This window comes from Aliiroseovarius lamellibrachiae (assembly GCF_018599245.1).
Lineage (GTDB): Bacteria > Pseudomonadota > Alphaproteobacteria > Rhodobacterales > Rhodobacteraceae > Aliiroseovarius > Aliiroseovarius lamellibrachiae.
On sequence record NZ_JAHEVJ010000002.1, the window covers coordinates 335,445 to 391,623 of the forward strand.

At 57.4% G+C, this 56,179-nt stretch carries 56 protein-coding genes (1 of these 56 running past the window's edge); 36 read left to right on the forward strand and 20 right to left on the reverse strand.

Annotated features, from left to right (window positions below; all coding sequences use genetic code 11):
• Positions 1 to 79 precede the first annotated feature (79 nt).
• The gene (locus tag KKW20_RS05050) at positions 80 to 1,183 is read right to left on the reverse strand and encodes a zinc ABC transporter substrate-binding protein (RefSeq protein WP_214566642.1); all 1,104 of its coding nucleotides are present in this window, start codon (positions 1,181 to 1,183) and stop codon (positions 80 to 82) included.
• A gap of 100 nt (positions 1,184 to 1,283) precedes the next feature.
• On the opposite strand from KKW20_RS05050, the gene KKW20_RS05055 reads away from it, so the two are divergent.
• The 7 genes from KKW20_RS05055 (at position 1,284) to rpsD (ending at position 7,335) form a co-directional block, all read left to right on the forward strand.
• The gene (locus tag KKW20_RS05055) at positions 1,284 to 1,811 is read left to right on the forward strand and encodes a Fur family transcriptional regulator (protein ID WP_214566644.1); all 528 of its coding nucleotides are present in this window, start codon (positions 1,284 to 1,286) and stop codon (positions 1,809 to 1,811) included.
• Complete coding sequence (locus tag KKW20_RS05060) at positions 1,808 to 2,599, forward strand: metal ABC transporter ATP-binding protein (protein WP_214566645.1); 792 nt, start codon at positions 1,808 to 1,810, stop codon at positions 2,597 to 2,599. Before KKW20_RS05055 ends, KKW20_RS05060 begins: the two co-directional genes overlap by 4 nt.
• Complete coding sequence (locus tag KKW20_RS05065; RefSeq protein WP_214566646.1) at positions 2,596 to 3,402, forward strand: metal ABC transporter permease; 807 nt, start codon at positions 2,596 to 2,598, stop codon at positions 3,400 to 3,402. The genes KKW20_RS05060 and KKW20_RS05065 overlap by 4 nt, the downstream gene beginning before the upstream one ends.
• Before the next feature lie 153 nt (positions 3,403 to 3,555).
• Positions 3,556 to 4,554, forward strand: a complete 999-nt coding sequence (locus KKW20_RS05070; protein ID WP_214566647.1) for a lipid A-modifier LpxR family protein — start codon at positions 3,556 to 3,558, stop codon at positions 4,552 to 4,554.
• A 153-nt stretch (positions 4,555 to 4,707) separates the two neighbouring features.
• Entirely contained in the window at positions 4,708 to 5,769 is a 1,062-nt protein-coding gene (locus KKW20_RS05075) for a Hint domain-containing protein (protein ID WP_214566648.1), read from the forward strand.
• Between the two features lie 158 nt (positions 5,770 to 5,927).
• Entirely contained in the window at positions 5,928 to 6,350 is a 423-nt protein-coding gene (locus KKW20_RS05080) for a universal stress protein (RefSeq protein WP_214566649.1), read from the forward strand.
• Between the two features lie 364 nt (positions 6,351 to 6,714).
• Positions 6,715 to 7,335 carry a 30S ribosomal protein S4 gene (gene rpsD / locus KKW20_RS05085; RefSeq protein WP_214566660.1) on the forward strand — a complete coding sequence of 207 codons (621 nt, stop codon included), beginning with the start codon at positions 6,715 to 6,717 and terminating at the stop codon, positions 7,333 to 7,335.
• A 241-nt stretch (positions 7,336 to 7,576) separates the two neighbouring features.
• On the opposite strand, the gene KKW20_RS05090 is transcribed toward rpsD, so the two are convergent.
• Positions 7,577 to 8,515: an SRPBCC family protein gene (locus tag KKW20_RS05090; RefSeq protein WP_214566662.1), complete on the reverse strand. Its 939-nt coding sequence runs from the start codon at positions 8,513 to 8,515 to the stop codon at positions 7,577 to 7,579.
• Between the two features lie 230 nt (positions 8,516 to 8,745).
• Between KKW20_RS05090 and hisC the strand changes: the two genes are divergently transcribed.
• Genes hisC through KKW20_RS05105 form a run of 3 tightly spaced genes read left to right on the forward strand, consistent with a single transcriptional unit; the run spans position 8,746 to position 11,686 of the window.
• On the forward strand, positions 8,746 to 9,894 hold the full coding sequence (hisC, locus tag KKW20_RS05095; protein WP_214566664.1) for a histidinol-phosphate transaminase: 1,149 nt from the start codon (positions 8,746 to 8,748) through the stop codon (positions 9,892 to 9,894).
• Positions 9,891 to 10,811 (forward strand): prephenate/arogenate dehydrogenase family protein, encoded by a 921-nt coding sequence (locus KKW20_RS05100; RefSeq protein ID WP_214566665.1) that lies wholly within the window; start codon positions 9,891 to 9,893, stop codon positions 10,809 to 10,811. The genes hisC and KKW20_RS05100 overlap by 4 nt, the downstream gene beginning before the upstream one ends.
• Positions 10,808 to 11,686, forward strand: coding sequence for an extensin-like domain-containing protein (locus tag KKW20_RS05105; RefSeq protein WP_214566667.1), 879 nt, complete (start codon positions 10,808 to 10,810; stop codon positions 11,684 to 11,686). Before KKW20_RS05100 ends, KKW20_RS05105 begins: the two co-directional genes overlap by 4 nt.
• A gap of 195 nt (positions 11,687 to 11,881) precedes the next feature.
• Here KKW20_RS05105 and KKW20_RS05110 read toward each other — a convergent pair whose 3' ends face one another.
• A complete protein-coding gene (locus tag KKW20_RS05110; protein WP_214566669.1) occupies positions 11,882 to 12,883 on the reverse strand; it encodes a DUF2125 domain-containing protein in 1,002 nt (333 codons plus the stop codon).
• Positions 12,884 to 12,948: 65 nt separating this feature from the next.
• On the opposite strand from KKW20_RS05110, the gene KKW20_RS05115 reads away from it, so the two are divergent.
• From KKW20_RS05115 to KKW20_RS05125, 3 genes are all read left to right on the forward strand, one after another.
• The gene (locus KKW20_RS05115) at positions 12,949 to 13,491 is read left to right on the forward strand and encodes a gamma-glutamylcyclotransferase (RefSeq protein WP_214566671.1); all 543 of its coding nucleotides are present in this window, start codon (positions 12,949 to 12,951) and stop codon (positions 13,489 to 13,491) included.
• Positions 13,492 to 13,558: 67 nt separating this feature from the next.
• A complete protein-coding gene (locus tag KKW20_RS05120) occupies positions 13,559 to 14,815 on the forward strand; it encodes a biopolymer transporter ExbB (RefSeq protein ID WP_214566673.1) in 1,257 nt (418 codons plus the stop codon).
• A 3-nt stretch (positions 14,816 to 14,818) separates the two neighbouring features.
• A complete protein-coding gene (locus KKW20_RS05125) occupies positions 14,819 to 16,534 on the forward strand; it encodes a peptidoglycan -binding protein (protein ID WP_214566675.1) in 1,716 nt (571 codons plus the stop codon).
• Here the strand turns inward: KKW20_RS05125 and KKW20_RS05130 are convergent.
• From KKW20_RS05130 to gloB, 3 genes are all read right to left on the reverse strand, one after another.
• Positions 16,531 to 17,499 carry a peptidoglycan DD-metalloendopeptidase family protein gene (locus KKW20_RS05130; RefSeq protein WP_214566677.1) on the reverse strand — a complete coding sequence of 323 codons (969 nt, stop codon included), beginning with the start codon at positions 17,497 to 17,499 and terminating at the stop codon, positions 16,531 to 16,533. The genes KKW20_RS05125 and KKW20_RS05130 overlap by 4 nt on opposite strands.
• On the reverse strand, positions 17,499 to 19,826 hold the full coding sequence (gene clpA / locus KKW20_RS05135) for an ATP-dependent Clp protease ATP-binding subunit ClpA (protein ID WP_214566686.1): 2,328 nt from the start codon (positions 19,824 to 19,826) through the stop codon (positions 17,499 to 17,501). The genes KKW20_RS05130 and clpA overlap by 1 nt, the downstream gene beginning before the upstream one ends.
• A gap of 147 nt (positions 19,827 to 19,973) precedes the next feature.
• A complete protein-coding gene (gloB, locus tag KKW20_RS05140; protein ID WP_214566688.1) occupies positions 19,974 to 20,786 on the reverse strand; it encodes a hydroxyacylglutathione hydrolase in 813 nt (270 codons plus the stop codon).
• A gap of 162 nt (positions 20,787 to 20,948) precedes the next feature.
• On the opposite strand from gloB, the gene KKW20_RS05145 reads away from it, so the two are divergent.
• The 7 genes from KKW20_RS05145 to KKW20_RS05175 all read left to right on the forward strand — a co-directional run bounded on the left by KKW20_RS05145 (position 20,949) and on the right by KKW20_RS05175 (position 28,022).
• Positions 20,949 to 21,581, forward strand: a complete 633-nt coding sequence (locus KKW20_RS05145) for a DUF938 domain-containing protein (protein WP_214566695.1) — start codon at positions 20,949 to 20,951, stop codon at positions 21,579 to 21,581.
• Positions 21,582 to 21,766: 185 nt separating this feature from the next.
• Positions 21,767 to 22,534: a methyltransferase domain-containing protein gene (locus KKW20_RS05150; RefSeq protein WP_214566697.1), complete on the forward strand. Its 768-nt coding sequence runs from the start codon at positions 21,767 to 21,769 to the stop codon at positions 22,532 to 22,534.
• 582 nt (positions 22,535 to 23,116) lie between these two features.
• Positions 23,117 to 23,677 (forward strand): F0F1 ATP synthase subunit delta, encoded by a 561-nt coding sequence (locus KKW20_RS05155; RefSeq protein ID WP_214566698.1) that lies wholly within the window; start codon positions 23,117 to 23,119, stop codon positions 23,675 to 23,677.
• Positions 23,677 to 25,215: a F0F1 ATP synthase subunit alpha gene (atpA, locus tag KKW20_RS05160; RefSeq protein ID WP_214566704.1), complete on the forward strand. Its 1,539-nt coding sequence runs from the start codon at positions 23,677 to 23,679 to the stop codon at positions 25,213 to 25,215. The genes KKW20_RS05155 and atpA overlap by 1 nt, the downstream gene beginning before the upstream one ends.
• A 14-nt stretch (positions 25,216 to 25,229) precedes the next feature.
• The gene (locus tag KKW20_RS05165) at positions 25,230 to 26,108 is read left to right on the forward strand and encodes a F0F1 ATP synthase subunit gamma (RefSeq protein ID WP_214566709.1); all 879 of its coding nucleotides are present in this window, start codon (positions 25,230 to 25,232) and stop codon (positions 26,106 to 26,108) included.
• Between the two features lie 20 nt (positions 26,109 to 26,128).
• Positions 26,129 to 27,553, forward strand: a complete 1,425-nt coding sequence (atpD, locus tag KKW20_RS05170) for a F0F1 ATP synthase subunit beta (protein ID WP_214566710.1) — start codon at positions 26,129 to 26,131, stop codon at positions 27,551 to 27,553.
• A gap of 58 nt (positions 27,554 to 27,611) precedes the next feature.
• The gene (locus tag KKW20_RS05175; RefSeq protein WP_214566711.1) at positions 27,612 to 28,022 is read left to right on the forward strand and encodes a F0F1 ATP synthase subunit epsilon; all 411 of its coding nucleotides are present in this window, start codon (positions 27,612 to 27,614) and stop codon (positions 28,020 to 28,022) included.
• Positions 28,023 to 28,133: 111 nt separating this feature from the next.
• Here the strand turns inward: KKW20_RS05175 and KKW20_RS05180 are convergent, their stop codons facing one another.
• The 4 genes from KKW20_RS05180 to KKW20_RS05195 are packed head-to-tail and all read right to left on the reverse strand — an operon-like array spanning position 28,134 to position 32,360.
• On the reverse strand, positions 28,134 to 28,916 hold the full coding sequence (locus KKW20_RS05180; RefSeq protein ID WP_214566713.1) for a dimethylarginine dimethylaminohydrolase family protein: 783 nt from the start codon (positions 28,914 to 28,916) through the stop codon (positions 28,134 to 28,136).
• Positions 28,913 to 30,529 carry a 5-guanidino-2-oxopentanoate decarboxylase gene (locus KKW20_RS05185; RefSeq protein WP_214566715.1) on the reverse strand — a complete coding sequence of 539 codons (1,617 nt, stop codon included), beginning with the start codon at positions 30,527 to 30,529 and terminating at the stop codon, positions 28,913 to 28,915. The genes KKW20_RS05180 and KKW20_RS05185 overlap by 4 nt, the downstream gene beginning before the upstream one ends.
• Positions 30,526 to 31,713 carry a pyridoxal phosphate-dependent aminotransferase gene (locus KKW20_RS05190; RefSeq protein ID WP_214566717.1) on the reverse strand — a complete coding sequence of 396 codons (1,188 nt, stop codon included), beginning with the start codon at positions 31,711 to 31,713 and terminating at the stop codon, positions 30,526 to 30,528. Before KKW20_RS05190 ends, KKW20_RS05185 begins: the two co-directional genes overlap by 4 nt.
• Positions 31,710 to 32,360, reverse strand: coding sequence for a TetR/AcrR family transcriptional regulator (locus tag KKW20_RS05195; RefSeq protein WP_214566720.1), 651 nt, complete (start codon positions 32,358 to 32,360; stop codon positions 31,710 to 31,712). Before KKW20_RS05195 ends, KKW20_RS05190 begins: the two co-directional genes overlap by 4 nt.
• Before the next feature lie 162 nt (positions 32,361 to 32,522).
• Here KKW20_RS05195 and KKW20_RS05200 point away from each other — a divergent pair, with 162 nt between their 5' ends.
• From KKW20_RS05200 to KKW20_RS05225, 6 genes are all read left to right on the forward strand, one after another.
• Positions 32,523 to 33,317 carry an ABC transporter ATP-binding protein gene (locus KKW20_RS05200; RefSeq protein ID WP_246534477.1) on the forward strand — a complete coding sequence of 265 codons (795 nt, stop codon included), beginning with the start codon at positions 32,523 to 32,525 and terminating at the stop codon, positions 33,315 to 33,317.
• Between the two features lie 32 nt (positions 33,318 to 33,349).
• Entirely contained in the window at positions 33,350 to 34,120 is a 771-nt protein-coding gene (locus KKW20_RS05205) for a transporter substrate-binding domain-containing protein (RefSeq protein WP_214566722.1), read from the forward strand.
• Positions 34,121 to 34,129: 9 nt separating this feature from the next.
• A complete protein-coding gene (locus KKW20_RS05210; protein ID WP_214566724.1) occupies positions 34,130 to 34,882 on the forward strand; it encodes an ABC transporter permease in 753 nt (250 codons plus the stop codon).
• Positions 34,879 to 35,652: an ABC transporter permease gene (locus KKW20_RS05215; RefSeq protein ID WP_214566726.1), complete on the forward strand. Its 774-nt coding sequence runs from the start codon at positions 34,879 to 34,881 to the stop codon at positions 35,650 to 35,652. Before KKW20_RS05210 ends, KKW20_RS05215 begins: the two co-directional genes overlap by 4 nt.
• Positions 35,653 to 36,095: 443 nt before the next feature.
• The gene (locus KKW20_RS05220; protein WP_214566728.1) at positions 36,096 to 37,304 is read left to right on the forward strand and encodes an MFS transporter; all 1,209 of its coding nucleotides are present in this window, start codon (positions 36,096 to 36,098) and stop codon (positions 37,302 to 37,304) included.
• A gap of 52 nt (positions 37,305 to 37,356) precedes the next feature.
• Positions 37,357 to 37,707, forward strand: a complete 351-nt coding sequence (locus KKW20_RS05225; protein WP_214566730.1) for an H-type lectin domain-containing protein — start codon at positions 37,357 to 37,359, stop codon at positions 37,705 to 37,707.
• Between the two features lie 76 nt (positions 37,708 to 37,783).
• Here the strand turns inward: KKW20_RS05225 and KKW20_RS05230 are convergent, their stop codons facing one another.
• On the reverse strand, positions 37,784 to 38,797 hold the full coding sequence (locus tag KKW20_RS05230; RefSeq protein WP_214566732.1) for a ribose-phosphate pyrophosphokinase: 1,014 nt from the start codon (positions 38,795 to 38,797) through the stop codon (positions 37,784 to 37,786).
• Between the two features lie 106 nt (positions 38,798 to 38,903).
• Between KKW20_RS05230 and KKW20_RS05235 the strand changes: the two genes are divergently transcribed.
• Positions 38,904 to 39,500, forward strand: a complete 597-nt coding sequence (locus KKW20_RS05235) for a 2-hydroxychromene-2-carboxylate isomerase (protein ID WP_214566734.1) — start codon at positions 38,904 to 38,906, stop codon at positions 39,498 to 39,500.
• A 10-nt stretch (positions 39,501 to 39,510) separates the two neighbouring features.
• Positions 39,511 to 40,377 (forward strand): alpha/beta fold hydrolase, encoded by an 867-nt coding sequence (locus KKW20_RS05240; RefSeq protein ID WP_246534455.1) that lies wholly within the window; start codon positions 39,511 to 39,513, stop codon positions 40,375 to 40,377.
• A 49-nt stretch (positions 40,378 to 40,426) separates the two neighbouring features.
• Here KKW20_RS05240 and KKW20_RS05245 read toward each other — a convergent pair whose 3' ends face one another.
• The 7 genes from KKW20_RS05245 to KKW20_RS05275 form a co-directional block, all read right to left on the reverse strand.
• A complete protein-coding gene (locus KKW20_RS05245) occupies positions 40,427 to 41,476 on the reverse strand; it encodes a threonine aldolase family protein (protein WP_214566736.1) in 1,050 nt (349 codons plus the stop codon).
• Positions 41,476 to 41,928, reverse strand: coding sequence for a YcgN family cysteine cluster protein (locus KKW20_RS05250; RefSeq protein ID WP_214566738.1), 453 nt, complete (start codon positions 41,926 to 41,928; stop codon positions 41,476 to 41,478). Before KKW20_RS05250 ends, KKW20_RS05245 begins: the two co-directional genes overlap by 1 nt.
• 9 nt (positions 41,929 to 41,937) lie before the next feature.
• Positions 41,938 to 42,237 (reverse strand): Dabb family protein, encoded by a 300-nt coding sequence (locus tag KKW20_RS05255; RefSeq protein ID WP_214566740.1) that lies wholly within the window; start codon positions 42,235 to 42,237, stop codon positions 41,938 to 41,940.
• A 14-nt stretch (positions 42,238 to 42,251) separates the two neighbouring features.
• A complete protein-coding gene (locus tag KKW20_RS05260) occupies positions 42,252 to 43,190 on the reverse strand; it encodes a bifunctional riboflavin kinase/FAD synthetase (protein WP_214566745.1) in 939 nt (312 codons plus the stop codon).
• Positions 43,191 to 43,257: 67 nt separating this feature from the next.
• Positions 43,258 to 43,698 carry a MaoC family dehydratase gene (locus KKW20_RS05265; protein ID WP_214566747.1) on the reverse strand — a complete coding sequence of 147 codons (441 nt, stop codon included), beginning with the start codon at positions 43,696 to 43,698 and terminating at the stop codon, positions 43,258 to 43,260.
• Between the two features lie 115 nt (positions 43,699 to 43,813).
• Positions 43,814 to 44,689, reverse strand: coding sequence for a TIGR01459 family HAD-type hydrolase (locus KKW20_RS05270; protein ID WP_214566749.1), 876 nt, complete (start codon positions 44,687 to 44,689; stop codon positions 43,814 to 43,816).
• Between the two features lie 131 nt (positions 44,690 to 44,820).
• Positions 44,821 to 45,738: a GlxA family transcriptional regulator gene (locus tag KKW20_RS05275; protein ID WP_214566750.1), complete on the reverse strand. Its 918-nt coding sequence runs from the start codon at positions 45,736 to 45,738 to the stop codon at positions 44,821 to 44,823.
• 97 nt (positions 45,739 to 45,835) lie between these two features.
• Here KKW20_RS05275 and KKW20_RS05280 point away from each other — a divergent pair, with 97 nt between their 5' ends.
• A complete protein-coding gene (locus KKW20_RS05280; protein WP_214566754.1) occupies positions 45,836 to 46,402 on the forward strand; it encodes a cysteine hydrolase family protein in 567 nt (188 codons plus the stop codon).
• Positions 46,403 to 46,466: 64 nt separating this feature from the next.
• On the opposite strand, the gene KKW20_RS05285 is transcribed toward KKW20_RS05280, so the two are convergent.
• Positions 46,467 to 47,387: a manganese-dependent inorganic pyrophosphatase gene (locus KKW20_RS05285; RefSeq protein WP_214566756.1), complete on the reverse strand. Its 921-nt coding sequence runs from the start codon at positions 47,385 to 47,387 to the stop codon at positions 46,467 to 46,469.
• A gap of 290 nt (positions 47,388 to 47,677) precedes the next feature.
• Between KKW20_RS05285 and KKW20_RS05290 the strand changes: the two genes are divergently transcribed.
• From KKW20_RS05290 to KKW20_RS05315, 6 genes are all read left to right on the forward strand, one after another.
• Positions 47,678 to 48,340: a DUF2161 domain-containing phosphodiesterase gene (locus KKW20_RS05290; RefSeq protein WP_343207552.1), complete on the forward strand. Its 663-nt coding sequence runs from the start codon at positions 47,678 to 47,680 to the stop codon at positions 48,338 to 48,340.
• A 78-nt stretch (positions 48,341 to 48,418) separates the two neighbouring features.
• Complete coding sequence (locus KKW20_RS05295) at positions 48,419 to 49,540, forward strand: cytochrome-c peroxidase (RefSeq protein WP_214566757.1); 1,122 nt, start codon at positions 48,419 to 48,421, stop codon at positions 49,538 to 49,540.
• 188 nt (positions 49,541 to 49,728) lie between these two features.
• Entirely contained in the window at positions 49,729 to 50,016 is a 288-nt protein-coding gene (locus tag KKW20_RS05300; RefSeq protein WP_214566759.1) for a co-chaperone GroES, read from the forward strand.
• A gap of 40 nt (positions 50,017 to 50,056) precedes the next feature.
• Positions 50,057 to 51,706, forward strand: coding sequence for a chaperonin GroEL (gene groL / locus KKW20_RS05305; protein ID WP_214566765.1), 1,650 nt, complete (start codon positions 50,057 to 50,059; stop codon positions 51,704 to 51,706).
• A 285-nt stretch (positions 51,707 to 51,991) separates the two neighbouring features.
• The gene (locus tag KKW20_RS05310) at positions 51,992 to 53,128 is read left to right on the forward strand and encodes a hypothetical protein (protein WP_214566767.1); all 1,137 of its coding nucleotides are present in this window, start codon (positions 51,992 to 51,994) and stop codon (positions 53,126 to 53,128) included.
• Between the two features lie 159 nt (positions 53,129 to 53,287).
• Positions 53,288 to 54,067 carry an alpha/beta fold hydrolase gene (locus tag KKW20_RS05315; RefSeq protein ID WP_214566935.1) on the forward strand — a complete coding sequence of 260 codons (780 nt, stop codon included), beginning with the start codon at positions 53,288 to 53,290 and terminating at the stop codon, positions 54,065 to 54,067.
• Between the two features lie 60 nt (positions 54,068 to 54,127).
• On the opposite strand, the gene hemN is transcribed toward KKW20_RS05315, so the two are convergent.
• Positions 54,128 to 55,483 carry an oxygen-independent coproporphyrinogen III oxidase gene (gene hemN / locus KKW20_RS05320; RefSeq protein ID WP_214566769.1) on the reverse strand — a complete coding sequence of 452 codons (1,356 nt, stop codon included), beginning with the start codon at positions 55,481 to 55,483 and terminating at the stop codon, positions 54,128 to 54,130.
• 78 nt (positions 55,484 to 55,561) lie between these two features.
• Here hemN and fnrL point away from each other — a divergent pair, with 78 nt between their 5' ends.
• Positions 55,562 to 56,179, forward strand: the 5' portion of a protein-coding gene (gene fnrL, locus KKW20_RS05325; protein WP_214566771.1) for a transcriptional regulator FnrL. The gene runs 135 nt beyond the window's last position; only the first 618 of its 753 coding nucleotides appear in the window; the start codon lies at positions 55,562 to 55,564; the stop codon falls past the right edge of the window.

Here is a 56,179-nt window from a genome sequence, read left to right on the forward strand (position 1 = left end):
ACATGTGTTTCACCCAAGGTATCGCCAAAATGGTTCAGTCGTTAAGCGCCAAAATGGACAAAAACGACCAGACCAATTTTTACTTTACGCAGCCCACAAAGCTGTCTGCCATGCCGCGAAGCAGTTGGGTGTAAAGCGCGGGTCCAGGGGTCAGGGCCGCACCAAGGGGGTCGATCACTTGTGTGCTGACATCGGTGCCTTCAAACACAGTGTTGATCAGGCCCGCGTTGAACTGCGGCTCCGCCAAAGCACAGGTGATCTGGCCGTCTTTCACCGCGTCACGCAGGGCGGCAATGCGGGCAGGGCTGGGGCGGCTGGCATCGCCCAGCGAAATGGCACCCGCGGCTTTCAACCCAAAACGTGCTTCGAAATACTGATAGGCGTCGTGAAAGACCACAAACCGCGTGTCCGCGAGGGGGGTAAGCGTTTGGCGGGTGTCTGCGATCAAAGCGTCCAGCCCTGCGCGGGCAGATTTCGCATTGGCAAGGTACACATCGGCATGTTCCGGGTCGCGTTCGGCCAGTTGATCCGCGATCACACCAAGCCACATTTGCGCATTTACCGGGTCGAGCCAGACATGGGGGTCCATGGCGCCTGCGGCGTGGTCGTGATCATGGTCGTGCCCATCGGAATGCTCTGCATCGTGATCCGCGTGGTCGGCATCGTGGTCGGCATCATGGTCGTCTGCATGATCGTTGTCGTGGTCTTCGTGTTGCGCGTCATCGTGGTCGTCATGGGTTTCATGCGTGTCGTGGTCATCATGATCGTCGTCATGCGCACCGTGGTGATCCTCGTCGCCAAAGACGGCGGCTTCCCGGAATGGCAACTGCGCGGTCACGCCGTTTTCTGTCAGGGTCAAACGCGCCGCACCCGCGGCAATCGTGTCCAAAGATTTCTCCAGCCACGGCGTCAAAGTTGGGCCAACCCAAACCACCAAATCCGCATCGGCCAAGGCCGCGGCCTCTGACGGGCGCATGGAATAGCCGTGTGGCGAGGCCCCCGGCGGCAGGATCAAATCAGGCGTGCCAACGCCTTGCATCACCTGCGCCACAAGCGCGTGGATGGGGGCGATGTCGGTGGCCACATGCGGGATATGGTCGTGCGCTTGCGCGGCGGGGGTGAAGCCAACAACCAGTGGAAGCAGGGCGGGAAGAAGGCGAGGGGTGAAAAAGCTGCGCGGCATGTGGTGTCCTAGAGTTGGTGTTACTATATAACATATCGGCACCCTTGCTATCTGTTATACTATATCATATCAAGCCCTAAATGACCGGATCGGGATCCCCATGAGCACACCGCCTGCCACACCCATAGACGCCCCCAAAGACACGGTTGGGTTTGCAAAACATGACCACCACGGCTGCATCGCATCCACCGTTGAGGCGGCGGTAAGCCATTGCACCGACAAAGGCTTACAGCTGACACCCGTGCGCCGCCGCGTGCTTGAAATCCTGCTCAAACGCCATCAGGCCATGGGCGCCTATGACATTCTGGATGTGTTGCGCAACGAAGGGCTGGGTGCGCAACCCCCCGTCGCCTACCGCGCGCTGGATTTTCTTGTGACCAATGGGTTTGCCCATAAGATCGAACGCTTAAACGCCTTTGTCGCCTGCGCGCACCCCTGTCAGGATCACGCGCCGATCTTTATGATCTGCAAGGAATGTAACGCCGTGGCCGAGACACACAGTGACCTTTCATTGGGGCGTTTGGGGCAGGCCGCCGCCGACGTCGGGTTTGAAATTGAACGTATGGTGGTTGAGGTCGAAGGCCGTTGCCCCAACTGTAAATCCTCCGTCAAGGGTTCAGCCGCATGAGCTTGCTGTCGGTCACAGGCCTGTCCGCGCGACAAGGCGGCAAACGGGTGCTGAGCGGGGTGGATTTTTCCATCGACCGGGGCGAGATTGTCACCATTGTCGGGCCAAATGGCTCGGGCAAATCCACCTTGTTGCGGGTGCTGATTGGCGCGCTGAAACCAGAGGCCGGACAGATCACCCGCGCCCAGGGGCTGCGGTTGGGATATGTGCCGCAAAAGCTGCATATCGACCCAACCCTGCCGCTGACCGTGGCGCGGTTTTTGCAACTTCCCCACCGGGTGCCGGCACAAAAGGCGCGCGATGCGCTGGCCCGGACCGGGGCGCTGGGCCTGTGGGATCAGCAAATGGCCGGCCTGTCGGGCGGGCAATTCCAACGTGTGCTTTTGGCGCGCGCTTTGCTGTGTGACCCGGATATTCTGGTGCTGGACGAGGCGACACAGGGTCTGGATCAACCGGGGTCTGCCGCATTTTACGAGCTGATTGCCCACCTGCGCGGCGACCTGAACTGCGCCGTGTTGATGGTCAGTCACGAGCTGCATGTGGTGATGGCGGCCTCTGATCGGGTGCTGTGTCTGAACGGGCATGTCTGTTGTCAGGGCGCGCCGGAACATGTGGCCTCGGCCCCGGAATACCGCGCGTTGTTTGGCTCTGGCACCCACGGGGCGCTGGCGTTGTACCGCCACGAACATTCCCACAGTCACGATCATCACAGCCATGATCATGCGGATTGCGATCACGACCATTCCAATGATGGGCATTCAACGCCCCAGTCAGGCGGTGCAGTATGACCCTTTTTGACGGTTTTATGATCCGTGCCGCCTTGGCCGGGATCGGTGTGTCGCTGGCCGCGGCCCCGCTGGGCTGTTTTGTGGTCTGGCGGCGTATGGCGTTTTTTGGCGATGCCACGGCGCATGCGGCGATCCTTGGGGTTGCGCTGTCTTTGGCCTTTGATGCGCCGATCTTTGCGGGGGTGTTGATCGCAGCCCTGACCATGGGATATGCGGTGGCGGTTTTGGGCGCGCGCGGACATGCGATGGACACGATGCTGGGCGTGCTGTCCCATTCCGCCATCGCCTTTGGCCTTGTGGCGGTGTCCTTTTTGTCTGGTGTGCGCATTGACCTGATGGCCTATCTTTTTGGCGATATTCTTGCGGTTGGCCATGCGGATCTTTTGGTGATCTGGGGCGGTGCGCTTCTGGTTTTGGCGCTGTTGTGGTGGCGCTGGTCGGCGCTTTTGACCGCAACCCTGAACCCCGATCTGGCCTACGGCGCCGGGCTTGACCCGAAGCGCGAGCAACTGGTGCTGACCCTGGCGTTGGCTGTGGTTGTCGCCGTGGCGATCAAAGTGGTCGGTGCGCTTTTGATCGGGGCTTTGCTGGTCATTCCCGCCGCCGCCGCGCGCCCCTTGGCACAAACGCCAGAGCGTATGGCGGTGATTGCGGCGGGCATTGGCGCAGCCTCTGCGCTGGGCGGATTGCAACTGGCGTTTTGGATCGACACGCCAACCGGGCCAACCATTGTGTGCGTTGCTGCGGGTCTGTTTGCGGTGGCGACGCTGTTGGATGTGCTGCGCAAAAGCGCACGCGCCTGACTTGCGGATCTGATTGCGGTGCTGAACGGGTGAACCAATTTGCAACAGGTGGCCTGCGTGATTTTAGACAGATTGTTCGAATCAACGATGCGCTGTTACATAGAAAGCGCGACAGGGTGGGGGCCCTGATTGGGACCTGACATGCGAGCTTTCATGCGCACCATTATTACCGCCCTCACCTTGGGATCATTCCAACGGTTTTCATTCCTCGCAACGCTGAGCTTTTGCGCGGCGTTAGGCGCGGCCACAGTTGGGTCTGCCCCCGCATATGCCGAGGGGACAAGCCGCTGGGGCGCAAACCTTGGGACAGGTCGCTTTTTCTCCAATGATTTTCTGGGCGACAATAAAGACCGCTGGCGCAGTGGGGCCTATACAGTGTCCAAACTGCGCGGCCCTTTGGGGCTGACGGGATTGCCCACGCAATTCGGCACGCTGAACGAGCTGCGCTTTGCCACGCAAATCATCGCCCCCGCCAACCTTGGCACAGCCGACCCGACCGATCGCCCCTATGTGGGTATGGCGTCTCTTGGGGTGCATTCTCATGCGGTGAAGCGAGGGGTGGAAATGCGTGTGGGCTTAGATCTGGTCGCCACAGGCCCCTCTACCGGGATCGGCGATTTCCACAGCTGGGTGCATGACGCATTGGGGGCCACGCCGCCGTCTGATGCCGTGTTGGGCCGGCAAATTGCCGACCACATTTATCCTACGGCCTCGCTGGAAGTGGCACGCCCTTACGCGCTGGACACCAAGATCCTGGGCCATGTGACCTTGCGCCCGTTTGTGAATGCGCAAGCCGGTGTTGAAAGCTTTGTGCGTATCGGGGGGGACATCCTGATTGGTGCGGCGTTTTCCCAAGGGGTGCTTTTGCGCGACGAAGTCACGGGGCAATTGTACCAAGGCCTGAACACAGACCCCGCCAAGGGCCTGTCCTTCCTGTTGGGTGCAGATGTGGCCCATATGTTTGACAGCCAGCTGTTGCGTGCATCCGACGGTGTTACGCTGACCAAGACCCGCACCCGCGCGCGCGCAGGCCTGAAATGGCAAGGCGAACGGGTGGGGGTGTTTTACGGCGTGACCTATCTGGGCCGTGAATTTGAAGCCCAGCCCGAGGGGCAGATTGTCGGATCGCTCAGCCTCAAACTGGATTTTTAAGACGTCCATTTTTCTCGTTTTAAAGGGGGAAGCGTGGCCTGTCGGACTCACCTATCCGAAAGGTATGAAAAGGTTAACGAAATCGCTTAACAGAGCGAATCGACCGTGCTATCCTCGGGCCAAATAAAAAAACAAAATGGCAGGTATATGGGTATGAAGACGGGCTTAATCGGCACGTTTGTCATCTCGTGGGCACAAACAGAAATCGACGGTTTGGCAGGGGCTGCCAAATCTGCACTTGGGGTTGGGGCAAGCTGGCGTTGGTCAGGTGAACCGCTTCGGGTCGATGGCCCACAGGACATTCTTAGGCTACACAACGCCAGCGCAGAGGCGGATCTTCGTCGTCGCGCGGCGAAAATGGTTCATAAACTGGTCGGGGCCGCAATGGATCCTGACACCAGTGTTGATGCGGTTCAGGTTGACGATCCGCTTTTAAACATGGGGTTTGAGGTCACGGACGGGCACAAAAGCTATACCGTCACGCTGATTGATGTTGGCCCCCACGCGCATCCTCTTTTGATGTTTCTTGATGATGTGCCCCCGGCGGATATGGATCTGTGGGTGGTGCATGCGATGCTGGAACCCAGCCACATCAACCGGCTGACCGATCAGCCCACCGGCGTGATCTGCTTTACCCCCGGCACGCGCATTCGCACGCCCGAGGGCGAGGCGATGGTCGAGCATCTGCGCGAAGGCGACATGGTGCAAACCCGCGACAATGGTGCGCAAAAAGTGCTGTGGATTGGCCAGCGTCGCATTTCTGGTGCGCGTCTGTTTGCGATGCCAGAGCTGCGGCCCATTCGCCTTCGGGCCGGGGCCATCACATCGGGGCAACCGGACGAGGATCTTGTGGTCTCGCCGCAGCATCAGGTGCTGATCCGTGGTGATCGCGCGCGCGAGCTGTTTAATGTGGACGAGGTGCTGGTGCGCGCCCAGGATCTGGTCGATGAACGCCGGGTGTTGATCGACACAATGGCGCGCGAAGTGACCTATTATCATGTGCTGATGGAAAACCACGAAGTGGTCTGGGCCAACGGCGTGCCGACGGAAAGCTTCCACCCGGCGAACACCTCGCTTGACACCGTTGAAGAACACCAACGCGCGCGTTTGTTTGAGATGTTCCCGGCGCTGGACTATGACCCGATGGCTTACGGCGATTATGCCCGCCGGTCGCTGAACCAAGCGGAAGCGGCGATTTTGCGGGGCGTGGCGTAAAGGAACACATGCTTGCAAGTGATATTGGCCTCAGAACCGGTGACTGGTTTTGGGGCCAATTTCTTTGCCGCCACAGCTTGCGCAATGCGCCTTGACTGAGAACAAGGCAGGTGGCGTGCAAACCGCGTAGTCTCGGATCCACAAATGGGAGGAGACACATGTATCAGCACATCATGGTTCCGGTGGATCTGGCCGAAAAAGAGGGGCTGCACAAAGCGGTGCAGGTGGCGGCCGATCTGGCCTTGCACTATGGCGCGCGTATGACGTTGGTCAGCGTAAGTGGCGGTTTGCAAGGCAAGGTGTCACATTCGCACGCTGAATACGGGCGACGTCTGGCGCTTTATGCCGATGAGATTGCAGCCGAACATGGCATTCACGTCGACAGCCTGAATTACGGCGTGCCTGATCCAAGTGTCGAAGTGGACCAAAAGCTGATCCAAGCGATTGATGATCTGGCGGCCGATCTGGTGGTGATGGCCAGCCATCAACCGGGCTGGGTCGAATATTTCATCAACTCACACGGTGGGCGATTGGCCAGCCACGCCAAAATCTCGGTCTTTGTGGTGCGTGAGGGGGCGTGAGGGGGATTGCGATCTTTCCGGGTGGGCGGGGCGCCAAACCCCACTTCGCCGTTGACTCCCCCCGCCACCCCGCTATAAGCGCCCAGTCGGTCCCCTTGGGGGCCGCATTCATTTGGTGTTGGTGGCCCTCGCAAGAGGATGCCTGTCAAGCCCCAGAGCCCCGACCATTTTAGGGTGTGCCATAAGGCCCCTTAACTTGCCGGATCCGGCCCGAAGGCAAGAGGACAACGCCCTTTTAATCGGCACAAGGCCCATTCGGGGTTGGTTTGCACATAACGGGAATGATCGCAGCCGCGATTGAGACCCGAAAAGTGGGAACCGGTTTTCGGAAAAGTCGAAATGCCATCTATAAAGGATATCAGCTGTGACGAAACGTACCGCTGCCAAGTATAAAATTGACCGCCGCATGGGCGAAAACATCTGGGGCCGTCCGAAATCCCCGGTGAACCGTCGTGAATATGGCCCCGGCCAGCACGGCCAGCGCCGCAAGGGCAAACTGTCGGACTTCGGTCTGCAGCTGCGCGCCAAGCAGAAGCTGAAAGGCTACTACGGCGACCTGACCGAGAAACAGTTCCGCCGCATCTATACCGAAGCTGAGCGTGTAAAAGGCGACACCGGTGAAAACCTGATCGGCCTCTTGGAACGCCGCCTGGACGCTGTTGTGTACCGCGCCAAGCTGGTTCCAACCGTTTTTGCCGCCCGTCAGTTCGTGAACCACGGCCATGTGACCGTGAACGGCCAAAAAGTGAACATCCCTTCCTACCGTGTGAAAGAAGGCGACGTGATCGAAGTGCGCGAGAAATCCAAGCAAATGGCTTTGGTTCTTGAAGCCGTTGCTTTGGCCGAGCGTGACGTTCCGGATTACCTGGACGTTGACCACTCGAAACTGACCGCCACCTTCACCCGCACCCCCGGCCTGTCCGACGTGCCATACCCGGTGATGATGGAACCCAACCTGGTGGTTGAATTCTACGCGAAGAACTAAGGCGTTTTGCGGGTCTGAAAGGACAAAGTATCGGTTTTTGCGTTCGAGCCGCTGGCAAAGTCAGAGGCGAGAGGCAGCGAAAACCGATCCGCTTAAACCGCAAACACCTCTCTTCGCCGACACAGAGAAGTATCAAAGGGCTGCGCAAAAGCGCGGCCCTTTTTCGTTGGCGCTACGAAAGCTATGAGTGCCATGACAGGCTCAACTCAAAGCCTCACCGCGTCGCCCTTAGTCGCTGATGTCAGGCCTCTGCCCGCGTTTTGATCACGCTTAAAATCGCTTGGTGGAAATCTTCAAAGAAGAAATTATGCCAAAACTTTGCGTACCACCCAAGCTTTGAACCATCATAGGTTTGGGTGGTCAGGGTCAAACGGGTTTTGTCCCCGACGCTGTTGATTTGATAAGAGCCTGAAAGAACATCAAAATACCGCCCTCCCACCTCGATGTGGGGATCTTCAATGCCCTGTGCGGCCCAACCCTTTGGAAATTCAAATACCCATGAAATACGGCGGTTTTCGACGACTTCTGTGATCCGTTCAAGAAAATGCACGTCCTCCCCCCAAAAGGAATGGCGCACCGATCCGGCAGGGGATTGGGTCCAAACGGCGGATGTTGGTTTTGGAACCCCGAGCCAATGTGACAGATGAGTTGGAACTTCTGACGGTTGAATGTCCGGAATGGATTTGACCATCTCAAAAACTTTCTCGGCAGGTGCGTCAATGAGAACATCATGGGATATAACATATGTTTTGGGCTCGCTGGGCAAAAGGCTGGCGCAAAAAATTGCGACCAAGGGCAGGGCAAACACCGTTTTGGCGCCTTTGGTTTCGGTCTTCCATCGCAGATAGATGAGATACGTTAGCCCGCCAATCATGCTGGCACCGAGCAGCGGGGCGATCGCCATGGCAATGCAGATCAACCCTTCAAGTTTGAAGACAAAAGATCCTGTGAAACTGCCGAGCATCGTCGCCGCCAAAAACAAGACACTCGCCCCAAAAGAACGAAAGGTTCCTTTCGGACGAAAATGCACTATCACGGCACCGGCGATAAAGGGAAACCCAAGCAAAAACACAATACTGACCGTGTCGACACTCAAGGCCAACGCGCCAACGTAAAGCGCAATGAGGGCCATAGACAGGAAGATAATCGGTGCGAGTATACGCGATAATTTCGCTAGCATAATTGGATGTCCACGCAGCTGATGTGCGAATCACTTACTTCAATCTTGGATATCTACAAACCATTCCACTTTGTTTGACTGTGTGCAACCGTGCCTCGCTGTGCTGATTAAAACGGGCGCGGGCCCCGCACCCCAAAGCCACACCTTCCCCCCGATCCCACATGTTAGCGCTTTCCCCCTTCCACCACCCAGCCACGCCCTGTAAAGCCTTGAACAAAGGAGAAACGGTGATGGCGAAGATCGAACCCCTTGCTGGGATCAAAAAGATCAAACCCTATGTGGGCGGCGCGGCCAAGGTTGCGGGCGTCACAAATGTGACCAAGCTCAGCTCAAATGAAAACCCGTTTGGGCCAAGCCCGGCGGCGGTTGAGGCGTTCCAGCGCGCGGGCCATGACTTGCACCGTTATCCCAATACCGATCACGCCGCCTTGCGCACCGCCATTGGCGATCTGCACGGGCTCGACCCTGACCGTATTATTTGCGGCGTCGGATCCGATGAGATCATCACCTTCCTCTGTCAGGCCTTCGCCGGGCCAGGGGATGAGGTGATCTATACCGAACACGGTTTTTCGATGTATAAAATCTCGGCCCGTGCGGCTGGGGCGACCCCCGTTGAAGTGGCTGAGCGGGATCGCTTGGTCGACGTTGATGCGATCCTTGCGGGTGTCACCGCCAAAACCCGGCTGGTGTTCATCGCCAATCCCGGCAACCCCACCGGCACCATGATCGGCGTCGGGGAACTTGCGCGCCTCGCGGAAAACCTGCCGGAAAACGTGCTGTTGGTGCTGGATGGCGCCTATGTGGAATATGTCGAAGGCTTTGATGGCGGGGCCTCCCTTGTGACCATGCGCGACAATGTTTTCATGACGCGGACGTTTTCGAAAATGTACGGCCTTGGCGGGCTGCGCATTGGGTGGGGGTACGGCACACCCGAGGTGATTGACTACCTCAATCGCGTCCGGGGGCCGTTTAACCTGTCGATGCCACAACTCGCCGCCGCAGAAGCCGCGTTGCACGACCGTGCCCATGTGGCCCGCTGCCTGAGTGAAAACACCCGCCTGCGTGCGTGGTTGGCCGAGGCATTGGCCGAACATGGCGTGCCGTCCGACACCTCTTGCGCCAACTTTATCCTTGCGCGGTTTGCCAGTGAAGACGAGGCAAATGCCGTGGATGATTTTATGCAATCCGAAGGCGTGATTGTGCGCCGGGTTGCGGGCTATGGCTTGCCAAACTGCCTGCGGATCACGGTGGGGGACGAAGCGTCCTGCCGCCGTGTGGCCCACCTGATTGGCCGCTTTAAAGGCGTGATCCCTGCGCCAGACCCTAAGATTTCGGGCAAGAAGGACGACAAAAAGGGCGACCAAAAGGAAGACGCATGACACAGATCTATGACCGCGTTGCCCTGATCGGCCTTGGCCTGATTGCATCGTCAATGGCGCACGGAATGCGCCGCGCAGGCCTTGCGGGCGAAATCGTCGGCACCGCCCGTTCCGCTGAAACCCGAGACACCGCGCGCGCCCTTGGCTTTTGTGACCGGATCGAAGACACCGCCGCCGAGGCCGTCAAAGGCGCGGATCTGGTGGTGCTGGCTGTGCCCGTTGGCGTCATGGGCAATATTGCCAAAGAGATCGCACCCCATTTGGCCAAAGGGGCCACCGTGACCGACGTGGGATCGGTCAAGCAATCGGTGATCGACATGGTTGGTCCGCATCTGCCCGACCTCGTTGATTTCATCCCGGGACACCCGCTTGCTGGCACGGAACACTCTGGGCCAAACTCTGGTTTTGCCGAACTTTTTGACAATCGTTGGTGCATCTTGGTGCCCAATGGCGCGGATGCGGCGGCCACCGCGCGTCTGCGCAAATTCTGGGAAGGTTTGGGATCTAACGTCGAGGAAATGGGACCAGAGCACCACGATCTCGTGCTGGCCGTGACCAGCCACACCCCGCACCTTATCGCTTATACGATGGTCGGGGTGGCGGATGATTTGGGCCGCGTGACCGACAGCGAAGTGATCAAATATTCGGCCGCCGGGTTTCGCGATTTTACCCGGATTGCCGCCTCTGATCCCACCATGTGGCGCGATGTCTTTCTGACCAACAAAGAGGCGACGCTGGAAATTCTGGGTCGTTTCACCGAAGAGCTGTTTGCGCTGCAACGTGCCATTCGCACCGGTGATGGCGAGGCGCTTTTTGATTATTTCACCCACACCCGCGCCATTCGACGCAGCATTATCGAAGCGGGTCAGGACACCGATGCGCCGGACTTTGGTCGTGGCGCTGGGGCACAAGAATGACCCTGCGGGCGGCTCTTTTTGCTGGACTGGCTGTGACGCTGATGGCGGGCACGGCGCTGGCTTATGCCCCTGAGACGTCGTTGCGCCCAGAACCGCGCCCCGGTTCTGGAACCGTTGCCCCAAAAGTGGCCGTCAGGTTTGACGCGAAAATTCGCCCCAAGCCCCGCCCTACAGCCCACACCCAAACCACGGCACCGATGGTCAGCCTGTCCAACACCACAACCGCCGCTGTGTTTGGTGATCAGGCACTGACCCGGTCCTTGCGCCCCCTGCCACGCCCCAAACAGCGTGTGATGCAAGCCACCGCCCCCTTGGCCACGGCACTGCCGACCCCAAAACCTGCCGGGCGCAAAGGGTCAATTTGCGGTGTGAAAGCGATCAAAGGTCAGGCGTTGTCGTCGATCCCCGGCAAGCTTTCGGGATGCGGCGTGTCCAAACCGATGCGCGTGACCGAGGTGTCGGGCGTGCGGTTAAGCCAGGGCGCGATCATGGATTGCGACACGGCCAAAGCCCTGAATTCCTGGGTGCGCAAAGGGGTCTTTCCTGCGGTCGGTCGGTTGGGCGGCGGCCCTTCTGAGCTGAAGGTGATTGCGCATTATTCATGCCGCACACGGAACAACAAGCCGGGCGCAAAAATCTCGGAACATGGGCGTGGGCGCGCGGTGGACATCGCCGGTGTGACCTTGAAGAACGGGGCGTATTTGAGCGTGCTGAAAGGCTGGCGTGATCCGGTGCAGGGCAAGGTTCTTAAGGCGATGCATGCCGCGGCGTGTGGGCCATTTGGCACTGTGTTGGGGCCAAACTCCGACAAGTATCACAAGGATCACCTGCATTTGGACACCGCCAAATATCGCAGCGGATCATATTGTCGTTGAGCGAATGAGGCTTGACGCCAATCCCAATAAGGGTCGACTTCACTAGAAAACTAGAAAACTAGAAAACTAGAAAACTAGAAAACTAGAAAACTAGAAAACTAGAAAACTAGAAAACTAGAAAACTAGAAAACTAGAAAACTAGAAAACTAGAAAACTAGAAAACTAGTTTTCCGGTTTTTGATCGCGCGCGTGGACTTAGCGAATTTTCAGCACGGGGGCGCGACCAATGGGAATGGGCCCCAAGGTCACATAACCGCCCGAAAAGCCCAACGTTACATCCAGGCTCTCGCGGCCCCCGGACAGGCCCGCCACAAATTGCAGCGCTCCGGTCAGCGTGCTGACGAATTCTGGCGCAATGGCGCCTGACGTTTCGGCCACCGCAATCATCTGACGCCAGTTGTTGGCTTTGATCGCGATTTCGCCGGTGGGAATTCCGGCTTCGTCGATCTCAAGCGTTCCCCCCATTTTCACATCCATCTCCCCCCATTTTGCTGTCAACAAGGTCAGATCCAAATGGCGCGGCTGTGGGCGGGCGTGTTCAATGGCGAAGCGGTCCCAGGGCGCGGAAAATCCCATGTTCGCCTTTACCGTGACGCCATCAAAGACCGGCGGCAGCACGCTGTCGGGGCCAAGGCTTTGTACAAATTCTGAGGCGGGGATCAGGTTTTTGGCTTCAAAATAGACCTCATGAAGGTTGCTGTCCGCATCCAACAGACGCGTGGCCAATTGCCCGCTGTCCAGATGTGCTTGCCATCCAATCGATGAGACAAGCGACATGTTTTCAATCACAAATGTTGCGCGATCAAGGGGCAGGTCCGGGTGGGGGGCCACCACCAGAGACCCTTTGAAATCGTCGGCGGTGATGTCAATTTTCTGGGTCGGGGCTGACAGGCGCTGCACCCCCGGCCAGACCGCGATCACATGGTTGGGTTTATAGCTGAGCGCGAGGATCTGGAACTCCTCTGCGTTCCAAGCAAGGCCCGTTTCGGGATCGGCCAAGGACAATCCCGTGATCACTGTGTCAAACCGATTGGGAAAGCCACGCACCTTCAGGTCGTCATATTCGGCCACCCAACCGTCCGGACCACGCTCGTCAAACCACTGCACAAATGCACGTTCGGCACTTGATGCGCCAACCCACCAATACCCGGCCCACAGCCCGGCCAACACAAGGGTAATGACGATCAGTTTGCGCATGGTGCTTTCCTCTTTTGTCCGCTCAATTTATACGACCCTTATAGGGCGCGAAGAGGACAGGTGAAATGGACAAGAACGAGCTTTGGGTGTTTGGGTATGGATCTTTGCTCTGGCACCCCGGATTTGACCACGACGAAGCAGTGATTGCCACGCTTTCGGGGTATCACCGGTCGTTTTGCATGCGCTCAATCCACCATCGCGGCACCGATGAACATCCCGGTTTGGTGCTGGCGCTGGACGAAGGGGACGCCACCTGTCAGGGCATCGCCTTTCGCGTCACCCCCGGCACGGAAGCCCCCACAATGGCCGCGCTGCGTGAACGCGAACTCGTGTCTTCGGCCTATCTGGAAAAAACCCTGACGTTGTCCCTGAAAGATGGCCGCAATGTCACCGCTGTCACCTATGTGATTGACCCCGAGCATGTGCAATATTGCCATCTGCAGCTTGAGGAACAGGCGCAGATCATCGCCACGGCGGTCGGCGGGCGCGGCCCCAACACCGATTATCTTTTTAACACCGCCGATCACCTGACGGATCTGGGGATCACTGATCCCGAACTCAGCTGGCTTGCCAACCGCGTACGCGAGATTGCCCCAAACGCGACTTGATCCTTGGCAGGGCGCACAATCGCGCCTATCGTAGCCCCAAAGCAATATCGCGATGGGAACCAACCCGATGGATGAGCCGAACCGCCGGTCGCAATTTACGCGCCGCAAAGAGGTCGAGCCGCAGTTTTCTCAACCGTTCCGCCAGATCTTTGTGATGCTGGTGGTGCTGGCCCTTGTGGGCGCGGGGCTTTTTGTCGCCCTGCCTCAGGTCCTGCCGGTGTTTCTGGCCAACCTTTACCTCAACGCCTTTATCCTTTTGGTCTTTGTGATCGGGCTGCTCGCGTGTTTCTGGCAGGTCTGGCAGGTGACGTCGTCTGTGATCTGGATCGAGGGGTTTGTGGGCGATCGTGACGGGCATAACCCCGACCGCGCGCCACGTATTCTGGCGGCCTTGGCCAAACTGCTCAGCGCACGGCGGGCCCGATTGCAAATTGGCGCGGCGTCTTCGCGGTCCATCCTCGACAGTGTGGCGACCCGGATTGACGAGGCCCGTGACATCACGCGCTACATCGTGAACCTGCTGATTTTCCTGGGCCTTTTGGGCACGTTTTACGGGCTGGCCACCACGGTGCCTGCGGTGGTGGAAACCATCCGCTCGCTTGCCCCAACCGAAGGCGAAGGCAGCACCGAGGTCTTTAACCGGTTGATGAGCGGGCTTGAAAAACAGCTGGGCGGCATGGGCACGGCATTTTCATCGTCGCTTTTAGGGCTTGCGGGGTCATTGGTTGTTGGGCTGATGGAGCTGTTTGCGGGCCACGGTCAAAACCGCTTTTACCGCGAACTCGAAGAATGGCTGTCGACCATCACCAAGCTGGGCGTGGCCGCGCCAGATGGCGACGGTGACGGGGACAGCGGCGGTGGGAACAACCTTGCCGCGACCTATATGGGCGTGATGGCCGAACAGGTCGACGCGATCCAGAACATGTTCATGCAAACCGACGTGAACCGCGCAGCTTTGGACGCGCGGCTGGGGCAATTGGCGGACAATGTGGAACGCCTGACTGCAGAGCTAAGCGAAGAACAAACCGCGCCAGAGCCAGCCCCGCCGCCCGCCGCCCCCGACATTGCCCCGGTGCTGATGCCCGTTCTGACCCGATTGGCCGACGGACAAGACCGGATCATCACAGCGCTTGAAGGACAGGGTGAGCTGGGACCGCAGGTCGATGCTGAAAGCCGAATGCGCCTGCGCTCGCTTGATGTGCAGCTGTTGCGTATCCTTGAGGAAATGCAGGCTGGTCGCCAAGAAAGCCTCGCGGATATTCGCGGTGATCTGGCCAACCTGACCCATGTGATCCGCGTGGCCTCCGGTCAGGATCGGGGCTGAGTGATGGCGATGACCCGGCGATCTGTGAACCGAATGAGCGGCACTATCTGGCCGGGGTTCGTGGACGCCATGACCGCACTTTTGCTGGTGCTGTTTTTCGTGTTGACCATCTTTATGGTGGTGCAATTTGTGCTGCGCGAAACCATTTCCGGGCAGGCACACGAGCTGGACGAACTGTCATCACAGGTGGCGGGCTTGGCCGATGCGCTGGGGTTGGAACGCAACCGATCCGCCGCTTTGGAAGGGCAGGTGGGGTCGCTGTCCGCCACCCTGTCTGAGGCCCGCGCGATTTCCGAGGCGCAATCCGCGCTGATCACCCAGCTGACCGCGCAAACCGAAGAACAAGCCGCACAGATCACCAGCTTTGAAGCGCAGGTCGCAACCCTTTTATCCCAACGTGACACCGCCCTTGCCGCGGGCGAACAGATGACGGCAAAGATCGAAGATCTGGAAGCCGCCAAAGCCACGCTGATCTCTGATCAAGAGGCGCTGCAACTGGCGCTGACCCAAGCGCGTGGTGAAATTGACGCCGGTGTCGAGGCCGCGCGTTTGGCGGCGGCAAAACGCGAAGCACTTGAGGCCTTGGTGGCCGACTTAAAGGTTAAAGTGACTGAGGGTGAACAGGCCCTGAGCACAGAAGAGGCCGGACGTTTGGCCGAGGCCGCCGCCGCCCAAGCCTTGCGCGAAAAGTTGCTGAACGCCGACGATGAATTGACCGCAATGACACTGGCCCTTGAGGCGCAGCGCAAAGAGGCCGAGGACACATTGACCTTGCTGGCCGCTGCCAAAGCGGCGGGCGCTGATCTGGACGGTCGCTTGGCCGCCGCAGTTTTGGAGCTTGAGGCGCTGAAGGCGGATGAAGGTCGGGCCGAGACGCTGAGTGCCGAATTACGGGCGGCCTTGGCGGCGCGTCTGAACGCCGAGGCGCAGGTGGATCAAGCGGTTTCAGAGGCCGAGGAACGCAAACGCCTGTTGGCCGCCGCCAATCTGGCCCTGTCCAACGAAGAGGCCGCATCGGCAGAAAGCGCGCGCAAAGTCACTTTGTTGAATGAACAGGTGGCGGCGCTGCGTGCGCAGCTCAATGGGCTTCAGTCCATTCTCGATGACAGTGCGTCAAAAGATGAGGCAGCACAGGTGCAGATCCAGCAATTGGGCACACAGTTGAACGCCGCGCTCGCGCGGGTGGCATCCGAGGAAAGCAAGCGCGCCGCCTTGGAAGAGGCTGAACGCAAGCGGCTTGAGGAAGAGGCCAAAGAGCTGGCCGCTTACCGGTCGGAATTCTTCGGCAAACTCAAGCAAATTCTGGGCAATCGTGAAGGCATCAAAATCGTTGGCGACCGCTTTGTGTTCTCCTCCGAAGTGCTGTTCACCAGCGGCGACGCCGTGTTGCAACCCGAAGGCAAAGCGCAGGTCGCCAAAGTGGCCGCGCTGTTGTCCGAGGTCGCGGGCGACATCCCCGATGAGGTGGATTGGATCATTCGCGTCGATGGCCACACCGACAACATCCCGCTGTTGGGCACCGGGGATTTTCGCAACAATTGGGAGCTGAGCCAAGCCCGCGCCCTGTCTGTGGTGGAATATATGATCAATGATCTGGGCTTTCCGCCCGGTCGACTGGCCGCCACCGGTTTCGGCGAATATCGTCCTGTGAACCCGGCTGATACCCGTGAAGCGCGCGCGCAAAACCGACGGATTGAACTGAAACTGACCGAGCGTTAATGCACGTCGATGTCAGACCGGTGGGCATCCACCACGATGCCATCCCGGATCAACCAACTTGACACCGCATAGGTCCCCGTTGGCCAAGGGGTTTTGGTTTTCTTGCCAATGGCGCGAAAGGCAAGCACTTGGGTCTTTTTCATAAGAACGTCTTCGTCAAGGATCATCCCGGTTGGCCCGTCGATCTGAAGGCGCAGGATGTCACCCGCGCGCGGGCCGTAAACAAAGCTCCACCCGACAAGGGCGGGGGCATTGGGGGCCAGACTGATGTGCTGCGCGGCCCCGGATTTTACGTCTTCAAAACGGGGGATGTTTGGTGCAAACCCGGATGAGGCGATGCCGCCCATAGGGTAAGCGATTGGGGTCTGCCACAGTTGGTCATTGGCAGATGTGTCGCCGCATTCGGCATGGGCATCGGGGGCAAAGGGGTCGACCACCTCGCCGTCTTTGCGAAAGGAAATATGCAGATGTGGATATTGCGTTTTGCCTGACAGGCCGACCTGACCCAACACTTGTCCCATGCGCACGGATTGGCCCTTTTCAACGGCGACACTGCCTTTTCGAAGATGGCAATATTGGCTGACCCAGCCGCCGCCGTGGTCCACAACCACGCCATTTCCACATTCGATCCCATCCACATTCGGGGCGTTTTCAGCGCCGTACACTGCCTCGTCCACACCGTCGCGCACCCCGCGCACACGGCCGGGGGCGGCGGCCAAGACATCAACGCCTTTGTCCATCGCCGCATGTGAGGGAAGGGCGAAGTCGGTGCCTTTGTGGGTGTCATAAGACCGCGCACCACAGGTGTAATCCGCCACCCCATCGCTGGGATCTGCATCGACAAGATTTAGGATGAAACAGGTGTCGCCCAGCGTGCAATCAATGGGCTGGGCAAAAGAAGGATCGCGCGCCACGGCCGGGGCCGCAGCGCACACCATTAGGATCATCGCCCAAAAGAGGCGCATTAGTCCGCCGTCAAAAGCGGTGGCTTTTTCTTGGACCCAAGCTGGGCGTTTTTCGGTTTCTCCATACGAAGATCCAGCTCGCCAGCTTTCACGCCAACCTGCACCATGCCGCCCTTGGCAAGCTTGCCAAACAACAGCTCTTCGGCCAGCGGCTTTTTGATGTGCTCTTGGATCACACGGCCCAAGGGGCGCGCGCCCATGCGGTCATCATAGCCTTTTTCGGCAATCCATTCGGCGGCCGCACGGGTCAGTTCAATTGTCACGCCACGGTCCAAAAGCTGGGCCTCAAGCTGCATCACGAACTTCTCAACCACTTGCAAGATCACCTCTTTGCCCAATGGGGCAAAGCTGATCACCGCGTCCAGACGGTTGCGGAATTCTGGCGTAAAGGTCCGTTCAATCGCGGCGGTGTCTTCGCCGGTTCGACGTTCCCGACCAAAGCCCACAGCAGATTTCGCCTGTTCAGACGCGCCCGCATTTGAGGTCATGATCAGCACCACATTGCGGAAGCTCACCGTGCGCCCGTTGTGGTCCGTCAGCTCGCCATTATCCATGACTTGCAACAGGATATTATAGACATCCGGGTGCGCCTTTTCCATTTCATCCAGAAGCAGCACACAATGGGGATGTTGATCCACACCGTCGGTCAAAAGCCCGCCCTGATCAAAGCCGACATAGCCGGGGGGCGCGCCAATCAGGCGCGAAACGGCGTGTTTCTCCATATATTCTGACATATCAAAGCGCAGAAGTTCCACACCCAGATTGTCGGCCAGCTGTTTGGCGACCTCGGTTTTCCCGACACCTGTTGGCCCGGCAAACAGATAGTTGCCGATCGGTTTTTCAGGTTCGCGCAGACCGGCACGGGCCAGTTTGATCGCCGAGGACAGCGCATCAATGGCTTTGTCCTGACCAAACACCACGCGCTTCAGCGATCTCTCCAGATCGCGCAGGGTTTCGGCATCATCTTTCGACACGCTTTTCGGCGGAATGCGGGCGATTTTGGCCACAACAGCTTCGATTTCCTTCACGCCGATATTTTTGCGGCGTTTGCTTTCTGCGACCAGATGTTGGGCGGCCCCGGCCTCATCAATCACATCAATCGCTTTATCCGGCAGCTTGCGGTCGTTCACATAACGATCCGACAGCTCCACTGCGGTTTTGATCGCATCGGCGGTGTATTTCACCCCGTGATGCTCTTCAAAATACGGCTTCAACCCTTTCAGGATCTTGATCGCATCATCCACAGAGGGTTCATTCACGTCGATTTTCTGGAACCGGCGGCTGAGCGCGCGGTCCTTTTCAAAATGCTGACGGAACTCTTTATAGGTGGTGGATCCCATGCAGCGCAGTTTCCCGCCCTGAAGCGCAGGCTTCAGCAGGTTAGAGGCATCCATCGCCCCACCTGACGTGGCACCCGCACCGATCACCGTGTGAATTTCGTCAATGAACAGCACCGCATCCGGGTGATCTTCAAGCTCTTTCATCACCGCTTTCAGACGCTCTTCGAAATCGCCGCGATAACGGGTGCCTGCCAAAAGCGCGCCCATATCCAGCGAATAAATGGTGGTTTCCGACAGGATTTCCGGGATTTCACCGGCAATGATCTTGGTGGCAAGCCCTTCGGCGATGGCGGTTTTGCCCACACCCGGATCGCCCACCAAAAGCGGGTTGTTTTTACGGCGGCGGCACAGCACCTGAATGGCGCGCTCCACCTCGTGATCGCGACCGATCAGCGGGTCAATATCGCCTTCACGCGCCTTGGCGTTCAGATCGACGCAATATTTACCCAGGGCCGTTTCTTTTTCCTCAGCCGGCTCTGCATCGGTCGCCATTTCGTCTTCGAAATCAGGCGTGCCAGAGATCGGGCGCGAATCGCCAAAGCTGGGGTCTTTTGCCACGCCGTGCGCGATGTAATTCACCGCGTCATAGCGGGTCATATCCTGTTCTTGCAGGAAAAATGCCGCATTAGATTCGCGTTCCGCAAAGATCGCGACCAGCACATTGGCGCCGGTTACTTCGGTGCGGCCAGAGCTTTGCACATGGATCGCGGCGCGTTGGATCACGCGCTGGAAGGCGGCCGTTGGCACGGCTTCATTGCCCTCGAGATCGGTGATCAAGGTTGAAAGTTCTTCGTCAATGAACTCAAGCAACACTTTTCGCAATTCCCCGAGATCCACGGAACAGGCCTGCAACACGCGGGCGGCATCCGGTTCATCAAGCAGCGACAGAAGCAGATGCTCCAGCGTTGCCAGTTCATGCTTGCGCTCATTTGCCAGGCCTAGGGCGTGGTGAATGGCGTCTTCGAGCGGTTTAGAAAAGGACGGCACGTGGCATTCTCCTCGTAATCTGCGCAGTTTTTTACTGCGTGGGGTCTTGGCCCCCCAGATTGGCCTCATATGTTTAAGTTTCGGTTTTCCCAGCGGTTCTTCAAGCCTTTTATTCTCAATTTCTTGCGAATATGGCGTGAAGACCCTTTAAAAGCTGTCTTTTCGGCGGCGGATTTCCGCGAAAACCTCGGTGTTTGGGGCGCTTTCCATACCGATGGCGGCTTTCACCTCGGGTAAATGAGCGCGTAAATAGGGGTTTGTGGCCAGTTCAAGTGATAAAAGAGACGGCACAGTGGGCTGTTTCTCGGCACGTTTGGCGGTGATCTGATGCTGGCGGGTGGCCAGTGCGGCGTTGTCAGGGTCTATGGTCACCGCAAAAGCGGCGTTGGCGGCCGTGTATTCATGACCAGAACAGATTTGGGTATGGGGCGGCAGTTTTGCAAGAGCCGACAGGCTTTCATACATCTGATCAGGTGTGCCTTCGAACAAACGCCCACATCCCAGCGCCATCAAACTGTCGCCGGTAAAGGCCACGGCGCTGTCAGGCAGATGATACGCGATATGGCCCACGGTGTGCCCCGGCACGTCGATGATATCAACGCGGTGTCCGACAAATTCAAAACTGTCCCCGGCCACAACAGGGCGCGCCAAAGGGGGCAGGCGGTGGGCGTCCACCTCGGCCCCAACCACCAGCGCGCCGGTGGATTTCACCAGATCCGCGACCCCGTCGATGTGATCCCAATGGTGATGGGTCAGCCAAATTTCCGACAATTGCCAACCGCGCTTGGCCAACTCCGCCTCAATCGGTGCGGCCTCGCCCACGTCGATGACGGCGGTGGCACCACTGGCGGGATCATGTAGCAAATAGGTATAGTTATCGCCCAGATAGGGCAGTGTGACCAAGGTAAGATCAGCGGGCAAATGATGGGTCTGAACAGGGGTCTCAGTGGCGAATGACATGCACGCTCCTTTAGGGCTGGGGAACCAGTCTTGCGCAATTCGCCCGAAGGCTCAATACTGCTTTGGGTGAGATATGCGTTTTGCCGGGTAAATGATTGGTTCATTTGTGTGGGGCGGTATGGCGATTTGGGGGGCTGCATGGCTGGGGAAAGGCCACATTCTGTGGCATGTATTGCAAATGAAGAGGTCCAGGATGGGCGTCTCAGCGCGCCGTCGGCGGCCCGCAATATCGCGCCGATCCTAACCGCCTTACGTCCTTATTTGCCTGAAAATGGCTATGCGTTGGAGCTTGCCTCGGGCACGGGGGAGCACGCAATTTCCTATGCGCGGACCTTTCCCGGAATTGTCTGGCAGCCCACTGACATTGCCACCGAACGTCTTGACAGCATTGATGCCTGGCGCGCCCAGGCGGGGTTGCGCAATATGCGGCTGGCACAGTTTCTGGACGCGACCCAACCCGATTGGTGCGCCGACGGGTTTGACGTGATGATCACCGTGAACCTTCTGCATCTGATTTCCGGGCCTGCGATGCGCGCCGTTGTGGCCGGTGTGGCCCGCAGCCTAGCGGTCGGCGGGCGATGGTGTCTTTACGGGCCTTTCAGGTCCGGTGGCGGGTTTAGGTCTGAGGGCGACCGCGCGTTCCACCAATCGCTCTCCTCGCATGATCCCGATATCGGCTATAAAGACGTGGAAACGGTTGAGGCGACAGCGGATCAACACGGGTTTGCCTGTCTGGCGCGACTTGAAATGCCCGCCAACAATCTGATGCTGATCTTTGAGAAACGCCCGCACTGAGGCGCGATGGATTGCGCCACAAGCGATGCCGCCAAAAGACACACCTGAATAGGGCTTGGCATTTCACTCCTTTTCGCAAAAACTGCCCGCAAGAGATCTTCCTTTTGAGGGGATCAAAGCCAGCGTTTATCGCGGTGCGCCTGCGCCGCTCAAATTGGGGCAGTCTTTGAGGCTGAGGTCGGTTCATGCATCTTGATGTGCAAGATCTTCGCAATTTCTATTACCGCAGCACCCTTGGGCGCTCGGCGCAGAAATCTGTGCGTGATAAAGTGATGGCGCTGTGGCCGCCGGACCGCAGCAAGGGGCAGACGGTGGTGGGCTTTGGCTTTGCCGTGCCTTTGCTGCGCCCGTATCTGCCGACCGCGCGCCGGGTGATTGGCTTGATGCCTGCGCCCCAAGGGGTGATGCCTTGGCCCGCGGGCATGGCCAATGTGTCGGCCTTGGTGGAAGAAACGATCTGGCCGCTGGAAACCGGTGTGGTGGATAAGCTGGTGGTGATGCACGGGCTGGAAACTTCGGAAAACCCGATCTTTGTGCTGGATGAGATTTACCGCGTGCTTGGCCCCGGTGGCCGCGCGCTTTTTGTTGTGCCCAATCGCGCCGGGCTTTGGGCGCGCTCTGACAAAACACCGTTTGGTTTTGGGCGCCCCTATTCGGCGGGGCAACTTGAGGGGCAATTGAAGGCCTATGGGTTTAAGGTCGAACGCCACCTATCTGCGCTTTACCAACCGCCATCCTCGCGCCGCTTCTGGTTAAAAACCGGCGCGTTCTGGGAGCGTGTCGGCCAGCAATTGCCCATCGTGATGGGCGGCGGTGTGCTGATGGTCGAAGTCTCCAAACAAATCCCCGCCCCCAAACGCCCCAAACTGGCGCAAGCCGTCCGCCGTCCACTGAAAGTGCTTGAGGGGATGGGCGTGCCCGAACCCTCGGCGTCAAAACTGCCGGGGGCGTAAGGGTGGGGATCTGCGTCGTCGGTCAGGTGAAATTGCGCAGACTGGCAGTTCCCCGGCCTGACGCAAATGGTTCATCAAGGAGACGATGTTTTCTGCGCCTCTGAAAATGCAATCACCTGCGCGCCCGATCCGCTTGTCTTCACCCTCACGGCCAATCCGTTTCACACTACCGCTGTCACCTGTTTCAGCCACCGAACAAAATAGAATCACACGTCGTTTTTGTGTCGTTGAAGGGCGAAAAGGCGGGTGTTTTCGATGGAAACGGACCATTTACGCGAGTTATTAACCTGAGAAATGGTTTCGGTATGCAATTGTATCCAATAAACATCGCCACGTTCATACGCCACAGGTTTGCCGAATTATCCTATGCCCAAAGGCATCTGGCCCACTCTCACCCGGGAACGGCAAAAAAATCACTGCTTATGTTGGCGTTAAACCCGTTCATCCCTGTTGCGACGAAGGGTTTTCCCTGTTACACCCCGACGCGATTTAGATGACACGCGAAGAACGCGGCATCACTTAGGCCGCCCCGATTTGCCACCCGGCAGATTTCGAAGGGGCTCAGACATCGGAAGGGTGGACGTGTCCGAACCAGTCTCGATTTCAACTGGCATTGCCCAGCGTTATGCCACAGCCGTCTTTGAATTGGCCAAAGAGGGTAAGAAACTGAAAGCCGTGGAAGGGGATCTTGATGCCCTTGAAGCTGTTCTCGCCGATAGTGCGGATTTCCGTAACCTGATCACGTCACCGGTCTATACCCGTGATGAACAGGGTGCGGGCGTTGGTGCCATCGCCAAACAAATGAAACTTTCGCCAATGGTGGCAAACGTGCTGGGTCTTATGGCCCAGAAACGACGTTTGTTTGCTTTGCCTCAACTGGTTGCTGCCCTTCGTGCCGCAATTGCTGAGGACAAAGGTGAGGTGACCGCAGAGGTCACCGCAGCCAAAGCCATGACCAAGGCGCAACAAGACAAACTTGCCAAATCGCTGAAAGCGTCCATTGGCAAGGATGTGAAGGTTAATGTGGCCGTGGATGAGGATCTCATCGGCGGTCTCGTTGTGAAAGTGGGTTCGCGGATGATCGATACGTCGATCAAAGCGAAGCTTGATGCATTGCAGAATTCCATGAAAGAGGTCGGATAATGGGTATCCAAGCAGCAGAAATTTCTGCGATCCTTAAGGACCAGATCAAAAACTTTGGCCAAGACGCCGAAGTGGCCGAAGTTGGCCGCGTGTTGTCCGTCGGTGACGGTATCGCGCGTGTGTATGGTCTGGACAACATCCAAGCAGGTGAGATGGTCGAATTCCCCGGTGGTATCCGCGGAATGGCCTTGAACCTCGAAGCAGACAACGTTGGTGTTGTTATCTTCGGCTCGGACCGCGACATTAAAGAAGGCGACACCGTTAAACGGACCAACGCCATCGTTGACGTTCCAACCGGTGATGAACTTTTGGGTCGCGTCGTAGACGGCCTTGGCAACCCGATCGACGGCAAAGGCCCGATCAAAACGTCCAAGCGTTCCGTTGCCGACGTGAAAGCACCGGGCATCATCCCGCGTAAATCGGTTCACGAACCGATGGCAACTGGCCTTAAGTCGGTTGACGCGATGATCCCAATTGGCCGTGGCCAGCGCGAACTTATCATTGGCGACCGCCAAACGGGTAAAACCGCTGTGGCCCTCGACGCCATCCTGAACCAAAAATCCTACAACGAAGCCGCTGGCGACGATGAAGGCAAGAAACTTTACTGTGTGTATGTTGCGATCGGCCAAAAGCGTTCGACCGTGGCACAGCTGGTGAAGAAACTGGAAGAAAGCGGCGCGATTGAATATTCGATCGTTGTGGCTGCCACCGCTTCTGACCCGGCCCCAATGCAGTTCCTGGCACCCTATGCTGCGACCGCAATGGCTGAACACTTCCGTGACAACGGCCGCCACGCGCTGATCATCTATGATGATCTGTCAAAGCAAGCTGTGTCTTACCGCCAGATGTCGCTTTTGCTGCGTCGTCCACCCGGTCGTGAAGCCTACCCTGGTGACGTTTTCTATCTTCACTCGCGCCTTCTGGAACGTTCGGCAAAACTGAACGAAGATTACGGTTCCGGTTCCTTGACCGCGCTGCCCGTGATTGAAACCCAAGGTGGCGACGTTTCCGCGTTTATTCCAACCAACGTGATTTCGATCACCGACGGTCAGATCTTCTTGGAAACTGAACTGTTTTACCAAGGGATCCGTCCTGCTGTGAACACCGGTCTGTCGGTGTCGCGCGTTGGCTCCTCGGCGCAAACCAAAGCGATGTCTTCGGTTGCTGGCCCGGTTAAACTGTCGCTTGCTCAGTACCGCGAAATGGCTGCCTTTGCGCAGTTTGGTTCCGACCTCGACGCCTCGACCCAGCAATTGCTGAACCGTGGTGCGCGTCTGACCGAACTGATGAAACAGGCGCAGTATTCGCCGCTGACCAACGCCGAGATTGTTTGCGTGATCTACGCAGGCACCAACGGTTACCTGGACAAAGTAGAGCTGACCTCGGTTGGTCGTTTTGAAACTGGCCTCTTGAACCACCTGCGTTCCAAGCACGCTGACCTTCTGGACGATATCACCAACAATGACCGTAAGGTTAAAGGTGAGCTTGAGGACAAAGTCAAAGCTGCGCTGGACGCGTTCGCCGCTGACTTCGCTTAAGGGGGCATAGAACCATGCCCAACCTTAAGGACCTCAAAAACCGGATCGAGAGTGTGAAAAACACTCGTAAGATCACGAAGGCCATGCAGATGGTGGCCGCCGCAAAATTGCGGCGGGCGCAAGAAGCGGCCGAGGCGGGTCGTCCCTATGCAGAACGGTTTAACGCCGTTCTGGGTGGGTTGGCGGCCGCGTCGGGCGGGGGTGGCAACGCCCCTAAACTGCTCGCAGGTTCAGGTTCCGATCAGGTCCACATGATTGTGGTCATGACCGCCGAACGCGGCCTTTGCGGTGGCTTCAACTCGTCGATCGTTAAAATGGCGCGTGCGCGCATTGAAGAGCTTTTGGCAAACGGCAAAACGGTCAAGCTTTTGACCGTTGGTAAAAAAGGCCGCGAGCAGATGAAGCGCGAATTCGAAGACCAGATGGTTGACCATGTGGATCTGTCGGGCGTGCGCAACGTTGGCTATTCAAACGCGCTGAGCATTGCCAATGACCTTATCCATCGTTTCAACGAGGGTGAGTTCGACGTGGCAACGATCTTCTACAACAAGTTCGAAAGCGTGATCAGCCAGATCCCGACCGCTACGCAAGTTATTCCGGCCAGCTTTGATGCCGCGGATGACGGTGCAAGCGCCTCGACGATCTATGATTATGAACCATCCGAAGAGGGTATCCTCGCAACGCTTCTGCCATCCGGCGTCGCCACGCAGGTCTTTTCGGCCCTTTTGGAAAACGCTGCCTCAGAGCAGGGTTCGCGTATGGCCGCCATGGACAACGCAACCCGTAACGCTGGTGACATGATCGACAAGCTGACCATTCAGTTTAACCGTTCGCGTCAGGCCGTGATCACCAACGAACTTATCGAAATCATTTCGGGCGCTGAGGCGCTCTAAGAGAAACCGGAGAAACGACAATGGCTAACGCTAAAGGTAAGATCACCCAGGTGATTGGCGCCGTTGTGGACGTTCAGTTCGAGGATGCACTCCCCGAAATTCTGAACGCCCTGAGCACCGAAAACAATGGTAACCCACTGGTTCTGGAAGTGGCACAGCACCTCGGTGAAAACACCGTGCGCTGTATCGCTATGGACGCATCCGAAGGTCTGGTTCGCGGTCAAGCCGTCACCGACACTGGCGCGCCGATCTCGGTCCCAGTTGGCAACGCAACTTTGGGTCGCATCCTGAACGTCATCGGCGAGCCCGTTGATGAAAAAGGTCCTGTCGAAACCAAAGACAGCCGCCCCATTCACGGCGACGCACCTGCGTTTGACGAACAGTCAACTGAAACTGAAATCCTGACCACCGGCATTAAGGTTATCGACCTGCTGGCCCCTTACACCAAAGGTGGTAAAATTGGTCTGTTCGGCGGTGCCGGCGTGGGTAAAACAGTTTTGATCATGGAACTGATCAACAACATCGCAAAAGTACACTCTGGTGTGTCTGTGTTTGCGGGCGTTGGTGAACGGACCCGTGAAGGCAACGACCTTTACCACGAAATGATCGAATCCGGTGTTATCGTTCCTGATGACCTGGAAAAATCGAAAATTGCGCTGGTTTACGGCCAAATGAACGAGCCTCCCGGGGCACGTATGCGGGTTGCCCTGTCAGGTCTGACCCTGGCGGAACAATTCCGTGACGACACCGGTTCGGACGTTCTGTTCTTCGTGGACAACATCTTCCGCTTTACCCAAGCGGGTTCCGAGGTTTCGGCGCTTCTGGGCCGTATTCCTTCGGCGGTGGGCTATCAGCCGACCCTGGCGACCGACATGGGCGCGATGCAAGAACGCATTTCATCCACCAAATCAGGTTCGATTACCTCGGTTCAGGCCGTGTATGTTCCTGCGGATGACTTGACCGACCCTGCACCGGCCACCTCGTTTGCGCACCTTGATGCAACCACCGTTCTCGATCGTTCGATTTCGGAAAAAGGCATCTACCCGGCTGTGGACCCACTTGGTTCGACCTCGCGTCTGCTTGATCCGCTGGTGATCGGCGACGAGCACTACAAAGTGGCCACCGACGTTCAACAGATCCTTCAGCGCTATAAATCGCTGCAAGACATCATCGCCATTCTCGGCATGGACGAACTCAGCGAAGAAGACAAACTGACCGTTGCGCGCGCTCGTAAGATCGAACGCTTCCTCAGCCAGCCCTTCGACGTTGCGAAAGTGTTTACCGGTTCTGACGGTGTTCAGGTGCCTTTGGAAGACACAATCAGCTCGTTCAAAGCGGTTGTCGCTGGCGAATATGATCACCTGCCCGAAGGCGCCTTCTATATGGTTGGCGGCATCGACGACGTGATCGCCAAAGCCGAGAAAATGGCGGCTGACGCTGCTTAATCTGGGACCGTGACGGGGTGGGCCTGCCCACCCCCGACCATCTTTAAGGAGACCCAAAATGGCTGATACGATGCAATTCGATCTGGTGTCGCCCGAGCGCCGCCTCGCGTCACTGCAGGCCACCGCAGTTCAGCTGCCGGGTGCCGATGGCGATATGACCGCCATGCCGAACCACGCGCCAACCATCACAACGCTTCGCCCCGGCATCGTTCGTGTGGAAAGCCCCGAAGGCAACGCCGATTTCGCCGTGTCCGGGGGCTTCGCCGAAGTGTCCGCAACCGGTATGTCGGTTCTGGCTGAACGCGCCGTTCCAGTGGCCGAGATGACGCAAGACGTGGTGAACAGCTTTGTTCAAGACGCCGCTGACGCATCTTCAAATGCGACCGCTGAAAACCTGGACGCCCTCGCCAAACGCACCGTGGACATCGCGGCAATGGCAAGCGAACTGGGCCTGAACGCGAACAGCTGATCCACGATCACAAGACACGAAAAAGCCCCGCCGTTTGGTGGGGCTTTTTTTATGACATAATCTGGCCTGCCCGGTCGGCGGCCCGTGACCCGCGCCGTAACACCGGCTGTCTTAGAACCGCAGCGACAAACATGACATGCCACCATCAAGCTTGGCACATTCCGAGTTGTTGATTGTGACCACGTCAAACCCGGCCTTGTCCAGCATCTCTGCTGTGCGCGGGAACCCCGCTGGGCAGAGCACATATTGGTTGAACCGAATGCTGTTGGCCGCGGGTTCTTCGCCCTCGGCGACATGCAAAACACGGTAGCCCTCAAAACACCCCGACGCATCCAAGCGCCGCGTCGACAGGATGGTGTCTTCGTTCAGCAACGAGCAATCGGTCTTGAAATGCAACACGCCGGGCGGGGTGAAAACTTCGCGCAGCGCATGCCCCCATTCGGCGACAATCTCGGCCAGTTCCGCAACACCCGCCGCATCGGTTCGGTCCGACCGGCCAACCAAGACCTCGCGCCCCGTCACCAGAATATCCCCGCCTTCGATATGCCCCGGTCCAGTGATCTGACGCACATCTTGATAGACCGCACGCAGGGCGGGTTCCATTTCGGCCACTTCCCCCATGCGGCTCGGTGCGCCGGGCCGCATCAGGATCGCCCCTTGCGGCAAACACAGCGCGGTATCCTCAACAAATACAGCGTCCGGAAAGGCATCCAGCGGCGGCAGTTCGATCACCTTGGCCCCCGTCCGTTTCAGGGTCGCGACATAATGGGCATGGTCCGCCAGCATCTGGTCAAGATCCGGTACGCCTATGTCTTCGGCGCGCAGCCCGTCGATGATACTGGCCGAAGGACGGCGGGTGATGGCGTGTGAAAATTCAAAACTTGGATGGGTCATTGGGGGCTCGTTTCGTAACCGGGGCGTGCCACATTCGGCGCGCGAATTTCGATTAAGGTTGGTCCGTCGTGCGATGTTGCAGAAGACAGCGCCGAGGCGATCGCCTTTGCGTCATCGCCACAGCGCCAGAACGGCATCTCGTGGGCGTTGGCGATATGTTCAAAATCCGGGGGCGTTGGGTCGCAGCCGACAACCGTCACATCAACGGCCTGCATCGAGGTTGCGATTTCCTGATAGCCATGGTTGTTCCAAATCACAAAAGTAATGGGCAGGTTTTCATCAACGGCGCACATCATTTCAGGCAAGCTGAATTGCGCTCCGCCATCGCCGGAAATACAGATAACCCGCGCCGAGGGCTCCGCGATCGCTGCCCCAATTGCGGCCGGAATACCGTAGCCAAGCGCACCAAACCCAGTGGCCGCATTGAACCAGCCCCCCGGTCGATCATGGTCGTAATAAAGATTGCCCGCATAGATCGGATAGGCAGAATCGCCCACAAAAATCGCGTTCGGCACGGCGTCTCTTGCGGCATTAAGAATTTCGGAGAGCGCACGCATCTCCGGCCCAAGTTCGTCAAAGGCGGCGTTGCGCGTCTGGGCGGCTCGCGCGGCTCCACCTGTGTTTGCGCGCGGGGCCGCAAGCTGCGAGGTCAGCACGTCCAGCACCTCCGCCGTATCCCCCAAAATTGTCAAATCGGCCCTGTGGCGGGCAAGCTGCTCGGCGCAGCGATCAACGCGGATCAAGGTGTTGATCTGCGGCATCACACCGGTGGCATACATGTCGTAATCGGTTTGACCCAGCTCGGTGCCGAACGCCAGAACAAGATCCGATGCCTCGATCAACGCGCGCACCGCGGTCAGGCTTGGGCTGGCCGGAATGCCCAGCGGGTGATCAAATAAAACCCCACGGGCATTGACGGTTTGCACAACCGGGGCCCCCAGTTTTTCGGCAAATGCCCGAAGCTGCCTGGCGGCATGGCGCGTCCCACCGCCGGCCAGAATGACGGGCGCGCGGGCGTTTGAAATCATCTGTACCGCCTGTTTGATCTTTGCGGCATCGACGGGTGGTGCGCCGTTAGACGGCACGAGGAGGGGCGGTTGGGGCGCCTCTGCTCCTGCAACGTCCAGGGGGATCTCGACGTGGGTTGGCCCCGGACGCCCAGACCGAAAGGGGGCAAAGGCGCTGTCCAATGCAGGCGCCAAATCATCCGCACATTCCACCCGTTCCGACACCAAAGCCACCGTTCGGGCCAAAGCTTGCTGATCTGGTAATTCGTGCAAATGGCCCAGGCCTTTGCCCAGACTGTCGGTGGCGTTTACCCCCGACACCACCAGCATCGGCACGCTATCGGCGCGGGCTTGTCCCATGGCCGTCAGCGTATTGGTCAGGCCGGGACCGGTGATCACAAAAGCCACCCCCGGTTTGCCGGACGTGCGCGCATAGCCATCCGCCATAAACCCGGCCCCCTGTTCGTGCCGCGGGGTGACATGACGAATAGAGGAGGCCGCGAGCCCGCGATAAAGCTCGATTGTATGCACGCCGGGGATGCCAAACACACAGTCGACACCGCGCGCGGTCAAATGGGCAACCAGTGCCTCGCCAATGCTGGTCATGCGGTTTCCAATTGCAATTGGGCCGCGTGCTGGATGATCCGATCACAGGCGCTGTCAAAGATTTCATCATCAACCGTCAACGCGATCCGCACCCATCCGTCAAGCGTGGTGCCGAACGAGGATCCAGGCATGACCGCCACATTTCCGTGTTCCAGCAGATGAAGCGCATAAGTGTTGCCACTTAATCCGGTCGAGGACACGTCGATCATGGCAAACATTCCGGCGTTCGGTTGGTGAACCTTCAGGCTGCTGTGTTCCGCCAGACGGCTGGCAAGAGTTTCTGCCCGCGCCGCATAGCGCTTGCGCATGCCCGGTGCCACCTCTGACCCGTCGCGAATGGCCTTTTCGGTCATATCGGCGATGAACGGCTGGTTGCCAAACAACATGGTTTCAGACAGGGGCAACAAGGCTTCGGTGAAGGCGGCTGGCCCCACGCACCACCCGCTGCGAAATCCCGGTGCGGCGTGTGATTTCGAGATCGACGAGACCACAATCACCCGGTCCGCAAGCTCTGGCCGCGACAAGGGCGAGACAAAACGTGATCCGTCGAAAATCAACTCTTCATAAACCTCATCCGATATGATCCACAGGTCGTGTTTCACCGCCAAGGCGCCAATCGCGTCAATGTCCGCCTCGGTCAGGATGGACCCGGTGGGATTATGTGGCGTCGTCAAAAGAAGCGCGGTGGTTTTGGGCGTGATCCGCGCGGCGATATCATCGGCGCCGATGCGAAACCCGTTTTCGGGGCGCAAGGGCACCGGCACCATATCGGCGCCGCTGGCACGGATTACACCTTCGTATGTGGCATACATCGGATCCCCAACCAGCACTTCGCAACCGGCCTCAGCAACGCCCATGAGCACCGCAAAAAGCGATGTCTGCGTGCCGGGAAAACACATCACCTGATCGGCGCTGATCGTGCGACCGGATCTTTGGCTGTAACGGTCGGCCAGCGCCGCGCGAAGCCCCGCTTCGCCGCGCCCGTTGGAATAGGTTGTGCGCCCCGCGCGCATCGCGGTTTCCGCGGCATCAATCAACGGGGTTGGGGTCGGCACATCCGGCTCGCCAATGGTCACGTCGATGACGTCCCGGCCTTGGGCGATCAGGTCTTTTGCCTTTAAATTGACTTCCCATTTGGCCCCACCCAACCCTGACAGGCGGGCCGTGATTTCAGTATTTCTCATGACTGACATCCTGTGTTTTGCAGTTCTAATCCGATGATTGCACCCACCGAGCGCAAGCCGATTTCAGGCAGTTCGCCCGGTTTAAAGGCCCCCGGAAGCGCGCCGCCTTCCATCCACAAGCCGTCGATGACGGCATTGCAGGCAATGGCGAGATGGCGCAGTTTTTCTGGGGCGGTGGCGATCGTCGCCTCGTCCAAGGCGTCCGCAATCAGGGCTTCGAGCCGATCGCGAAAGTCATGGTATGTTTGCTCGTGGATCTCACGCATGCGCGTATCTTCGCGGACCTTGTTTAGAAAACTGGCCCACAGCATGACCGAGCTGGGGTCAACAACCGGGGGCGACAAACCCGCCGTCACAAACGCCGCCAATCGCCCCACGGCGGGGGCGTCGTCGGGCACGTTCAAAGACGCGGTCAGATTGGTCATATGGCTCATGTGATATGTGTAAGCCGCCGAAATTAAATCTTCTTTTGATGAGAAGTGATGCCGAATCAAACCTTGGGTCACATCCGCACGTTCCGCGATTGCGCGCACTGTGGCACCCCGAACACCCTGTTCAGCGATCAAATCGAGGGCGGCAACGATCAAGGCTTCTTTGCGTTGTTTTGCGGGTTCGCGCCGGAATTTCGGAGTGGTTCTTGTCACCATGTGCCTCAAAGATTTAATTATACACTTGCATAATTACTGAACTCACGCCTTACTACAACCCAGAAAATAGCGCCGCAAAATAGGGCCAGACAGTGGGACCAAAAACTGGGACCAGAAAATAGGGCCGGAAAACAGGGCCGGAACATGGGGAAGTTGATGGCAATGTCAGATGTGGCGGCCAAGGAAAATCAGGTGTCAGACGCGCAAAGCGAAGCCATTCGCGTGACCGATTTGCACAAATCCTTTGGCGCGCTAGAGGTGCTGAAGGGTGTCTCATTGACGGCCCACAAGGGGGATGTTGTTGCGATTATTGGCGGCAGCGGATCGGGAAAATCCACCTTCCTGAGGTGCATCAATTTTCTAGAGACCCCCAGCTCTGGTCAGATTGTGGTCAATGGCGAAGAGATCCAGATGCGCGCGGACGGCACGCCGGTTCATCGCAAACAAATCGAACGGATTCGCACCCGGCTTGGCATGGTGTTTCAGGCGTTTAACCTTTGGACACATCGCACTTTGCTTGAAAATGTGATCGAGGTGCCCGTCTATGTGCTGAACGTCCCGCGGGCCGCGGCGATTGAACGGGCCAAGGTTCTTTTGGATCGGGTTGGGCTTGGCGATAAGGCCGACACATTCCCCTCGTTTTTATCCGGTGGTCAGCAACAGCGTGCGGCCATCGCCCGCGCCCTTGCTGTGGACCCCAGCGTGATGCTGTTTGACGAACCCACCAGCGCGCTGGACCCGGAACTGGTGGGCGAAGTGCTGACGGTTATTCGGGATCTGGCCGCAGAAGGGCGCACGATGTTGCTGGTCACCCACGAAATGAAATTCGCCCGCGAGGTGGCCACCCACGTCGTCTATCTTTTTGAAGGGCGCATCGAAGAACAAGGCCCCCCGGCCGAGCTATTCGGCAATCCAAAATCCGCACGACTGAAGCAGTTCCTGCAAACGGTCGGCTAATTTAATATCGAAACCAACATGGGAGATAACAGATGAAGATCAAGACAGTATTGGCCGCTGGCCTGACAACAGTGGTGATGGCCGGTGCGGCATCCGCTGATCAAGTGAAAATCGGAATTGCCGCTGAACCCTATCCTCCGTTTGCTTCGTTGGATGCGTCCGGCACCTGGGTTGGTTGGGAAATCGAAGTGATTGACGCGGTCTGTGCGGCGGCCAAGCTTGATTGTGTGATTACACCTGTCGCATGGGATGGCATCATTCCGTCGCTGACGGGCCAACAGATTGATGCGATCATGGCCTCAATGTCGATCACCGAAGAGCGCCTGAAAACCATTGATTTCAGCGACGCCTATTACAACACGCCAGCCGTGATTGTGGCAGATAAATCTATGGATATCGCGCCGACCCCAGCCTCATTGGCGGGCAAAATCATCGGCGTCCAAGCCTCGACCATTCACCAGGCCTATGCCAATGCATATTTTGGTGACGCGGCCGAAATTCGTGTTTACCAAACACAGGATGAAGCGAACCAGGATCTGTTTGCGGGCCGGATTGACGCCACGCAGGCTGACAGCATCGCGATGGCGGATTTCGTCGGTTCGGATGCGGGGGCCTGTTGCGAAATCAAAGGGCCAGTTGCGAATGACGTTTCTATTCTGGGCAAGGGCGTTGGTGCGGGCATCCGCAAAGGGGATGATGCGCTTCGAGAAAGCCTGAATGCGGGCATTGCGGCGATCCTTGCGGATGGCACCCACGCGGCGATTACCGCGCGGTATTTCACCACCAGCATCTACAGCGAATAAGGTCTCGTCTTGGAGCTGATCCTTGAAACGCTTGGCTTGGCCAAAAGCGCGGAACTGTTGTCGCTCAGCCCTCCGGGGTGGGGTGGTAACCTTCTGCGCGGCCTTGTCAATTCGCTGCAAATCGCGTTTGGCGCGTTTGGCTTTGGGCTGATCATCGGGCTTTTCGGGGCGTCAGGGAAACTTTATGGCGGGGTGGTTCTTCGCGATCTCCTTGCCATTTATACAACTGTGATCAGGGCGGTGCCGGAATTGGTTCTGATCCTGATCCTTTATTACGTCGGTACAGATCTGATCAATCAAGTGTCACAGGCCTTGGGGTATGGACGGGTGGAAATCAGCGGCGTTGTGGCGGGCATCTGGGTGTTGGGCATCGTGCAAGGCGCCTATGCCACCGAGGTGCTGCGCGGCGCGATCCAAGCGGTCCCCACCGGTCAGATCGAGGCGGCACGCGCCTATGGCATGCCACCCATGTTGTTGATGCGACGCGTCACCATCCCGGCGATGATGTCCTACGCCACGCCGGGGCTTGCCAACCTGTGGCTGATCGCCACCAAAGACACAGCCCTTTTGGCCATCGTTGGCTTTAGCGAACTGACCTTGGAAACGCGTCAGGCGGCCTCTAGCACACGGGCCTATTTCACCTTTTTTCTGGCGGCTGGGGCGCTTTACCTGATCGTCACATTGTTCTCAGGCGTGATTTTCGCGCGTATTGAAAAATGGGCGCGCCGGGGGCAGCCCTCGTTGAAGGGGACGGGCCGATGAAGACCCTGCGCGCCCTTATGCAACCGCACCGCATTGTGCTGATTGTGCTGTTTGCCGCCCTGGTGATTTGGTGTGCGGTGTCCTTGCGCTGGGACTGGATCCCGGACTATGCCCCCCTTGCAATAGAGGGCTTATGGCGCACCATTTGGATCTTGGTCGTGACCTGCGTGCTGGGGTTTTTGCTGGCCGTGCCACTTGGTCTGGCACAGGCGATTGGGCCTTGGTATCTGTCCATGCCAGCCAGAATGTTTTGCACGGTGATCCGCGGAACACCTTTGTTGCTTCAGATCTGGCTATTGTACTATGGGCTGGGGTCGCTGTTTCCGCAAATTCCCTGGATCCGCAGCAGCGAGCTGTGGCCCTATTTGCGTCAGGCCTGGCCCTATGCGGTGCTGGCGCTGACCCTGTCATATGCGGGATATGAAGGCGAGGTGATGCGCGGTGCGTTTGCCAGCGTCAACAAAGGCCAGCTTGAGGCCGCCAATGCCTTTGGGATGCCGCGCTTTACCGCCTTTCGCCGGATCTGGTTGCCGCAGGCCATTCGCAGCGTCTTGCCGACCCTTGGCGGGGAGACGATCCTGCAGCTCAAGGCGACACCATTGGTGGCAACCATCACCGTGGTCGAGATCTATTCGGTGTCCTCTCGCGTGCGGTCTGACACGTTCATCGTGTATGAACCGCTGCTTTTGCTGGCGGTGTTTTACATGTTGATCGCGGGGGGCATCAATTTGCTGTTCCGCCGGTTCGAAAAGCAGGTCCCCGGTGTGTGACTGGATGTGCATCAGGGGGAAGTGCGCCGGCGCAATCTTACGGCGGCGGTTGATTATGCGCCCGAACGGACCCCGAGCCTGAGCCAAGCGAACACCGGCTGTGCGGCAAGGGCGAATTTGCAGCAACCGACCTGCCGTGGCCGCACTTTAAACTGTTTAAAGTTTTGGCTGACCGTCGTGAAAAACATTAAAGTTTCCCCTTTTACCCCCTTTAAAGAGTTTACAGTTTTGCGATCCAAATCTTTAAAGAGTTTACAGTTTCATCGCCCCATGCCGCGCGTTTTTGATTGCCCCCGCGCGCTGATTTCGGCACTGATGACCGCATCTAATGCGTTTCGAGTTTTCATTGAAGCATCTGTCATCGCGTTTTGCATTTGAGCGAAGCGAAAAGGCCGCAAACAAGCGATACAACGTGAGCCAGAAACGCTCTAATTGAGGTTATCATGCACAGCCGTTCCGCCCTTTGGTTTATTCTTGCGACACTTTTTTTGGATGCGATTGGGATCGGGATTGTCTTTCCCATCATGCCGGATCTGATGGCACGCGTTGGCGCGGCCAGCACCGCAGATGGCGCCATATGGGGCGGTATCCTGATGGCGTCCTATGCCGCGATGCAGTTCCTGTTTGCGCCGTTTATTGGTGGGATATCAGATGCTTATGGTCGTCGCCCAGTTCTTCTTGTCGCACTTCTTGCCTTGGTCGTGGACTATGTGATCATGGCGCTTTCAACCGGGTTTTGGATGCTGCTGGTGGGCCGGGCGCTGGCCGGGATTGCAGGCGGCACCTATATCACCGCCACGGCATATCTGTCGGATATCTCAAAACCAGAAGAGCGTGCGGCGAACTTTGGCCTGATCGGGGCGGCCTTTGGCATCGGGTTTGTGGTGGGGCCGGGGATCGGCGGGCTGGTCGCCACATGGCATATCACCGCGCCGTTTTGGTTGGCCGCGGGGCTGGCCGGGGTCAATGTTCTGTTCGGAATTTTCGTTTTGCCAGAAAGCCTTAGCCCGGAAAAACGGCGACGGATCACCCGCCGGGACATCAACCCCTTCAGCTCGATCCTTGATGCGTTTCGCCTGCCGGGGCTGGGCTTGCCGCTGGTGCTTTTGTTCATTTTTGAGTTCGCAAATATGGTCTATCCCACCCTTTGGGCGTTCTGGACCAAAGAGGTGTTTGGCTGGAATGCGGCGCTGATTGGCATGACACTTTCGGCGTATGGCATCGCGATTGCGATCACGCAAGGCGGCGTGATGCGCATCCTGATCCCACGCTTGGGTGAGTATAAAACCCTTATGTTTTCAGTTGGTTGCGCCCTTATCGCCTTTTTGACTTTTGGGCTGACGGCGTCGGTTTACGTGATGTTCGGCTTTCTGTTCATCGCCGCCTTATCGGATATGGCGCCGCCCACGATGACCGCGATCATGGCCAATCTGGTGTCGGATGACCGTCAGGGGCTGTTGCAGGGGGTGATTGCCTCGTTAGGGTCTATCTCGGCCGTTGTGGCCCCGGTGGTGATGACCGGGTTGTTCCAAGCCTTCGCCGATGACACGGGCGCATACTATCTGCCCGGTGCACCATTTTTGTTTTCCGGGGTGCTTCTGGCGCTGGCATTTCCGTTCTTTCTAAGGTTAAGACATCGCGGAACGTCTTGAAAAAGCCGTTTTTATTTGGCCTACTGGCGAAACAGGCAAGATGGATACAACCATGAGGATTTTTCAACGTAATCGGCTTGGGATTGAACAAGGCAGCCGTGTTTTGTTCTCGGATTTCGAGCATGATGGCGAGATGTGGACCGGCAGCGGCCCGCGTGAATTCCGCGCGGCTGTGAGCTTTGATGCCCGGTTTGACGAACTGCCCGTGGTTCAGGTGAGCATGTCGATGTGGGATATTTCCGGCGATACCAATCAGCGTGCAGACATCACCGCGGAGCATATTTCACACGAGGGGTTCGAGATTGTGTTTCGCACTTGGGGCGATACGCGCGTGGCACGCATCCGCGCCGATTGGCTGGCGCTGGGGGGAATGAGCGACCCGGACAATTGGGATGTGGACTAGGTCAGGATGTCCAGACTGAGCAGCAAAAAGGGCCCCGAGGGGCCCTTTGGTATTTGGCCTAAGGATTTGAATTACCTCAGGAATACATGCCTTCGTAAAGGGGCTCTAGCGTGCCGTGATCAAACAAGGAAGACACGGACATGCCGCCTGCGATGTTTTGGATCGCTTGGGCAAACATCGGTGCGGTGGGCACGATGCGAATGTTTGGTGCGTTTTCCACAGCCTCGGTTGGGGCGATGGAATCTGTCAGCACAAGCGACTTCATGACCGAATTGGTCACGCGTTCCACCGCGGGGCCGGACATGACGCCATGGGTGATATAGGCGTGCACTTCTTGTGCGCCTTTTTCCATCAGAACTTCGGCGGCTTTGCAAAGCGTACCTGCGGTGTCACAGATGTCATCGACGATGATACAACGCTTGCCGGTTACATCACCAATCACGGTCATTTCCGCAATTTCGCCTGCTTTTTCGCGACGTTTATCGACGATCGCAAGAGGGGCGTTGATGCGTTTGGCCAGTTCGCGCGCGCGCGCCACACCGCCAACATCAGGCGAGATCACCATCACGTCTTCAAGGCAATCTTTAAAGTGGTGTTTCACGTCCAGCGCAAACACTGGGCTTGCATAAAGGTTGTCCACGGGGATGTCGAAAAACCCTTGGATCTGCGTGGCATGAAGGTCCATGGTCAGCACGCGTTCGATGCCGGATTGGGCAATCATATTTGCGACCAGTTTGGCGGAAATCGGGGTGCGCGCTTTGGTGCGACGATCCTGACGGGCATAGCCGAAATAGGGGATCACGGCGGTGATACGCGCGGCGGATGAGCGACGCAGCGTGTCTGAGATGATCAGCAGCTCCATCAGGTTGTCATTCGCTGGATTGGACGTCGGCTGGATAATGAACATATCCTCGCCGCGGACGTTTTCATAAACCTCGACGAAAACTTCGCCGTCGTTAAAGCGTTCGACGCGGGCGTCGACCAGTCCAACACGTTCGCCACGGTGCAGCGACATACGTTTCGCAACCGCCCCCGCAAGCTGTGGGTTGGCATTTCCAGAAATCAGTTTTGGTTCGGTGAGCGGTGGCATGAAGCAGTCCCCAGGGTGTTCGGTATGACAGAATCGTGACGTTGACACCCCTTACCACCGCGTTAGATTCCTTAATAGGGTCAAGATGACCGCAGGAGGATGAATCTTGAGACATATAGACTATTATTTCACAGTGTTGTCGCCTTGGGCCTATTTGGCGGGCACACGGCTGGAAGAGATCGCCGGAAAGCACGGCGTAAATGTCACCTATAAGCCAATGGACATTATGGCGATATTTGAACGCACCGGGGGGGTGAAACCGGCCGAACGTCATGCCAGTCGGATGGAATACCGGATGCAGGAATTGCTGCGTTGGTCCAAAGAGTTGGAGATTGACCTGAACCCCAACCCCGCCTTCTGGCCCACCAATCCAGCCCCCGCGTCTTACGCCATTATTGCCGCACAAAAAGCAGGGGGTGGAGATTTGGGCGCCTTGGTGCACGGCCTTATGCGGGCTTGTTGGGCTGAGGAAAAAGACATTGCCCAAGATGACGTGATTGGTGATCAGCTTGAGGCGCATGGGTTTAGTCGCGGTCTGACCATGAGCGGGTTGATGGAAGGTGCTGACACCTATGCCGCAAACACGGATGCGGCGGTGAAGGCGGGGGTCTTTGGCTCGCCGTTTTATATCACCGAAGATGACGCAAGGTTCTGGGGGCAAGATCGCCTGCATCTGCTTGACGCCCATCTGGGCGCACGCTGATAAACGGGGCATGACACAGCCCCAATCGACGCCCCCCAAACCGGAAATGGCCGACATTCATTGGACCCGTCTGGGGCCCGCCACAAGCGCGGCCCCAGAGGCGCTTTTTCTGCACTGTTCGCTGGCCCATCTGGGCGCGTGGCGTGGTGTGGCAAAGGTGCTTTCGGGGGATCTGTCGATGTTGATGATGGATCTTCCGGGGCATGGGAAATCAGCGCCTTATGATGTCGCAGATCGGTCGCGGAACTATCAAGATCTCGCCTTGTCTTGGGCTTTGGCGCTTTTGGCGGCCGAGGCAGCAGGGCCGGTGGATTTGGTCGGTCACAGCTTTGGTGCGACGATTGCGTTGCGTTTGGCACAAGTCGCCCCGGATCGGGTGCGCAGTCTGACGTTGATTGAACCGGTGTTGTTCGCCGCTGTCAAAACCGACCCGCTGTTTGCAGAAAACACCGCTTATATGGAAGGTCCGTTCGCTGATGCAATGCGGGCAGGGGACAAAGACGAAGCTGCGCGATTGTTCAATGACCTTTGGGGCAATGGCACCCCGTGGCAGGCGGTGCCCGAACGGATGCGCAACGACATGGCGGCGCGGATTGACCTGATCCCGGTGGCGAAAAACGTAACGCATGACGATGTGCACGGACAGGTTGCGCCCGGTGCGCTTGAGGTCTTGGAAATGCCGTGTCTCTTGATCGAGGGGGCAACCTCGCCCGCGATCATTGCCGCCATTCACGATGTATTTGAAGCGCGCCTTCCGGATGTACGGCGGGTGGTCATTGAGGGGGCGGGGCATATGGCGCCGATCACGCATCCCGCGCAGGTTGCGCGTGCCCTTCATGATTTTCTGGGGACGGCTCCTCGCTTGCCGTCGCGCTGACGCGCGAATTTCTTGCCTTCGGCGAGGATATTTATGGAAAAAGGAAAAGTTAGGCGCGGATCAGGTCTAGGAACTGGTCAACGTTTTCATCGCTCATCGACCAATCGGCCACCATGCGCGCGGTGAGGATTTCATCGGGGTCAACGCCGATCAGATCGTCGTTCCACACGTAATAAGAAGCCCCCGCATCATGAAGGCGTTGATGGCCTGCGCGCGACCAGCCGGCAAAGCTGATGTTTGCCTCTGGTTCAAATTGGTAAGTCGCGTCGGGAAGTTGTTTTAGCCCGCGGGCAAGACGGGCATTGGCACCATTTGCTTGGCGGGCCAGATCCAGCCAGAGGCCATCCTTGAGATAGGCCAGCATTTGGGCCGAGAGGAAGCGGTGTTTTGAGAAAAGATGCGCGCCACGTTTGCGGCGCAGTTCAAATTCTCGGGCGTGTTTGGGATCAAAGAAGATCACCGCCTCGACGCCCATGCAGCCATTTTTGGTGCCGCCAAAGCTGACCACATCAATGCCGGCTTTCCATGTCATTTCAGCGGGGGTGCAGTTCTGCGCGACCACGGCATTGGCAAAGCGCGCGCCGTCAAGATGGGTGGCAAGGCCGAAGTCTTTGGCGACCTTGGTCAGGGCGGAAAGTTCAGCCACCGAATAGACCGTGCCGCGTTCGGTGACATTTGTGATCGACACTGGGCCACGGGCTGGGCCATGAACGCCGCGCGTTTCTTCGCCCGCGATGGAGGCGCGAAGGCTATCTGGCGTCATTTTGGCGTTCACAGATGGCACGAGTGTCAGCTTGGCCCCGCCGGTGAAGAACTCTGGGCCGTTGCATTCATCTTCGTGGATATGGGCCTCTGGCGTGCAGAAGATGGTTTCAAACGGTTGGGTCAGTGTGGCCAGGGACAGCACGTTGGCAGCGGTGCCTGTGGCGACCAGATAAACAGCGGCATCGGGCGCGTCAAACAACGCGCGAATTTGGGCGGTGACCTGCGTGTTCAGATCGTCAGCACCATAGGGCATGGCATAGCCATCGCTTGCGTTTACAATGGCTTCGAGGATTTTTGGGTGCACCGGGCCGGTGTTGTCAGAGGCAAAAAACATCAGTGTGGTTCCTCGATTAAATGGTCTTCCCAGTCGTCTTCGTCGACTTCAAATTCAGGGATGGTCCAGCCTTTGACCGACCGCCCTTCGGCGTGCATGCGTTCCGGCCCACCGGCAATCAGCGGGTGCCAATCGGCCAGAGGTTTGTCTTCGTGACGCAGGCGATAGGCGCAGCTGGCGGGCATGAAATAGGCGATGTCGCTGATGTTTTTCCGGCTGAGGACAATGCATTCCGGCACAAATTGCAGGCGGATGTCATATTGCGCACATTGGCAGCTTTCATTGTCCAAAAGGCGGCAGGCAACGCGGGTGAAAACCACCTCGCCGCTGTCTTCATCTTCGATTTTGTTCAGACAGCATTTGCCACAGCCATCACAAAGCGCTTCCCATTCAGAAGCATTCAAGTCGGCCAGTGGGCGGGTCCAGAATTTTTTGCGAAGTGGTTCGGTCATCGCGTCACCTTAGCTGTCTTTGCGGGAAAGGAAATCGGCAGACATGCGCAAATCACGCAAAGGGCGCACGATGTCGATGGATTTTTGATAAATCGGGTGGGCTTTGAAGGCGGAAAGCGCGGCCTCATCCTCAAACTCGCCATAAACCACAAAATCAGGCACCGCACCGGGAATGGGGTCGGTGGCCAGATTGCGGCCGACTTCCAAAAAGCGGGCATGTGGGTTTTGTTCGAGAATGGCCAGCCCGTCATAGATCGTGTCGCGGTCTTTGGCGTCGCGGGCTGTAAAAAACACCACATGTCTGATCATGGTTTGACCTCAGTTCAACGCGCCGCGAGGATCTCGCGCGCTTTGTCACAATCGGCGTTCATCTGTGTGATCAGCGCCTCAAGGCTGTCAAAAACCTCTTCGGGGCGCAGATAGTCGATGAGGGCGACGGACAAATGTTCGCCGTAAATGTCACCTTTGAAATCAAAGATGAAGCTTTCAAGATTGGGTATATTCTCGCCAAACATCGGGCGTGTCCCCATGGATGCCGCGCCGCCATAGGTGCCTTTATGTGGCCCGGTCAGGATTTCAATCTCAACCACATAAACGCCAAATTTGGGCGGGTGCAGCCCGGCGATGGACATATTTGCGGTGGGAAAGCCCAGATCGCGGCCACGCTGATCGCCACGGATCACTTCGCCTTCGATGCGGTGCAAATGGCCCAACATGCGCGCGGCGTCTTGCGGGCGACCATCGCCCAAAGCCTGACGGATCGCGGTGGAGCTGACCTCGCCCACGTCATCAGACAGCAGCGGGGCGATGGTGACGCCAAAGCCAAGTTCTTTTCCCAAAGCGGTCAGATCATCGGCGCTTCCGGCGCGTCCCTGACCAAAGCAGAAATCCGCGCCCACAACGACGTGTTTCAACCCTAACCCGTCGACAATCACATCCTGTGCAAACTCGCGTGGGGTCAGCGCGGACAGGGTGTCATTGAAGCTGAGTTCATAAAGCCGCTCAACCCCAACCTTCTCTAATCGGTGCGCGCGGGCTTCGGATCCCATGAGACGGAAAGGCGGGGATTTCGGTGCGAAATATTCGCGCGGATGCGGTTCAAACGTCATGATCCCCAAAGGCGCGCCAAGGGCGTCAGCCTCTTTGCGGGCAAGGTCGATCACATATTGGTGGCCCAGGTGGACCCCATCAAAATTACCAATCGCAACGGACGCGCCGCGATCGGATTTTTCTGCGAATTGATAGTCTCGAATGATGCGCATATCGCTGCCTTACCGCCCAATGCGGGGGCGTGCAAGCCCGCGCGTGCGATCGGCGCGGTTTGGGCGATCAACTCTTGCGACGCGGGGCGAGAACTTTGGCCTCGCCGGTCAGCACCGCTTTGCCATCCACAAGGCATTCGGTCTTTAGCGTGGCGCGACCTTTCACCGGGTCCACCTCCATCACAGTGACCTCAGCCGTGACCACGTCACCGGGGCGCACGGGGGCTTTGAACGCGAGGTGTTGCCCCATGTAGATGGTGCCGTGGCCGGGCAATTGTTCGCCAATCACGGCGGAGATCAGGCCAGCGGTCAACATGCCGTGGGCAATGCGGCCTTTGAACATGGTGCCTTGGGCATACTCATCGTCGAGATGCACGGGATTGCGGTCGGTGGAGACCTCGGCAAACAGCTCAATATCGCGGTCCGTGATCTCTTTGGTCAGGGTGCGACACATGCCAACTTCTAGCTCGTCAGCGTGGATGGTGCCGCGGGTGATGGTGTCGGGCATAGGAGGCCTCCGGAAAATCGTGTAAGCAACAAAAGGACGCTTGATTGCGTATTTTGGCAACAATATTACTTCGCGGCTGCAGAAAGCAAGCGTTCATTTGCCTCGGGATCCCCCGTTAACGCAGGTACCCAATCGCAAAGGTCGGCGTGATCATTTCCTTTTCCACAAAGGCACTTAGCGCCGTTTGATCGGGTTGATCTGTGGTGCCTGTGTCCTCGCGTGCCAATCCGCCAGTGATGAAAAGAGAATCGATGTCTTCGCCTTGCGCCCCGCGAATGTCGGTGTGGATGCCGTCACCGATGGCCAGAATGCGGGTGTCGCGCACATCGCGTCCCTCTGCCAGCATACGACGGCGGGCAAGGTCATAAATCGGTGGGTGGGGCTTGCCGAAATACAGGCTCTCGCCGCCCATTTCCGTATACATTTTGGCCACGGCCCCCGCGCACCATTCGCGGTCTTCCCCACGGTCCACGACGATGTCCGGATTGGCACAGAGGAGCTTTTGTCCCAGCTGTTTTGCCATCATCAAATCCGCGCGCCACGTCTTAGGATCCGCCATCGGGTCAAACGGGCCACAGCAGACAATACCTTCGGCCTCAGACACAGGGACACGGGTGATTTCGACGGGGTTGTCGATGACGTCCATTGGTTCAAAGAACCCGGCGTCACGGTCCCATTCGCCCATGAAATAGACCTTGTTGCCCACTGCACCCGTATACATCGCCGCGCGCGCACTGTCGCCTGAGGTGGCGATGGTGTCGTAGCAATCGGAGGGCACGCCAAACTCGGGCAGCTGCGCCATCACGCCCGCGCGCGGTTTTGGCGAATTGGTCACGAGGACCACAAACCCACCGTTTGCGCGGTAGGTTCTGAGCGCCGCCACAGCCTCGTCAAACGCGGTGATGCCGTTGTGCACACAGCCCCACAAGTCGACAAACAGCGCGTCGTAATTGGCGGAAATCTCAGATAGGGCAGTGATGATGCGGGTCATGGGTGTCTCCTTGGTTGTGGGAGATATGGCAGAGGGGGCGGGAGGAGGCTAGGGGGAGTTTGGGAGCCGTAGCCGTTTGCGGACAATCTGGGCCTGTGTGGCTGTGGTCGCATTGACCGTTGTCTCATCTTTCAAACGGGGTGAATTCGAAAACGGTGCCGATATTCCCCGGCGCTAAGTCCCGTCGTGGACTTGAAGAGACGGTTGAACGCGGAAACATCCTGATACCCAACCTGCCAGCAAATTTCGCTCACACTAAGGGCGGTGAGTTCGAGCAGCCCTTTCGCTTTTTCGACGCGCAACTCTTGAACATATCGATTCACCGAAAGGCCCGTGCTGTTTGAAAACTTGCGGTGTAGGGATCGCACGGAAAGCCCCGCCTGACCGGCAAGAGCGTCAACGGAAAGATCGGCCGCCACATGGCCTTCCATCCAGATTTGCAATGCTCGGATGGGTTGGTTCTGATGGGCCATGTTGGGGCTAAAAGAGCGATAGTTGCGTTGCTCTCGACCTGTTGGATCAATGAGCATTTGCCGGCAGGTTTGCGAAACAACAGTTGGGCCGAGCCAACGGCCAATGAGATGGACCCCCAAATCTATCCAGGCCATCACACCACCGGCGGTTACAATGTCATTGTCATCCACCAGGATATGCTCTGGGGTCAGGTGAACTTTGGGGAATTGTGACCTGAAATCTGCCTCAAGCGCCCAATGTGTTGTGGCGGGACGACCGTCTAGAATGCCAGAATGGCCCAGCCAGAACCCTCCTGCGCAGGCAGAGCAAATGATCGTTCCTGCAAGATGCTGGTGCATTATCCAACGGTGTAGATGCTGGTCATTATCCCCCCTTCGCCCTGTTAAATTTGGCGGGAGGATTAGCGCATCGGTACGTTCTGCGTTTCCAAGCTCGGATGGCGTCAAAACCTGGTGGTGTATTTGCTGACCGGCGCCTTCGTCGACAAGCCTGTTGGCAACATCGAATAACTCGCCAAGCCCATGCAGTGCGGATTTCTGTGCGCCTTCATAGGCGATGATGGTGACTATTGGCATATCTGGCACTTGGATTGGCGTTTCTGCCAATCGTACCCATAAGATATCACGCAGTAAATGGTCTTACGAACCAAACAAGTCTTGAAATGAGAACAAAATGACCAAACCTGCCTTGCTCTTGATAGATATTCAGAACGACTATTTCCCCAGCTTCAACGGAAGTAAGATGCCACTTCCGGGCATGGATGGTGCGTCGCAAAAGGCGGCAAACCTGCTTGCAGCAGCGCGTGGCACCGGCATGAAAGTGATCCATGTAAAACATGTCATGGCGTCAGATGCGGCCCCGTTTTTCCATCCGAACTCCAAAGGTGCAGAACTTCATAACAGCGTTGCCCCAATGGCCGGCGAAGTCGTTGTTGAGAAGGCTCGGCCGAACAGTTTTGTCGGCACGAAACTTGAGCAATTGTTACGAGAAGCAGGGATTGAGCACCTCGTGATCTGTGGCGCGATGAGCCAAATGTGTGTGGATGCGACTGTCCGCGCTGGTGTTGATCTGGGCTTTAAAGTGACGGTTGCACATGACGCTTGCGCCGCAGCGGACGTGGAACACGATGGCGTCAGCGCACCGTCCGCAATGGTTCATGCTGCGATTATGGCACCTTTGGCCGCCAGCTACGCAGATGTTCGGCCAACGTCAGACGTCGAAGCCATAATTCAAAATTGACTTTGTGCCAAAGACAAGCCCGCACAAATCGCGCGGGCTTGTCAAAATTGATGTCAAACGCGGTTTAAACAGCCAGGTTCGGGATGATCTGCTTTTTGCGGCTCATGATGCCGGGCAGGACCACGGTGTCGCCGGTGACGGTCGCACCGAAGCTTTTCTCAGCAACGGTTTTCACCAGATCGTTTGGCACAAACAGGGTGGCTTCTTCGTTCAGGATGTCGACGACGAACAGCAGCACTTGGTCCAGCGCGTCTTCTTTGGCGACATCTTCAAACGAAGCCATCAGTTCGTCTTTGCGGTCCAAAATCATTTTCGGTGCGGTGGTTTCCAACACACCCACGCGGAATTTTGTGCCGTCAACTTCGAACACTTTGCTGTCGAGGCGGCACAGTTCAGCGGCCGAGAACGCAGACACATCTGATTTCGCCTCAAACATTTCGGACGCGTATTCCGAGATATTGATGCCGAGATCCGCCGCCAGCTGCTCAGTCACTTCGCGGTCGTGATCGGTGGTGGTGGGCGAGCGGAATTCCAGCGTGTCGGACAGGATACAGGTCAGCGCGGCGGCTTTGATGTTGTCGGGCATTTTCGCCGCATCATCGCCCATCAGGTCAATCATAATGGTCGCGGTGCAGGCCAAGGGGCGGATGGTGATGTCGATCGGGCCTTTGGTCTCAAGCCCGCCAACCAGCTTGTGGTGGTCGATGATCGCTTGCACATCCGCGCCGTTGATATTGGCGGGCAATTCCGCCGGGTTGTTGGTGTCCACAACCACACAAGCTTGTCCGTCGGCCACGTCCTCGATGATTTCGGGCATCTCAAAACCCCAGCGTTTCACCATGAACTGGGCTTCGGTGTTGGGGGTGCCCAAAAGAACGGGCTTTGCGTCGATGCCCTTTACTTCGTTCAGATACCAAGCCCAAACAAGGGGCGATCCGGTGCTGTCGGTGTCGGGGGATTTATGGCCGAATACAAGCGTGGTCATGGGGTCATTCCGTCTTTGCAATAAGGAGTTTGGGGGCCTTATAGGGGGGGGCTGCGATCTTGTCACCTGTGTTCGCGCTGACATTAGGCGGATGGGGTGCGGTCTTTTATTTGATTGACGAGCGCTCTGGCGTTTCATTTTCTAGAAAACTAGAAAACTAGAAAACTAGAAAACTAGAAAACTAGAAAACTAGAAAACTAGAAAACTAGAAAACTAGAAAACTAGAAAACTAGAAAACTAGAAAACTAGAAAACTAGAAAACTAGTTTTCCCGTAAAGGCAGGGGGCCGCGTGGGCAAAATCGCTGAAACAGATCTGTATGACCCGGTGAAATCTTGGCTTGAGGGATTAGGGTATGAGGTGAAGGCTGAGGTTGGTGCGGCTGATGTGATGGCGCTCCGCGAGGGTGAAGCCCCGGTGGTGGTTGAGCTGAAGACCGGATTTTCACTGACCCTTTTGCAACAGGCCGTGGCCCGGCAAGCCATCACCGATCACGTCTATGTCGCGGTGCCGCGCTGGGCCGGCAAGGCAGGATGGCGGACGTTTAAAGGCAACATTGGCCTGTGTCGCAGGCTCGGTTTGGGCGTGTTGTCGGTGAAGGTGAAAGAGGGCGCGGTGCAGGTGCATTGTGACCCGGCGCCGTATCAACCGCGCAAATCCAAGGTGAAATCTGCCCGTTTGTTGGGCGAGTTTGCCAAGCGCGAAGGCGATCCCAATACGGGGGGCACGCGCGGCAAAATCGTCACGGCCTATCAGCAAGAGGCCGAAAAGCTGGCCGCACATTTGGCCGCGCATGGCCCGATGAAAGGGGCGGAGTTGGTCAAGGCTACGGAAGTTTCGCGCGCCACGCGGATGATGGCGGACAATCACTATGGCTGGTTTGAACGGGTTGAGCGTGGGGTGTATGGATTGACGGACACGGGGCTGGACGCGGCCAAACTCATCCGCAAGTAATCTGACAATTTTGATCGGGATCAATTTTCTTTTACACGAATCAGATGTAAGCACGTCTGAACGGTAAAGGAGAGCGTGATGCGCGGTTTGGCTATTTTTCTTGCACTCGGATTGGCAACCCCCGCTGCGGCACAAGACACACTTGAGGCCTTGGGGGAGGCGCTGTTTTTCGATGTGAACCTGTCAAAAAATCGTACCCAAAGCTGTGCCACCTGCCATGATCCGGCGTATGGCTTTGTGGACCCTCGTGAAACCGAGGTGGGCAAGGCGGTGTCCTTGGGCGATGATGGGGTCAGTTTGGGCGACCGCACGGCGCCAACGGCCGCCTACGCCATGTTTGCCCCCGGATTTTCGCAAGTGGATGAAAAGATGTGGGTTGGCGGCATGTTCTTGGATGGCCGCGAGGCGGATTTGGCGGGGCAAGCGGGTGGCCCGCCGCTCAATCCTATTGAGATGGGTATGCCGGACAAGGCGTCAGTGATCGCGCGCCTGTCCGAGAACTCTGACTATGTGGCCAGCTTTCAGGCGCTGTTTGGCGAGGGCATTCTGACTGACACCGATGCGGCGTATGCGGCCATGACACAATCCATTGCAGCGTTCGAGAAAACTGAAGTGTTTGCGCCGTTTGACAGTAAATATGACCGGTTTTTGAAAGGCGAAGTGACCCTGTCCAAAGAAGAGGAGCTGGGGCGCGTGTTGTTCTTTTCTGAGCAGTTCACCAACTGCAACCTGTGCCACCAACTGCGCGTCTCGCCGCTTGCGCAGGATGAGACATTTGCGAATTATGAGTATCACAACATTGGCGTGCCAGTGAACCAAGCGGTGCGCGCGGCCAATGGTGTTACGGGGCGGGATTTGGGGTTGCTGGCCAACCCTGCCGTGACGGATGCTGCGGCGGGCGGGCGGTTTAAGGTGCCTACGTTGCGTAATGTCGCCGTGACAGGCCCCTATATGCACAATGGGGTGTTTCAGGATTTGCGCACGGTGGTTCTGTTCTACAACAAATATAACTCGCTTGCGAAAGCACGTCAGATCAATCCTGAAACCGGCAAGCCATGGAGGATGCCAGAGATCCCGCAAAACCTTGCGGTGACCGAACTGACCCACGGCCCTGCGCTGGACGACAAACGCGTGGATGCACTTGTGGCGTTCATGAAGACGCTGACGGATCGGCGGTATGAGCATCTGCTTGAGGAGTGATACGGGGGGGGCTTTTGTCGCGTGCGCCCAAACACTGGCCGTCTGGTAAATTGGTTTGCTGAAAAACTGTCAGAAATTCTTTGCGGCGCCTGTTGACACCCCTCATTTCGATGCCTAACTCTTTCGTCGTTAGCACTCACACGCAGTGAGTGCCAGAAAATAGAAACTGACGCTAAGGAGCCTCAGAAATGGCATTTACTCCGCTGCATGACCGCGTTTTGGTCCGCCGTGTTGAAAGCGAAGAAAAGACCGCTGGCGGTCTGATCATCCCTGAAAGCGCAAAAGAAAAGCCCGCCGAGGGCGAAGTTGTTTCCGTGGGCGAAGGCGCACGCAAAGACAACGGCGAACTGATCGCACCTGCTGTAAAAGCTGGCGACAAAGTTCTGTTCGGCAAATGGTCTGGCACTGAAATCACCGTTGCCGGTGAAGAGCTGTTGATCATGAAAGAAAACGACATCATGGGCATCTTGTCCTAATCGTCTGATCTGAAAACTAAGAATTCTAGGAGCAAGCATAATGGCTGCTAAGGACGTAAAGTTCGATACCGATGCCCGCAACGCAATGCTGCGCGGCGTGAACATCCTCGCTGACGCTGTAAAAGTGACCCTCGGCCCGAAAGGCCGCAACGTGGTTCTTGATAAGTCGTTCGGCGCCCCGCGCATCACCAAAGACGGTGTATCTGTTGCCAAAGAGATCGAGCTGGAAGACAAGTTCGAAAACATGGGCGCACAGATGGTCAAAGAAGTGGCTTCGCGCACCAATGACGAAGCTGGCGACGGCACCACCACAGCCACCGTTCTGGCCCAAGCGATTGTTCGCGAAGGTCTGAAACAGGTTGCTGCTGGCCTGAACCCAATGGATCTGAAACGCGGCATCGACCTGGCTGTTGCGACCGTTGTTGACGGCATCAAAGCCTCTGCTCGTGACGTGGCTGACAGCGACGAAGTTGCACAAGTTGGTACCATTTCTGCCAACGGCGAAACCGAAATCGGCCAGCAAATCGCAGACGCGATGCAAAAAGTTGGCAACGAAGGCGTGATCACCGTTGAAGAGAACAAAGGTCTGGAAACAGAAACCACCGTTGTTGAAGGCATGCAGTTTGACCGCGGTTACCTGTCCCCTTACTTCGTGACCAACCCAGATAAAATGGTTGCTGATCTGGACGATTGTCTGGTTCTTTTGCACGAGAAAAAACTCTCGTCGCTGCAATCCATGGTTCCCCTGCTGGAGCAAGTGATCCAGTCGCAAAAACCACTTTTGATCATTGCAGAAGATGTTGAAGGCGAAGCCCTGGCAACTTTGGTTGTGAACAAACTGCGTGGCGGTCTGAAAATCGCTGCTGTTAAGGCCCCTGGCTTTGGCGACCGTCGTAAAGCCATGTTGCAAGACATCGCGATCCTGACCGGTGGTCAAGTGATTGCCGAAGATCTGGGCATGAAGCTCGAGTCGGTGACTATGGATATGCTTGGCACCGCCAAGAAGATCGAAATCACCAAAGACGAGACCACCATCGTTGATGGCGCAGGCGAAAAAGCCGAGATCGCAGCACGCGTTGCCCAGATCCGCACCCAAGCCGAAGAAACCACGTCTGACTATGACCGTGAAAAACTGCAAGAACGCGTTGCCAAATTGGCTGGCGGTGTTGCTGTGATCCGCGTTGGTGGCATGACCGAAGTGGAAGTGAAAGAACGCAAAGACCGCGTTGATGACGCCCTGAACGCGACCCGTGCGGCCGTGCAAGAAGGCGTGATCGTTGGTGGTGGTGTTGCTTTGGTTCAAGCTGGTAAAGCGCTGGCCGGTCTGAAAGGCGCAAACGCTGATCAGAACGCCGGTATCGTTATCGTGCAAAAAGCCATCGAAGCGCCACTGCGTCAGATCGCTGAAAACGCTGGTGTTGACGGGGCTGTTGTGGCTGGCAAAGTGCGCGAAAGCGACGATGCAAGCTTTGGCTTTAACGCGCAGAGCGAAGAATATGGTGACATGTTCGAATTTGGTGTGATTGACCCTGCAAAAGTGGCACGTACCGCTTTGGAAGACGCAGCCTCGATCGCTGGTCTGTTGATCACCACCGAAGCTATGGTTGCTGACAAACCTTCGAAAGAAGGCGCAGGCGGCATGCCAGGTGGCGGCATGCCCGACATGGGCGGCATGGGCGGCATGATGTAAGTTGAATTTCCATTAGGAAATTCGACTGCGACAGGCGATTGGCCTTATGGCCAATCTGCCGAGAGCCCAAAAAAAGAATTGGAAATGGCGGTCTTCGGGCCGCCATTTTTTTGAGGGTTCGTGGCAATCTCCCGCCTTTCAATCACGCGACGCGCGGCTTTGGGTATGGCCTGTCGGGCGCGCTGTTTTCGGGGGGCGGCAGAAATTTTCAATCCCCCCCTTACAACTGGACAAAAACCCCCTTATGTTAATGCGCATAACATCAACATTTTGGCGGGGACAGCCATGTTTAAACCTCTTTTGATTTCCCTCCTGACCCTTGCAGCGCTGCCAGCCACCGCGCAAGAGGTGTACCGTTTTGGGGGCGATGCCTATATGGCTGGCGATAACGTCACCCTGTCTGGAGATGCTGTGGATGACGCGTTCATCGTCGGCAATACGGTGGTGATCTCGGCCCCCGTCGAAGGCTCTGCTCATGCGGGGGGACGTTCGGTTTCGATTTCTGCTCCGGTTGGCAATGGTCTTTACGCGGCAGGTGTGAATGTGAATGTGGCGGCTGACGTAGGGGGCGATGCACAGCTTGCGGGCGACACGGTATTGGTTGCGGCTCCGGTTCTAGGTGATGTGCGTGTTGCGGCGCAACGCGTTGAATTGACAGGGGCTATTGGCGACAGCGCATTGATCGCGGCTGAAAATATTCTGCTGACAGAAACCATTTCAGGCGATGCCAGCTTTGCGACCAAGAACATTTCGTTTGGGGAAAATGCCCGGATCAACGGCACGCTGCACCTCTATGCCAAGAACGTCGAGGACATTGTCGTGCCGGAATTTGTGGTGCCTGCTGACCGGATTCAGCGCCATTCCGAAGAGGAATTCGATGGTGGGATTACCGTGGACGGAAGCAACGAAACGGATATGTCCAGCGGACAAGGTTGGATGTCTTGGTTCGGCGGCAAAATTGGCTCCATCCTGACCCTTACGGTTTTGGCAACCATCGTCGCCTATTTTGTACCGGGCGCTTTAATGAGCTTGCGCGAGCGTACGCTTGAAAGCCCGTTTCGGGCGATTTGGATGGGGTTCTTGGCGGTCTCGGCTTTGGCGGGGGCGTTGTTTGTGCTGGGCGTAACAGGCTACGGCATCTTGCTTGCGCCATTTGCGATTTTGGGTGCAGTGCTTTTGGCGCTCGCGGGGTATGTGATCGGCAGCTATATTCTGGGCGTTGGCGCAGTTTTGCTTGTGGGGCAACCGCAGCCTGCCACCTTGCCCGAGCGGGCGATTGCCGCACTTTCTGGTGCGGTCGCGGTGACCATTCTGGCGATGCTTCCGGTGGTTGGGTGGCCGCTGGTTGTGGCTGTGACCCTGGCCGGTGCCGGTGCGTTGGTTATTCGCTGGGTGGCACCTGGGTTCTACACTGAGGTCTGAAACCCGCCCGTCGTGAAAGGCTTGAAACAGAAGGGCGTGCCAATGGCGCGCCTTTTTTATTGGGAACACTCTTGCGGTTATGCGCTGGTGTTTGCCCATTTGGAAATCCGCGACATCCCGCCTCTCGTATCTGAATGCAAGCCCGCCTATGTATGGGGCATGTTGAAACGTTTGTTCGCCGCCAGCGCCCTTTGTATTGCCTCAGCCCAGTCTGCCTCGACCCAGTCTGCCCCAGCGCAGCCAGCCACGGACGAGTGCGTGGTGCTGCTGCACGGGCTTGCGCGTTCGCCATCTTCGCTTTGGGTGATGGAAGAGGCGCTGAGCGCCGAGGGCTATACGGTGGTCAATCTGGGGTATCCATCAACAAAAGCGGAAATTGATATTCTTGTCGAAGCTGCGATCCCACCAGCCGTAAAGGCGTGTGGGGCGCAAAAAATCAACTTTGTCACCCACTCGATGGGCGGCATTCTTGCGCGCGTTTGGTTGCAAGACCACCGTCCTGAAAACATGGGCCGTGTGGTGATGTTGGCACCCCCGAACAAAGGGTCGCAGTTGGTTGATGCCTTTCAATCTCTTGAGCCGTTTGAATGGATCAATGGCCCGGCGGGGCTGCAATTGGGAACCGATGAAAACTCGGTGCCCAATCACGTAGGGCTGCCCAATTATGAGGTGGGCGTGATTGCTGGGAACCGCTCGATGAACCCGATCTACTCAACATTGATTGAGGGGGAGGACGATGGGAAAGTGTCGGTCGAAAGCACCAAGATTGAAGGGATGACGGATCACATTGTCTTGCCGGTCACCCATACGTTTATGATGACCAATCCGCTGGTGATTGCGCAAGTGATTGGATTTCTCAAGCAGGGAACGTTTGAGAAAGACCTGACCTTGGGCACCGTCATTGAACGGGTTGCAGACGAGGCAGGATATCTGGATTGACGCTTCAGAAATGAAAAAAGCACGCCGTGCGGCGTGCTTTTCAGGTGTGTTTAGAAGTGCTTACACCGCTTGGCTGTGGCCTGCGGCATTCATCTCATAGGCGTCAAAATGACGGGCAATGATCCGCGCCAAGGGGCGTGATGCCTCATGGATGGTCAAGACATTGTCCGAAAGGTCAAAGGTATCAGGCATAGCGTCTGCCAGACCGTCGGCCATCGACACAAGCCGGGTCACATCGTCATGCAGCTCTTGCGCGACCTGTGCGAAATCGACTTTGAAATCGCATAAGATCAGTTCGATAATCCGGCTGCGCACCCAGTCATCCCCGCCAAAGGCGTGGCCTTTTGAGACGGACAAATTACCCGCGCGCGCAGCGGCTTGGTATTTGGCTGTGGCTGGTTCGTTTTGGGCGTAACCTTGCGGGTAACGGGAAATGGAACTTGCCCCGACACCGATCAACACTTGCGAGGTATCTTCAGTATAGCCTTGGAAATTGCGGCGCATGGTGCCTGCTTTATGCGCGGTGGCAAGCCCGTCGTCAGGCAGGGCAAAATGGTCGATGCCAATTTCAACAAGGCCCGCATCCAAGAACATATCCCGCGCGGTGTTGAAAAGCTCTAGCCGCTCTTCTGCAGACGGCAGCGCTTCTGTTGGGATCAGGTTTTGACGGCGCGCCATCCACGGCACATGCGCATAGCCAAACAAGGCCACGCGGTCGGGGCCAAGGCTGATCAGCTTCTCAACCGAGTCCGTAATCCGGGCTTGGTTCTGGTGGGGCAACCCATAAAGGATGTCCATGTTCAGACTGGTGATGCCGCGCGCGCGCAGCCCATCCACCGTCTGTTTGGTGATCTCATAGCTTTGCGGGCGACCGATGACCTCTTGGATCATCGGATCAAAGTCCTGCACGCCGATTGAGGCACGGTTCATCCCCGCGGCGGCAAGCGCGTCTAGACGGGCGTCATCAACCTCGGACGGATCGATTTCAACCGAGAACTGGGCGTTCTCAGCCAAGGGCATCGTGTCCAGAATGGCGGCGGTCAGATCAGTGATCATGTCCGGTTGCAACAGGGTTGGCGTCCCGCCGCCCCAATGCAGGTGTTCGATTTTCACGCCGGGCGCCACAAGCCCCTTGATGGTCGCAAGCTCTGTCTTGAGGCTTTCAAGATAGGCGGCCACGGGTTCGGCTGTTGCGGTGCCTTGCGTGCGACACGCACAGAACCAACACAACCGGCGGCAAAATGGGATGTGAACATAGAGCGACACAGTGTCGCCTGCTGGGATCGCCTGGATCCAGTTCGCGGCGGTATCGGGGCTGAACCCTGGCTTGAAGTGCAGAGCGGTCGGGTAGCTCGTGTAACGAGGAACCCGCGCATCAAAAAGTCCAAGGCGTCTGAGTTGCGTAAGTGTTTGCATTCGACTAGTCTCTATAGACGAACGCGCGCGCAACATTGATCAGGATCAAGCGGGATCAAATTCCCGATGGAAAACCTCATGAACACTGCAATTAAAGATCTTAAGTTCAATTCTCGCGAGTGTGGATCATGCCCGATTCGCCACCGGGCTGTTTGTTCGCGTTGCGAACCGGACGAATTGGATCGGCTTGAAGAAATCAAGTATTACCGAACTTATGAGGCAGGCCAACCGGTGTTGTGGGCCGGTGATCAGATGGAATTTGTCGCCTCTGTGGTCAGCGGAATTGCGACCCTTAGCCAAACGATGGAGGATGGGCGCACCCAGATGGTGGGTCTGTTGCTGCCGTCGGACTTTATCGGTCGGCCGGGGCGGGATTTTGCACCCTTTGATGTGGTGGCTGTTTCGGATCTGACAGTGTGCTGCTTTCGCAAAAAACCGTTTGAAGAGCTGATGGGCAGCACCCCGTCGATTGGAACGCGCCTGTTGCAGATGACATTGGATGAACTGGACAGTGCGCGGGAATGGATGCTGATTTTGGGGCGCAAAACAGCCCGCGAAAAGATTGCCAGCCTGTTGGCCATCTTGGCGCGCCGCGATGCGACGTTGAACCAGTTGACGCCCACCTCTGGTATGGCGCTTGATCTGCCGCTGACACGCGAAGCGATGGCGGATTATCTTGGCCTGACGCTTGAGACG

Bases quoted from the DNA above. Each gene is read 5' to 3' on its own strand.
- KKW20_RS05050 (WP_214566642.1), bottom strand. From the start codon at position 1,183: ATGCCGCGCAGCTTTTTCACCCCTCGCCTTCTTCCCGCCCTGCTTCCA.
- KKW20_RS05055 (WP_214566644.1), top strand. From the start codon at position 1,284: ATGAGCACACCGCCTGCCACACCCATAGACGCCCCCAAAGACACGGTT.
- KKW20_RS05060 (WP_214566645.1), top strand. From the start codon at position 1,808: ATGAGCTTGCTGTCGGTCACAGGCCTGTCCGCGCGACAAGGCGGCAAA.
- KKW20_RS05065 (WP_214566646.1), top strand. From the start codon at position 2,596: ATGACCCTTTTTGACGGTTTTATGATCCGTGCCGCCTTGGCCGGGATC.
- KKW20_RS05070 (WP_214566647.1), top strand. From the start codon at position 3,556: ATGCGCACCATTATTACCGCCCTCACCTTGGGATCATTCCAACGGTTT.
- KKW20_RS05075 (WP_214566648.1), top strand. From the start codon at position 4,708: ATGAAGACGGGCTTAATCGGCACGTTTGTCATCTCGTGGGCACAAACA.
- KKW20_RS05080 (WP_214566649.1), top strand. From the start codon at position 5,928: ATGTATCAGCACATCATGGTTCCGGTGGATCTGGCCGAAAAAGAGGGG.
- KKW20_RS05090 (WP_214566662.1), bottom strand. From the start codon at position 8,515: ATGCTAGCGAAATTATCGCGTATACTCGCACCGATTATCTTCCTGTCT.
- hisC (WP_214566664.1), top strand. From the start codon at position 8,746: ATGGCGAAGATCGAACCCCTTGCTGGGATCAAAAAGATCAAACCCTAT.
- KKW20_RS05100 (WP_214566665.1), top strand. From the start codon at position 9,891: ATGACACAGATCTATGACCGCGTTGCCCTGATCGGCCTTGGCCTGATT.
- KKW20_RS05105 (WP_214566667.1), top strand. From the start codon at position 10,808: ATGACCCTGCGGGCGGCTCTTTTTGCTGGACTGGCTGTGACGCTGATG.
- KKW20_RS05110 (WP_214566669.1), bottom strand. From the start codon at position 12,883: ATGCGCAAACTGATCGTCATTACCCTTGTGTTGGCCGGGCTGTGGGCC.
- KKW20_RS05115 (WP_214566671.1), top strand. From the start codon at position 12,949: ATGGACAAGAACGAGCTTTGGGTGTTTGGGTATGGATCTTTGCTCTGG.
- KKW20_RS05120 (WP_214566673.1), top strand. From the start codon at position 13,559: ATGGATGAGCCGAACCGCCGGTCGCAATTTACGCGCCGCAAAGAGGTC.
- KKW20_RS05125 (WP_214566675.1), top strand. From the start codon at position 14,819: ATGGCGATGACCCGGCGATCTGTGAACCGAATGAGCGGCACTATCTGG.
- KKW20_RS05130 (WP_214566677.1), bottom strand. From the start codon at position 17,499: ATGCGCCTCTTTTGGGCGATGATCCTAATGGTGTGCGCTGCGGCCCCG.
- gloB (WP_214566688.1), bottom strand. From the start codon at position 20,786: ATGTCATTCGCCACTGAGACCCCTGTTCAGACCCATCATTTGCCCGCT.
- KKW20_RS05150 (WP_214566697.1), top strand. From the start codon at position 21,767: ATGCATCTTGATGTGCAAGATCTTCGCAATTTCTATTACCGCAGCACC.
- atpA (WP_214566704.1), top strand. From the start codon at position 23,677: ATGGGTATCCAAGCAGCAGAAATTTCTGCGATCCTTAAGGACCAGATC.
- KKW20_RS05165 (WP_214566709.1), top strand. From the start codon at position 25,230: ATGCCCAACCTTAAGGACCTCAAAAACCGGATCGAGAGTGTGAAAAAC.
- atpD (WP_214566710.1), top strand. From the start codon at position 26,129: ATGGCTAACGCTAAAGGTAAGATCACCCAGGTGATTGGCGCCGTTGTG.
- KKW20_RS05175 (WP_214566711.1), top strand. From the start codon at position 27,612: ATGGCTGATACGATGCAATTCGATCTGGTGTCGCCCGAGCGCCGCCTC.
- KKW20_RS05180 (WP_214566713.1), bottom strand. From the start codon at position 28,916: ATGACCCATCCAAGTTTTGAATTTTCACACGCCATCACCCGCCGTCCT.
- KKW20_RS05185 (WP_214566715.1), bottom strand. From the start codon at position 30,529: ATGACCAGCATTGGCGAGGCACTGGTTGCCCATTTGACCGCGCGCGGT.
- KKW20_RS05190 (WP_214566717.1), bottom strand. From the start codon at position 31,713: ATGAGAAATACTGAAATCACGGCCCGCCTGTCAGGGTTGGGTGGGGCC.
- KKW20_RS05195 (WP_214566720.1), bottom strand. From the start codon at position 32,360: ATGGTGACAAGAACCACTCCGAAATTCCGGCGCGAACCCGCAAAACAA.
- KKW20_RS05200 (WP_246534477.1), top strand. From the start codon at position 32,523: ATGTCAGATGTGGCGGCCAAGGAAAATCAGGTGTCAGACGCGCAAAGC.
- KKW20_RS05205 (WP_214566722.1), top strand. From the start codon at position 33,350: ATGAAGATCAAGACAGTATTGGCCGCTGGCCTGACAACAGTGGTGATG.
- KKW20_RS05215 (WP_214566726.1), top strand. From the start codon at position 34,879: ATGAAGACCCTGCGCGCCCTTATGCAACCGCACCGCATTGTGCTGATT.
- KKW20_RS05220 (WP_214566728.1), top strand. From the start codon at position 36,096: ATGCACAGCCGTTCCGCCCTTTGGTTTATTCTTGCGACACTTTTTTTG.
- KKW20_RS05225 (WP_214566730.1), top strand. From the start codon at position 37,357: ATGAGGATTTTTCAACGTAATCGGCTTGGGATTGAACAAGGCAGCCGT.
- KKW20_RS05230 (WP_214566732.1), bottom strand. From the start codon at position 38,797: ATGCCACCGCTCACCGAACCAAAACTGATTTCTGGAAATGCCAACCCA.
- KKW20_RS05240 (WP_246534455.1), top strand. From the start codon at position 39,511: ATGACACAGCCCCAATCGACGCCCCCCAAACCGGAAATGGCCGACATT.
- KKW20_RS05245 (WP_214566736.1), bottom strand. From the start codon at position 41,476: ATGTTTTTTGCCTCTGACAACACCGGCCCGGTGCACCCAAAAATCCTC.
- KKW20_RS05250 (WP_214566738.1), bottom strand. From the start codon at position 41,928: ATGACCGAACCACTTCGCAAAAAATTCTGGACCCGCCCACTGGCCGAC.
- KKW20_RS05255 (WP_214566740.1), bottom strand. From the start codon at position 42,237: ATGATCAGACATGTGGTGTTTTTTACAGCCCGCGACGCCAAAGACCGC.
- KKW20_RS05260 (WP_214566745.1), bottom strand. From the start codon at position 43,190: ATGCGCATCATTCGAGACTATCAATTCGCAGAAAAATCCGATCGCGGC.
- KKW20_RS05265 (WP_214566747.1), bottom strand. From the start codon at position 43,698: ATGCCCGACACCATCACCCGCGGCACCATCCACGCTGACGAGCTAGAA.
- KKW20_RS05270 (WP_214566749.1), bottom strand. From the start codon at position 44,689: ATGACCCGCATCATCACTGCCCTATCTGAGATTTCCGCCAATTACGAC.
- KKW20_RS05275 (WP_214566750.1), bottom strand. From the start codon at position 45,738: ATGCCAATAGTCACCATCATCGCCTATGAAGGCGCACAGAAATCCGCA.
- KKW20_RS05280 (WP_214566754.1), top strand. From the start codon at position 45,836: ATGACCAAACCTGCCTTGCTCTTGATAGATATTCAGAACGACTATTTC.
- KKW20_RS05285 (WP_214566756.1), bottom strand. From the start codon at position 47,387: ATGACCACGCTTGTATTCGGCCATAAATCCCCCGACACCGACAGCACC.
- KKW20_RS05295 (WP_214566757.1), top strand. From the start codon at position 48,419: ATGCGCGGTTTGGCTATTTTTCTTGCACTCGGATTGGCAACCCCCGCT.
- KKW20_RS05300 (WP_214566759.1), top strand. From the start codon at position 49,729: ATGGCATTTACTCCGCTGCATGACCGCGTTTTGGTCCGCCGTGTTGAA.
- groL (WP_214566765.1), top strand. From the start codon at position 50,057: ATGGCTGCTAAGGACGTAAAGTTCGATACCGATGCCCGCAACGCAATG.
- KKW20_RS05310 (WP_214566767.1), top strand. From the start codon at position 51,992: ATGTTTAAACCTCTTTTGATTTCCCTCCTGACCCTTGCAGCGCTGCCA.
- KKW20_RS05315 (WP_214566935.1), top strand. From the start codon at position 53,288: ATGTTGAAACGTTTGTTCGCCGCCAGCGCCCTTTGTATTGCCTCAGCC.
- hemN (WP_214566769.1), bottom strand. From the start codon at position 55,483: ATGCAAACACTTACGCAACTCAGACGCCTTGGACTTTTTGATGCGCGG.